Source organism: Tenuibacillus multivorans, from assembly GCF_900103915.1.
Taxonomy (GTDB): Bacteria; Bacillota; Bacilli; order Bacillales; family Alkalibacillaceae; genus Tenuibacillus; species Tenuibacillus multivorans.
The window spans coordinates 1-57671 of sequence record NZ_FNIG01000001.1 but is presented as its reverse complement, the minus strand read 5'-3'; the positions used below and the strand labels follow the sequence as shown (position 1 = coordinate 57671).

The following is a 57671-nucleotide window of genomic DNA, read 5'->3' as shown; positions in this document are numbered from 1 at the left end:
TGGGTCAGTACATTTGCTGTGTTTGCTGCAAGTGTAGGAACAGCAGGGTCCACCGGAGTTGAAGCTCTACGATTATTAGAGATGGCGATGATCCTGACCGGGATTATTTTAATCTTATTTGGCGTATTTAAAATATCAGGTAAGGTCATACGATATTTTACGCCTCTTGTGACGGGTGTCTTTTTAACGTTATTAACGTTTCAATTAAGTGGGACATTCTTACAAGGGATGTTTGGGTTATCTGAAAATGTTCAACAAGCCCAAATGGATGGATTTTTAATAGCCATCATGACATTTTTATCGGTCTTAATCTTTTCATTATTTTTTAAAGGATGGGTTAGAAGCTATGCGGTCTTGTTAGGCATGGCATTAGGTTGGGTTCTATTTGCTGTCTTTATTAGCCCTTCCGATAATCAGATTGAAAGTTCAGCATGGTTTGCTTTACCGGAATGGTTTGCTTGGGGAACGCCATTATTTGACTGGAGTGTGGTGCCTGTTGCTGTATTGACTGCATTCATTTTATTATCCAATATCGTCGCATCATTATCAGCTATGACGGAAACATTAGAAGGAAAGTCTAATTTTACGACCACACAAATGAATCGTGGAAGTTTTATGTTAGGGGTAAACCATGGCATCTCGGGTATTTTTTCCGGAGTTGCCGTTGTACCACTAGCATCGACATCAGGGTTTCTTCAGCTAACGGGAGATAAACGAAAAAGTCCATTTATGTGGGCATCACTTTTATTGATGTTGGTTGCCTTCTTCCCACCGATCATTTCATTTTTAGCACAGATTCCATCTCCTGTTGCGAATGCGGCCTTACTAGCAACATTCGTTCAACTGATGGGATTAGGTTTACGTAACTTATTTGCTGACGGATTAAATGAGCGGCGTTTAACCATTATTACGGTGTCATTGTTATTAGGCTCAGGTCTCATGTTTATGCCGGCAGAAAGCTTTTCCGGACTACCTGGTACAGCTAGGCAAGTGATTAGTAACGGTTTGTTAGTAGGTACGGTTATTGCGGTTATTTTAGAACAGTTATGGAAAAAAGAAGATAGAATGACGGAATAAGTGCATAATAAGACCAAGCAATTCTAGAAGTAGGTGATGTTATGGATCATAAGATATACGATTTCATCGGAATTGGGATTGGTCCTTATAATCTAAGCTTAGCCGCATTAACAGAGGATATGGATGATCTTGATCGAATTTTATTTGATCAAACTCCAAAGATGGAATGGCACCCGGGGATGTTAATTGAGGGAACAGATTTACAAGTGCCATTTATGGCTGATTTGGTGACGTTTGCTGATCCGACAAGCCGGTTTAGTTTTTTAAATTATATAAAGGAACAAGAGCGCCTTTATAAGTTTTTCTTTTTTCATGAAATGAAAGCTCCGCGTAATGAATATAATGACTATCTTCAGTGGGCAGTCAACCAGATAAGTGGGCTTTTTTTCGGTAAGGAGGTGGTTGATTTAATCGACCATTCCGATCAGAAAGAACCTTATTATGAACTCGTTATTTTGGATACTGAGAAGAATCAAAAAGAGTATTATTATGCAAGGCATGTTGTTATGGCTACGGGAAGTGAACCACTTATTATAGACAGTATGGAAGGCTTTCCGAATGAGGATATCATTCATACGAGTCGTTACTTATATGAAAAAGAGGCTTTAAAAAAATCGAATCACATTGCGATTATCGGTTCGGGGCAAAGTGCAGCTGAAATATTTTATGATCTGTTAGAAGAACGTGAGCATGCTGAATTTCATCTGTCTTGGCTCACACGGTCTGATGGGATATTTCAACGTGAATCAGCCAATTTAGGTCAAGAGTTTTTTTCACCAGATTATATTGATTATTTTCACCAACTGCCCTTTAAAAAACGAATGGAGGCTATAGAAACACTTTCCCCATTACGTCATGGCATTGATTATTCAACTTTAAATGGTATTTATCAATTGTTATATCATTATTCCATTGGTAATGAAGACCCTAGGATAACGATTCAACCACTGACGGAAATCAATGGAATTAAAAAGGCTGATCAGGGTTATCTATTAAAATGTAAACAGTTGCAACAGGAAATTGACTTTGATTATCATGCGGAAAAGGTCATTTTAGCAACGGGATATAAGCCTAATTTGCCAGATTGGTTTTTAAATCGGTATAAGGATGAGATTGAGTGGGAGGATGAAAACTTATTTAAAGTGAGACGGAATTATGAATTAATCTTTAAAGAGCCTAAGACAAATAAATTTTACATCGTGACCAATTTAGAACATTCTCATGGAACAGCAGCGACTAATCTTGGCTTGGCTGTTCAACGCAATATGGAAATTATAAACGATATAACTGGTGAACCACGTTTTCACACGGAAGGAAGACGGATATTCCAGCAGTTTCTTCCTAAAAGATAGGCATGTTTAAGATAAAACTTGATACGTATTAATTTAATAATGTGAGGAGGCTGGGACAAAAATATCTAGAGGGTGATGAAAGGCGAACCATATCATCTCATATAATTGAAAATGAATGAAGTCAAAATGCGAAGACGCCTCGTCGACTAAAAACGGCCACGTCCTGCGCCTGCGGTTACTCGGCGCAAACTTACGCAAGGATGTAACGCAAGTAGCATTTGTGGCCAACGCCGACACTTGAACATCCAGTTCTTCGCGGGAACAGCACGAGTCTCGAGACCCCGCAGGCAGCGCTTTTCTGCCGAGGAGGCTTGAGCCGTGCCCGCGGCAAGCGAAGCTTTTTGACGTAGTGAATAAAATCTGAACTAATTCATGAATAATTGAATCTAGTTCGGATTTTATGTTTTTAATAAAGTTTTGTCTCAGCCCTTTTTACATACGATTAAACTTTGCCATAGAAAGGCTATTAAGGGATTACAACTTATTCAACTTGAACATTAAAATGAATATATTATGATAAAGTTAGTTTCAAAAGGATGTTAATAATGATTGTGACGAACTATAACCAAAAAATTCAATTATTTAAACAATACGATCATTCAAAAGTTAGCGGATCTTTTGTTCCATATTGGCGAAATGATGAGGTTCAATTAGCTATAACTGAACACGATCGGGCTTGGATTCCATTAGATCAAAAGCCTATTTGGAATGAAGATAAAGATCAGCCGCATTCATTTATGGATTATCCATCGAAACCTAAATTAGAAGCTTATTCTAATGGAATTGATGAGGTAGAGAATCAGTCCGCTTATGCAGGATATTTAAATCGTAAGCATTTCCTTTCATTTTTTGATAAGAATTCGACGGACCGAGACATTTCTCGATTTATTTCCCGGGAAATGGAACGGCAAAAACAACTCAAACAGGCATTTTCAAAATCATTAACTGAGGAAATCATAGATTTTCATTTTAATCTCCTACAATTTTGTGATGACCTTTCCTTATATCTATGTTTAAATGAACCAGGTACGATGAAGGAAAATGAAATCTTTATGTTTAAAGATGGATTTAGACAACGTTTCGAAGGTTTAGATGGACAAATGCGTGCAGAATGGATTAATAAAGAGCAAATGCGGTTAGATCCTTTTCCTTTTAAAGAGCCTTTTATGGTTGAGATTCCTTTTAAAGAAATCATCTACAGTGAAGTAAAGGAAAAAGGGTTGCGGAAATCCTATCAAAATGCTGAAACAAGCTTGAGAAAAGTGTTAATTTCCAAGCAAGATGAATAAAATCCAGGAGAAAATTAGACTCCTGGATTTTTGCAGTTATTATAAGCGTACTTTTCTAATATCAAATAATTGATCTAGCATATACCAATTTTGCGGGAAGGCTAAACCGAGCTTCCAATAGCTTATACCTCTTAATCCATGCTCACGTATGAGGTCAAACTTCGCCTGAATGGACCTGGCATCCTCAAACCAAACTACATGTTGGTTACCTTGATCATCTTGATAATTAAAGAATGGTGCTTGAGCTTCTTCATCGAATTCGATAGCTTGGTTGTTTTCTCTTGCAATTTGAATAGCTTGATTAGGACTTACAGCTTCAGCAGGTTCTCCACCCTCTTCAAATGGTAATGTCCAATCATACCCATATAAATTTTGACCTAACAGGATTTTCTCAGCCGGCATAACGGATAAGGCATACTCAACGACGCCAGTAACAGGTTGAATCGGTGATACAGCCATCGGTGGACCATAGCTATAGCCCCATTCGTAAGTCATTAACACAACAAAATCAACTATCTCACCATGGGCTTGATAGTCATGGGCTTCGTACCATTGACCCGTTTGTTCCCCACTTGTTTTTGGAGCTAATGCTGTTGAAAGCATTAAGTTGTTTTCATCTAAACGTTGTTTCGCTTTTCTTAAAAATTGATTATAGTTTTCTCTTGTATCAGGCGGTAAAAACTCGAAGTCAAAATGGACATCTTGATATCCGACTTCATTGGCAATTCGTATGACTTCATCCAATAGCGTGTTTTGAACATTCTCATCTGTTACGATTAAACGACCGAGTTCTTCACTGAACTGACCTTCTTCAATGTTCGTCACCGCCAGCATTAAGGCTGTGTTATTTTCAGCAGCAATAGCTGGAAAATTATCTAACGGTGGTGGAATGAGCGTCCCATCACGATTAACTTGGTAACTAAACGGGGCCATATAAGTTAAAAACGGGGCACGAGCTCTAGCTGATTGGATTAAGGTTTGACTAACCGAATCACCAGTTGGCTCAATATAAGCATTACTCGTAATAGGAGTTCGTTCCGGTGTTGGAATTTGAAGGACTTGCCCAATTTCTAAAGGGGTATTCACGTTAATGTTGTTATAGTTGGCTAATTCTTGCTGGCTAACCCCAAGCAATTGGCTTATTTGGTAAAGACTATCCCCGGATTGGACAGTATAAGTATTGGTTGGAATTACAAGGGATTGGCCAATAACCAAATCTTCAGGCTGGTCTAACGCATTAACTTGAACAATTTGGTCAATCGAAGTCTGGTATTGATTAGCGATTGAAAATATGGAGTCGCCTTGTTGAACGACGTGTATGATCAATGATGTGCACTCCTTTCATATCGTTCTTATCTGCATAATTTTAGGCTTATGCTATTCATGATTATGGTATGATACAGATGTTAAGAGGTGACTAATGATGCATGAATACTATATGAAAGAGGCCATTAAAGAAGCTAAAAAGGCAGAAGATATTCGTGAAGTCCCAATAGGTGCTGTTATTGTTCATCACGGTGACATCATTGCACGAGGTTATAATCAACGTGAGACAACCCAACTAAGCCATTCACATGCTGAAATAATTGCTATTGAACAAGCCAATCAAGCTATCGGTAGCTGGCGGTTAGAAGAATGTACACTTTATGTAACTTTAGAGCCTTGTCCGATGTGTGCCGGAGCTATTGTACAAGCGCGAATTCCACACGTCGTATACGGTGCCAGTGACCCGAAGGCGGGCTGCGCAGGAACATTAATGAACTTGTTAGACGAATCAAGGTTTAATCATCAGGCCAATGTGGATGCAGGCGTATTAAAGGAAGAGTGTGCTTCATTACTAACTCAGTTTTTTAAAGGAATAAGAAATAAATAACTTCTACATATCAATGGCATATAGGATTTCCTTGATGTTTGTCATTTTTATATTAAATTGGAGAATGGAGTGCCAAGATTATAATTTACACAAAATGGAACCTTATCATCATTGCATTTTACCTCAAAACCTTTTATACTTGTAATTGCTGTGCTAGGTGGGGAGGTAGCGGTGCCCTGTAACCCACAATCCGCTATAGTGGGACTGAAAGCCTATCTGAGGTGAAGTAATTTTAAGGTCTGCCGTAAGTAAGCAGTGTTGACGTTTGGGTCCTATGCAACGAGAACCCGTAAACCCTGTCAGGTCCGGAAGGAAGCAGCAGTAAGCGGTCATTCTTGTGTGTCGTAGGGTTGCCTAAATCGAGCTGTGAGCTTATGTAACGCTTATGAATTACTTCATCGAGGATAGGGCGCAGTTACATAAACCACATTGTACGTTTCTTCATAAATTCCACAGCTTTTCTTTCCCATATGCCTTTATCTTGTCATCCCTATTTCTATATTTAGTTTTGAAAATATGCTTCTGAATCGGTTATAATAGAGAAGAAAACCTAAAGGAGAAGTTATCCATGGCATATCAGGCTTTGTATCGAGTTTGGCGTCCGCATAAATTTGAAGATGTTGTTGGACAAGTACATATCACGCGCACGTTGCAAAATGCGATGGAACAGCAAAAAGTCGCGCACGCCTATTTATTTACAGGGCCTCGCGGAACCGGAAAGACTAGTGCGGCGAAAATTTTTGCGAAAGCGATTAACTGCGAACATGCACCCGTAAAAGAACCGTGTGGTGAGTGTGATGCGTGCCAAGGTATTCAAAATGGTTCAATATCCGATATCATAGAAATTGATGCGGCTTCAAACAATGGTGTTGATGATATTCGTGAAATAAGGGATAAGGTTAAGTATGCGCCTAGTGCTGTGGATTTTAAAGTTTACATCATAGACGAGGTTCACATGCTATCACAAGGTGCGTTTAATGCGTTATTAAAAACGCTAGAAGAACCACCTAGGCATGTCATCTTTATTTTAGCAACAACAGAACCACATAAAATTCCGTTAACGATTATTTCACGTTGTCAGCGATTTGATTTTAAACGTATATCACATCAAGTCATCGTCGATCGATTAAAACATATATTAGATGAAGAAGGCATTCAATACGATGAACACGCCTTAATTCATGTCGCCTTAACAGCTGAGGGTGGTATGCGTGATGCCCTTAGTTTACTCGATCAAGCCATTGCTTATAGCGATGATTTGAATATTCAAATGGATGATGTTTTAGCTGTGACCGGATCTATCCCGCAGGAACGTCTATTAGCGATGATTGATTCATTGGCTCAACATGAAGCTAGACAGGCGTTGAACTATTTAGAGGAGAGCATGCAGGAAGGGAAAGATCCGAACCGGTTTGTGTTTGATTTAATTCACTTTTTACGTGATTTATATATGTATTCAAGTGCGGAAAATATGGATGATGTGTTGGTTAGAGCTATTCCTAATGAACATTTTAAAGAAGTGGCTGAAAACTTATCGAGTCACTGGTTCGAGAAAGCTATTGAAATATTAAATGAAACACAGCAAGATATGAAGTGGACCAATAGCCCAAAGGTGTTATTAGAAATAGCATTATTGAACATACAAGAAATAGATACGAAACAACCGGAACAAGCTGATCAGTCAGCTATCCCTTCTGATTTGATTCAGCAAATTGGTCAATTAGAAAAAGAAATTAAACGATTAAAAGAGCAGGGCGTTGCAACTCAACCTCAGGAGCAGAACAAACCAAAACGTCGCGCACCTCAATCAAGAGGAAATCACTATAAAGTACCGTATGAAAAGGTTCGTTACACCTTATCAGAAGCGACGAAGGAAGATTTGAAAAAGGTTAAGTCGAATTGGGCGGCATTTATGGATAATTTGAAAAAAACAAGCCCGCCAGCTCATGCTAAGCTAGCTGACAGCAAACCGCGTGCTGCATCGTCCAAGTCATTAATCATTTCGTTTAAATATGAAATTCATTGTTCTTTAGTTTTGGAAAACCAAGACATGATCGAATCAGCATTATCTGAATACATTGGTAAAAAGCTAACGATTATTCCGATACCTGATAGCGAGTGGGAATCCATTCGTGAAGACTTTTTAAATCAACAACGACCATCTGAAACCTCAGGTAAAGAACCGGAGCAAGAAGACCCACTCGTAGAAGAGGCAAGAAAATTGGTTGGCGATGAGTTGTTAGAAATAAAAGAATCTTAAGGAGGATTTCACATGCGTGGTGGAATGGGAAATATGAACAATATGATGAAACAAATGCAAAAAATGCAAAAGAAAATGATGAAGGCTCAAGAGGAGCTTCATGAATTGAGTTTTGAAGCAACTGCTGGTGGTGGCATGGTCAAGGTTGTTGCTAATGGTAAAAAAGAGATTACAGACATTGAAATCAATGAAGAAGTTGTGGATCCAGATGATGTTGATATGCTACAAGATTTAATTCTTGCTGCAACGAATGATGTGTTAGGTCAAGTCGATCAAACGACTAACGATAAAATGGGACAATTCACACAAGGAATGAATTTACCAGGTTTCTAGGAGGCTTGCATCATGTATTATCCTGAACCGATCTCCAAACTGGTTGACAGTTTTACAAAATTGCCAGGAATAGGGCCAAAAACGGCGGTTCGCCTGGCTTTTTTTGTGTTGAACATGGAAGAAGATGATGTCTTAGATTTTGCGAAAAATTTAGCAAATGCGAAGCGTGAACTCACTCACTGTAGTGTGTGTGGCCATATTACAGATACAGACCCTTGTCGCATTTGTGATGATCGGGAACGAGATGGCTCCATTATTTGTGTCGTTCAAGATCCGAAAGATGTCATCGCAATGGAAAAGATGAAAGATTATCAAGGGAAATATCATGTACTTCATGGGGCGATTTCACCAATGGATGGAATTGGACCAGAAGATATAAACGTTCCTCCACTAATCGAACGTTTAAAAGACGAAGAGGTAAAAGAGTTAATTTTGGCGACGAATCCAAATGTTGAAGGGGAAGCGACAGCGATGTACATTTCCCGTTTAGTTAAACCATCAGGCATTCGAATTTCGAGAATTGCACACGGGCTTCCAGTTGGTGGAGATTTAGAGTATGCCGATGAAGTAACTCTATCAAAAGCGCTAGAAGGAAGACGTGATTTATAGAAATCTCTTTTTGTTTTGGTTCTATTTTAATGGATAAACGCATAGGTTAAAGTAGGACAAGCGAAAGGAGATTCGTGATGGATCCAATAGTCATTATCTTAGCTTTTGTAGCCGTATTAGTTTTATTGTTATTCTTTGGACCTCCTATGAAAGTGATGCGCTGGATGTCACTCGGTGTTGTAAAAATTGTGATCGGTGCGTTATTTATCTTTTTTGCCAATGTGTTTGGATCAATGTTTGGCTTACACATTCCGATTAACTTTATTACATCAGCAATCGCTGGGTTCTTAGGCCTTTTTGGTTTAGGTGCATTGGTCGTCATTCAATTTTTAATTATTCCATAGAGAAAAGCCCGTCATGGATTTTTGTTCATGGCGGGCTTGTTTATTAATAGACGTGAAGGGCTTTCCCTACCCAAGAAACTACTATATATTGATAAATTCAGTTAAACATTCAGAGGTTTAATAGTCATTAGTTGATTAATATTAAAACTTTTTATGTATAAAACTAGATTTCCTTGGCCACCCTAGTTGATGGAGGTGGGGATCATGGAATCTAAATCTATGAAACAATGTAAGATTTGTGAAGAATGGAAGACAGAAGGGATTTATTTATTCATATCTTTTATTTGTTCAAACTGTGAGAAGGAAATTTTAGAAACCGATCCAACTGACGAACGTTATCAATACTATGTCGATAGGTTAAGACGTAGCCAAGCACCAAAAAATCTTTTAATACAATAAGTGTGTCAAAGGGCGTTGAAGGCGCTCTTTTTTTGTTTTTAGAAATATTAAAATTTCGGTTTGTGGATAACTTCTTAGTTATTTATAGCCACGTCTAGCTCCGAGCGCCAAAAACTAAGCGACTTCACGAATCGCCCTACGATAAGTCATCATCGGTTCGCAGGCTCACCGTGATTCCTTTATCTCAGTTGATTCGCTCCAGTCGCTACGTTTTTAACCGGCGCTCTGCGCTTTTGTTCTTTTATCATGATATGATAGTCTTGAATGGAAGTCTAAGGAGAATTTCAATGGATCAATCACACGCACCTTTATATGAAATGTTAACGCAACATGTCAAACAACAACCAAAAAGCTATCACGTTCCTGGACATAAAAATGGAGCGGTTTTTCCAACAGAAGGGGACGTGTTTTCACATATTTTGCGTTATGATTTAACTGAGCTTCCTGGGTTAGATGATTTACATCAGCCGGAAGGGGCGATTTTAGAGGCTGAAAGGCTAGCTGCGGCATTTTACAAGACTGACTATACGTTTTTCCTGGTGAACGGATCGACAGTAGGTAATTTAGCGATGATTTTAAGTGTGTGTCAGCCAGGTGATACAATCATCGTTCAGCGTAATAGTCATAAATCGATTATGAATGGCTTAGAACTCGCTGGAGCTAAACCGATTTTTGTGTCTCCAAGTTATGATGAACGAACAGAACGTTATTCGGATTTGAAACCGAGCAATGTTAAAAAGGCCATTGAAGCTAATCCAGAGGCGAAAGCGGTTATGCTTACACATCCCGACTATTTTGGAACGACTTATGATTTATCGCGCATTGTAGAGATGGCACACCAACATAACATTCCTGTTCTAGTCGATGAGGCGCATGGAGCACACTTTCCATTAAGCAACCAATTCCCAGACTCTACATTAAAGGCTGGAGCAGATTTAGTTGTCCATTCAGCACACAAAACGCTGCCTGCTATGACAATGGGCTCTTATTTACATATTCAAGGTTCGCTTGTGACTTATGAAACTCTTAAGCATTACTTGCAAATGCTTCAGTCGAGTAGTCCATCTTATCCGATTATGGCCTCACTCGATTTAGCGCGGAAATATATAGCCGGTTTAAACGAACAAGATATTGAATCCACCCTAAGTGGCGTCAGGCAATTAAGACATCAGCTAAACACATTACCTGATATTGACGTGATGCCGATTCAAGAACAAGTTGACGATCCATTAAAAATCACCTTGACGTCTAGACGTCTTTACATGCGAGCTGTTGAACAGCTGATGCAAGATCAACAGGTTTTTCCGGAAATGATCCAAAACAATCAACTCTTGCTCATATATGGATTACAGGCTGAGCAAAGCCCGTTAAACTGGGTCACAACTTTAAAAGATTCATTAACACATCTCTATAATCAATCAAAACATGATACAATAGCGATAAATAAATTTCAATTTAACGATGTTCAAGGATTAGCTTATGATTATCATATATTAAAGGGTATGCCAACTCAGTGGGTTCGTTGGCAGGATGCGGAAGGCCAAATTGCCGCTTCTTCGGTCATTCCATATCCACCAGGTATACCGATATTATTAAAAGGCGAACGGATCCAAGCAGAACAGATTCGTTATATCGAGCAGGCGATACAAAATCATCAATACATACAATATAATGGAAAAGATATAGAACAAGGAATTGAAATTTTCATCGAGTGAAGAGGAGTTAGACCAGTGAATGGATTATTTATAACATTTGAAGGCGTAGAGGGTGCCGGAAAAACAACGGTGTTATCGTACATTTATCAGGAATTAGAACAAAAAGGCTATGATGTCATTAAAACGCGTGAACCAGGTGGGATAGAAATCTCTGAAAAAATTCGCGAGGTTATTTTAGATAAAAATCATACAGCTATGGATGGTCGTACAGAGGCTTTATTGTATGCTGCAGCGAGAAGACAGCACCTCGTTGAGAGGGTTGTACCGGCATTAAAAGAAGGTCAAATCGTCCTTTGTGATCGTTTTATTGATAGTAGTTTAGCGTATCAAGGCTATGCTAGAGATTTAGGCATGGATGAGGTTTATACGGTCAATAAATTTGCTATTGAAAACTGTATGCCAGACTTAACGGTTCTCTTTAGTTTGGATCCTAAATTTGGGTTGAAACGTATTGCTGATAATAAAGGACGAGAGCAGAACCGTCTGGATTTAGAAAAAGTCAGTTTTCATGAAAAAGTGGCTGAGGCCTATCGAATATTGGAGGACAGATTCCCCAAACGTATTCGTTCTATTGATGCTAGTCAGTCGTTAGAGTCTGTTCAAAACGAATGTCTACATTTAATTGAGTCATATTTAAATAGGTAAATGTAAATCCTAACATTAAGAAAATCACAAAAAATACTAAATGACTGCTAAATCGTCTGACAACTTGTTATAATAGTATAAAAGACGTTTGAAGGAGGAAAAGGATGAAATTAATCCTTGCTGTCGTACAGGATAAAGATGTGACCCGATTACAGGATGCTTTGTCTGAAGCCAAGTTTAAAACCACGAAGTTAGCATCAAGTGGCGGGTTTTTAAAGGAAGGTAATACGACTTTAATGATTGGCTGTGATGATGATCACGTCGATCAGGCACTCGATCTAATACGTGATAACTGTAGTCGTCGAGAACAAATGGTTGCGCCAATCTCACCGATGGGCGGCAATGCTGACTCCTATATTCCAAAGCCGGTTAAAGTTGAAGTTGGTGGCGCCACGGTCTTTGTTTTACCTGTCGATGCTTTCCATCATTTTTAAAAGGGGGTGCGGCCTATGAAGATTAGTCAGGAATTACGTTCTCAAGTCGAAACTGCCAAATCGAATACAACCAAAAATAATACGACAACGACGTCGTTTCAGCAGGCCGTCTCTCATGAAAAACAGAAGATGCATGAAAGTGAACTAAATCGTCTGTTAGGAAATTTATCAGCCCAGGGTGAAAAGGTCGCAAAGTTTCGCTCGTTTAAAGATTTGGCGCGCTATAAGAAAATGGTGCAGCAATTTATAGAAGAAGCGGTGCAATATGGATTAGAATTAGAACAATCCAGAAGTTGGAGCATGAACGGCGATAACCGAAAATTAATGCTCGTTAAACAAATCGATGAAAAGCTTGTTCAACTTACCGATGATGTTTTAGATCAAGAAAAACCATCACTTGATATTCTAGATGTCATTGGTGAGATTAAAGGACTCTTATTAAATTTACGGGCATAAAAAGAGATAGGGATAGGATGAACTAAAATGACAACATGGGTTGATCTCGAGAGCTACCAACCAGTTGCAGTTAAAATGCTACAACATAGTATTACAAGACAACGAATAGCGCATGCCTATTTATTTCATGGGCCACCTGGGACTGGCAAGCAAGAGGCCAGTCTTTTGTTTGCTATGCGCTATTTTTGTGAACATATAGATGAATCAACGGCTGAGCCTTGTCACCAATGTCATTCCTGTAAACGGATCAAGTCTGGAAACCATCCCGATCTACATTGGATCGAACCAGATGGCCAGTCGATTAAAAAGGACCAAATTGAATACTTACAAAAAGAATTTACGTATACGGGATTAGAGTCTAACCAAAAGGTTTATGTCATTATGCAGGCCGAGAAAATGACGGTAAACGCAGCCAATCGTTTGCTTAAGTTTTTAGAAGAGCCAAGTCGAGAGACAGTTGCGATCTTGATAACAGATCACGCTGGTCGTATGTTAGATACGATTGTATCACGTTGTCAACGGGTTCAGTTTCATACACTGTCTAATCTTCATTTGTATAACCAGTTAGTTGAAAAAGGATTAACCGAATCAACAGCAAGCCTGTTTGCTGCTATGAAAATAGATGTAGATCAGGCCGTTAAATGGAATGAAGATGATTGGTTTGCCGAAGCACGAAAAATAGTGATACAATTAATGGATAGAGTTATGAACTCTAATGAAGAAGGATATCTTTACTTACATCAAGTATACTTAAAACATTTTAAGGGAAGGGACGCATTAGAGTTTGGTTTGGAGCTATTACTAATCTGGTTCCAAGACATCGTTTCCTTCCATCTAGATAAGCAAGGTTCTATCGTTCTAATCGATCAAAAGGAACGATTAGAACAATATCATTATGTGGTATCGTTGTCGGAAGCTAAAACACTTATATACGAAATTTTAAATACAAAACGAAAACTAGCACAAAACGTACATCCGACATTAGCCATGGAATACTTAATCCTTCAATTACAAAGGTGAGGTGAACGTTTTGGTAGAAGTTATAGGGGTCCGCTTTAAACAGGCGGGTAAAATATATTATTTTGATCCAGGCGATTTAAACATGACAACTGAGGATTATGTCATTGTGGAAACCGTACGTGGTATTGAGTTCGGCAAGGTGGTCATCGCCAATAAAAAAGTGGATGAAGAGGATGTTGTCTTGCCACTTAAAAAGGTTATCCGTATTGCTGATGATAAAGATAAATTAACCATCAGTGAGAATAAAGATAAGACGGAGGAAGCCTATCAAGTATGTGTACAAAAAATAAAAGAGCATGAGCTTGACATGAACTTAGTTGATGCGGAATTTACATTTGACCGAAATAAAATTATCTTTTACTTTACAGCAGAAGGTCGAGTTGACTTTCGCGAGTTAGTCAAAGATTTAGCTGCTGTGTTCAAAACACGAATCGAGCTTAGACAGATCGGTGTTCGTGATGAGGCGAAAATGCTTGGTGGTATTGGGCCTTGTGGTCGAATGTTATGCTGCTCAACTTTCTTAGGTGATTTTGAACCCGTATCTATTAAAATGGCTAAGGACCAAAACCTATCCTTAAACCCAGCTAAAATATCTGGTCTATGTGGCCGTCTCATGTGCTGCTTAAAATATGAAAATGATATGTATGAGGATGCGAAACAAGAGTTACCAGATATTGGTGAAGTCATGACCACTTCTAACGGTAAAGGAAAAGTTGTTGGCCTAAACATTTTAGAAAAATTGGTCCAGGTTGAATTAGAAGAAATGGAACGGGTTGTTGAATATACAATAGATGAACTCATCGAAGAAGGAGCTATTTCCGTACCAGCCACAGAATAATGAGGTGGATGACGTGAACAAAAAAGAAATGTTAGAACGCTTTTCATTATTAGAGAAGCGATTTGAAGAACTACAAGAGGATTTTGTAACGTTAAAAAAAGACCTTGTTCAGCTTGTAGAGGAGAATCATCAACTTGCTCATGAGAATCATCATTTACGTCAACGATTAGAGGAATTATCACCGGAATCAGCCAAGCAAGGTTTGACAGAGCAAAACCAAGAAGGGGATCATAAGTCTTCCGTTGGTGAAGGTTATGATAACCTTGCCCGCATTTACGAAGAAGGTTTTCATATTTGTCATGTTTATTTTGGTACACCTAGAGAAGAAGAAGATTGTATCTTTTGTCTTAAATTTTTTGGTTAAAAGTATAATGTTTTGGGGAACGCACCTAGGTCCAGTAAGGATGGGTGTGTTCTTTAAATTGAAAGGAATATAACGATGGTCGAATTAAGAGATGACGAACGTATAGATTATTTGCTAGCTGATCGAAAACGGCGAATTATCCAGAGTCAAACGGTATTCGCTTTCTCCATCGATGCGGTATTATTAGCCTATTTTACTTATTTACCACTGACAAAAGGTAAAATAATCGACCTTTGTACGGGTAATGGGGTCATTCCACTGTTTTTATCAAAGAAATCAAAAGTACCGATGACAGGCGTAGAAATCCAAGATCGTCTTTATGATATGGCGGTTAGAAACGTAAAGCTCAATGAACTGGAGGATCAAATCGATTTTCTTCATGAAGATTTAATAGGATTAGCTCAAAAAATAGGTTATCACCGTTATGATTTAGTAACCTGCAATCCACCTTATTTTAAAACGATTGATCTCGATAAACGTAATGATAATGAACATTTAGCGATAGCTCGTCATGAGATCTACTGCACATTAGATGACGTGTTAAAGTCTTGTAGTCAGTTAGTTAAATCTGGTGGGAAGGTGTCAATGGTTCATCGGCCAAATCGGTTAGCTGAAATTATTCAAATTGCTAGAGGCTATCGATTGGAACCTAAACGATTACAACTAGTACATCCGAAAAGGAAAAAGGAAGCGAACATTGTATTAGTTGAATTTATAAGAGATGGTAGTCCAGAAATGAAGGTAGAACCACCTATTTATATTCATGATGAAGACGGGAACTATACGGAAGAGGTTGCGAAGATCTTGTACGGTGAAGAAGGGAGTCGCATTCATGGTTCACATTCAGAAAAGTTTCGACTCTGACGATGCGAAGTTATTTATTGTACCGACGCCAATCGGTAACCTAGATGATATGACGTTTCGAGCGGTCAAAACATTAGAAAACGTTGAATTAATAGCTTGTGAGGATACACGGCAAACGAAGAAACTACTTAGTCATTTTAATATCGAAAAACCTTTACTCAGTTATCATGAGCATAATAAGTATAATCGTGAGGAAGGGCTGGTGGACCGGTTAAAGCAAGGACAGTCGATTGCTTTGGTCAGTGATGCAGGAATGCCGATTATATCTGATCCAGGCTTTGAAATCGTTCGCCGTTCACGTGAAGAAGGGATTGATGTGACAGTCCTACCTGGAGCGAATGCAGCATTAACGGCATTAGTTGGTTCGGGTATTGATTCAAGAACCTTTACGTTTTATGGTTTTTTACCAAGGAAGAAAAAAGAAATGGTTGATGTATTGGAAACGTTAGGTCGAACCAATCATACGTTAATCTTTTATGAATCTCCTTACCGCATTAAACAGACCTTAAAGGTAATGCATGAAGCATATTCTCCGACGCGTCAAATTTCAGTCGCTCGTGAGTTAACGAAAAAATTTGAGGAGTACGTTTATGGAACGCTAGATGAGGTTACTCTATATATGCAGTCTGAAAGCGCGGAACTTAGAGGGGAGTTTTGTATCGTATTAGAGGGACAAAAGGAATTTGATGATGAGGAGGAGCAGTGGTGGGACAAGTTAGCGTTAAATGAACATGTCGACTATTATATTGAGAAAGGTTATTCAACTAAAGATGCGATTAAGGTAGTGGCTAAAGATCGATCATTACCTAAGCGTGAAGTCTATCAGGACTATCATCGGTAAATAAATAATAAAAAAGGTTACAGCCTTTTACACCGTAACCCTTGCATCAGTTCTTATAGTTTAAATTTATTTTGAATTTCGTCGATAAGCTTTTGAGCGCCTTCTTTACTTAAGACGATTTGGCCATCACCCACAGGTTCATTACTGTCAGAGATTTCACCAGTAATATCACACGCCATATAAGGCTTGTATTTTTTTAGGATGATTTTATCGTCATCTACATAAATTTCGAGTGAATCTTTAACATTAATGTCTAGTGTACGACGTAATTCGATTGGGATGACAACTCTCCCCAATTCGTCTACTTTTCTTACAATTCCTGTAGATTTCATACTTTTCTCTCCTCTCGATCATTTTCGCTATCTTTTTGATGATAGAGTACCACTGTTCTAGGTTGAAGTCAATCAAGAAAATTCCAAAGCTACCAATATTTTTCCCGATTCTTCATTTATCTCTTTGTCAAAGAAGTACCGTGGAATTTTCATTATGGAAATCATAAAGCGAAATCGTTACAATAGTACCTAGCATCTCTTCAATAGTTTATCAAATTTCAGAAAAATAGAAAACAAATATTTCAAAAAGATAATATTTTTAAGGAGGTTAAGACATGCCAGAGGAAAAGAATACATTTTATATTACGACACCGATTTATTACCCGAGTGGAAATTTACACATTGGTCATGCTTATACGACCGTCGCTGGTGACGCGATGGCACGTTATAAACGCTTAAGAGGTTATGACGTCATGTATCTAACGGGTACAGACGAACACGGTCAAAAAATACAACGAAAAGCTGAAGAAGATGGCGTATCACCTCAACAATATGTTGATCATATTGTTGACGGTATTCAACAGCTATGGAAAAAGCTTGATATTTCCCATGATGATTTTATTCGTACAACGGAAGATCGTCATAAGGAAATCGTTGAGAAAATTTTTGACCGTCTTGTGAAACAGGGTGATATTTATTTAGATGAGTACGAAGGCTGGTATTGTACGCCTTGTGAATCCTTCTTTACAGATCGTCAATTAGAGGATGGGAACTGTCCAGATTGTGGACGTCCTGTTGAAAAGGTAAAAGAAGAATCGTATTTCTTTAAAATGAGTAAATACGTTGATCGTTTGGTTGAGTTTTACGATGAAAACCCTGGATTTATTCAACCGGAAACGCGAAAAAATGAAATGTTGAATAACTTTATAAAACCAGGTCTAGAGGACTTGGCAGTTTCCCGGACAACGTTTGATTGGGGAATTCAAGTACCTAGTGATCCGAAACACGTGATTTATGTATGGATTGATGCCTTGTCTAATTATATTACCGCGTTAGGCTATGGTACTGATCATGATGAACGCTATCAAAAATATTGGCCTGCAGATGTGCATTTAGTTGGAAAAGAAATCGTTCGTTTCCATACGATTTATTGGCCGATTATGTTGATGGCACTTGACCTCCCATTACCGAAGAAGGTTTTTGCACATGGTTGGTTATTGATGAAGGACGGTAAAATGTCTAAATCTAAAGGAAATGTGGTCGACCCTGTTGATTTAATTGACCGCTATGGTTTAGATGCTCTTCGTTACTACTTATTACGTGAAGTACCATTCGGCTCAGATGGGGTCTTTACACCTGAAGCATTTGTTGAGCGTACTAATTATGACTTAGCGAATGACTTAGGTAACTTACTTAACCGTACCGTAGCGATGATTAATAAATATTTTGACGGTCAAATTCCAGCCCTTCAACCAAATGAAACGGAATACGACCAAGACCTACAACAATTGGCGCAACAAACACGCAAAGAGGTTGTAGACGCTATGGAAAACATGGAATTTTCCGTCGCTCTAACAACGCTCTGGCAGTTCGTAAGTCGTACCAATAAATATATTGATGAAAATGAGCCATGGGTATTAGCTAAAGATGAATCTCAAAAAGAACGCCTAGGCAATGTTATGGCTCATTTAGTTGAATCGCTCCGTCATACCGCGATTATGCTACAGCCATTTTTAACGACAACACCGAAGAAAATTTTCGAACAGCTTGGTATTTATGATGAAAATCTACAATCATGGAATAGCTTGGAACATTTCGGTGCGATCAAAGATGGCCAAGTCGTGAAAAAAGGTACACCGATTTTCCCTCGTCTGGATAATGAACAAGAGGTACAGGCGATTAAAGATATGATGACGAATAATGCTAAACCACAGCCACAAGAAGAGGAAGAGGAGAAAGAAGAAAGCGATGAAATTACCATCGATGATTTCTTTAAAGTAGATCTTCGTGTAGCCGAAGTCGTCAAAGCTGAAAAAGTGAAAAAAGCAGATAAGCTATTAAAGCTACAGCTAGATGTTGGAGAGGAAAAACGTCAAGTCGTCTCTGGTATTGCCGAACATTATCAGCCTGATGAATTAACAGGTCAAAAAGTCGTTCTTGTAGCCAACTTAAAACCAGTTAAATTACGTGGGGAGCTGTCTCAAGGAATGATTTTAGCTGGTGAAGATGACTCAGGGAATTTATCACTAGCTTCCGTTGATCAAACTTTACCAAACGGAACTAAAATCAAATAATGGAGAGTGGGGACGAATCGTTTCGTCCCTTTTCCTTTAAGATTAAGGAAATAATTAAGGTTATTAAGAACTAAATGCTTGTTATTGAGAAAAAATCCAATCGGAATGAGAAAAAATCTAGTGAGATTGAGAAAAATTTGTCTAATTATGAGAAAGAACACCTCAGTTTTGAGAAAAAAGGTTCCGATTTTGAGAAAAGGAGTTGAAGAAAATGTTATTCGATACGCATGTTCATTTAAATGCGGATCAATTTATGGATGACCGTGAAGAAGTGATACAACGAGCATTAGATACGGGCGTCAATCAGATGGTTGTCGTCGGTTTTGACCGCAAAACGATCCCGTTAGCCATTGAAATTGCAGAACAATATGATTTCATTTATGCCGCAGTCGGCTGGCATCCAGTTGATGCGATTGACATGAAAGAAGAGGATCTTGATTGGATTGAGGAGCTTAGTCAGCATTCTAAAGTAGTAGCTATCGGTGAAATGGGTTTGGATTATCACTGGGATAAGTCACCTCAAGATGTTCAGAAGGACGTATTTCGTAAGCAAATTCAATTAGCGAAAAAGGTTAAAATGCCAATTATTATTCATAACCGTGAGGCGACTGAGGATATTGTCCAGATTCTAAAAGAAGAAAATGCCGAGGAGTGCGGGGGCATTATGCATTGTTATAACGATGTAGTTGACTACGCGAGAGAGTGCTTAGATCTTGGCTTTTACATTTCACTTGGTGGACCAGTTACGTTTAAGAACGCCACCGATCCGAAAATTGTAGCTGAAGAGGTTCCGTTAGACCGTTTGCTTATCGAAACTGATTGTCCGTTTTTAGCGCCTCATCCAAACCGTGGTACACGTAATGAACCGGCATATGTGAAGTTAGTTGCAGAAAAAATTGCCGAAATTAAAGGTTTAACCCTTGAAGAGGTGGCTGAAGAAACAACGAAAAATGCTAAGAAGGTCTTTTCGCTTAATTCATAAAAATTGGACATAATAATTTTTTACACGCGTAGGTATAAAAAAGGCATGGTTTGACCACAATGCTTTTAGGATCCTAACGCGTGTTTTTTTACATTATTTTTTCGTTTTAGCCATGGCTTGTAATTAAGTTTTAATAATGTGGGAAATCCCTTGCATGATAGGGGATGGCGTTTAGCGAATCTATGAAATTATGAGGTTAGTTATTGACTTTCGCTAGAATCAACCATATAATCAATTGCGAGTCAAAAGGAGGCGTGATGTATGAATTTAGCGAGGGAAAATCACCCGAGCCGTAAACGCTTTAGCCTCAATAAAATGGTGCTTATCATCGTATCATCAATGGTATTACTAGGCATGATTAGCTACATTACATACGAGACGGTAACAGCAGATGTCTTAGTGATACAAGATGGTAAAGAGAAAAAGAATATTACAACAGCAGATAACGTCAGTGAACTTATGGATGAGTTAGGCATAGATGTATCTAAGCACGATGACTTATCCGTTGCACTTGATAGCGAAATAAAAGACGGAATGATAATCGAATATACAAAAGCGAAAAAAATTACGGTTTATATTGACGGTAAGCAACAGGATTACTATACAACGGAAAAAACGGTTAAAGAGTTTTTAAATGATGAATCGATTAAATTAAACGAACATGATGAAATGTCAGTCGCTTTAAATAAAGAAGTAACAGACGAATTAGAGTTTTCGATTCAAAAAGGATTCGAAGTCACCATTACCGACGGTGGTGAAAAGCGGACAGCTATGGTCACGAACCAAACTGTCGGCGACCTACTAGAGGAACAAAATATTACATTAAACGAACATGATCGGGTAAACGCCGAACTAGATGCATCAGTCAAAGATCATCGCAATATCGATATTGTTCGAGTGACCAAAGAAACGGTAACCGAAGAAGTGGCGATTCCATTTCAAACGGAAACGCAACAAGACTCAAGCATGCTAAGAGGAAATTCCGAAGTGTTGCAGTTGGGATCGGATGGTCAAAAGGTACAAACATTCGAAGTGACGAAAGAAAATGGTGAAGTCGTATCACGTGAATTAATCGAGGAAGAGATCGTAGAAGAAAGCCAAAATCGCATTGTGGCGAAGGGCACAAAAGTACCAGTTAAGCTAGCTTCTGCTGAGGAAGGTGGGGATTGGGAAAGCTTTACATCAACGAAGTATACGGCATTTTGTCCATCAGGCTGTACGGGTTCTACAGCAACAGGTGTCGATGTTTCTGATACGATTTATTATAACGGTATGCGCATTGTCGCTGTCGATCCGAACGTTATTCCGTTATACTCGATTGTTGAGGTTAAAACGCCTAATAATACGTTTAAGGCTATTGCTTTAGATACGGGCGGTTCCATAAAGGGTAAGAAAATTGATATTCTCGTCGATTCGCGTCAAGAAGCGAGTCGCTGGGGATACCGTACCGTACAAGTAAGAATGATTGATAAAAACTAAAACTTTAAGGATAATCCTGCTATACTAAGGATTATCCTTTATTTTTGTATAAGAAAGGAAACATCTTATGTACATACATGAAGTGATTGTCGTAGAAGGTCGTGATGATACGGCTAAGGTTAAATTAGCTGTACAAGCGGATACGATTGAAACGAATGGTTCGGCCATCAATGAACAAATCTATAAACAAATACGTCATGCAAAGGAAAAGCGAGGTGTCATTGTACTAACAGACCCTGATTATCCAGGTGAACGACTGCGCAGACTAATTGATGAACACGTCCCTGGGTGTAAGCATGCGTTTTTGCAAAAGAAAAAGGCTGTTAGTAAACATGGTGTCGGCGTAGAGCATGCGAGCGTTGAGGATATCCGTATGGCGCTTGGACAAGTATATGAAGTTCAAGACGATACGACACCCAAAATCAATTGGCAGCCTTTTTTATTAAAATATGGTCTGTTAGGTGGTCCTCAAGCTAAAGAACGTAGACAACGCTTAGGAGAAAGACTACATATCGGCTATGCCAATGGAAAGCAGCTAGCGAAACGTCTAAATATGTTTCAAATTGATGTTTATACATTCAAAAACACGATGGAGGCCATTTTGAAGGAGGAGAGGTCGTGACTAAACCGATTGCAACGGTATCTAGAACAAGGGATATTATGACGCAACACCAGCTAGACTTTAAAAAAAGTCTGGGGCAAAATTTTATTATCGACGCTAATATTTTGAAAAAAATAGTTGATCGGGCGGAGGCTGATGAGAATACGATTGCTATTGAGATTGGTCCTGGTATTGGTGCCTTAACGGAACAGCTCGCTTTAGTGGTAAAACATGTATATGCCTTTGAAATCGACCAGCGTCTTATTCATGTGTTGGATGATACGTTAAAGAATTATGACAACGTCACGATCTTTAATCAAGATATTTTAGAAGCTGACTTACAAGCTTTTATAAAAGAGAACGTTAAGGAAGGACAATCCGTTAAAGTTGTCGCTAATTTACCTTATTATATTACAACACCGATTCTCATGAAGCTACTCATGGACCGTCTCCCGATTGAGTCTATGACGGTTATGATGCAGAGGGAAGTCGCAGACCGAATGGCGGCAGGGCCGAATACGAAGGAATATGGTTCCTTATCAATTGCGGTACAATATTATACACAGTCTAAGGTTATGATGACGGTTCCCAAGACGTGCTTTATGCCACAGCCAAATGTTGATTCAGCTATCCTACAATTAAAAAGAAGAGAAGAGCCAATTGTTAAGGTTCATGATGAAAATCTTTTTTTTGAATTAGTTCGGACAAGCTTTGGTCAAAGAAGAAAGACGATTAAAAATAATTTACAACGTGGATTTAAAGATCGGCTTTCTAAGGAAGAACTTCAACGACTGTTTGGAGAAGCCGATATCGACCCGGCTAGGCGAGGAGAATCTCTTTCAATTGAAGAATTCGCTTCCTTAGCGAATACTTGTTATACCATGTTAGAAGTTTAGGATGAATAGGCACAACTTCTTCCTTTTATCAATATCGTATAAAAGAAGGCATTTATATAAGATTTGTACGGATGATTAAGTATTGTTTAAAAAAGGGGAGAAGTCCATGAAATGGCATAAAGGCGATATCGTTTCAAGGCGTTCTTATAATCATGATCTTTTATTCCGTGTTCAAGAAGTGAACAAGGAACAAGCTATTTTATTTGGTGAAGATTTTCGTCTTAAGGTTGATGCCCCTTTGGATGATTTGAAGCGTGTAACGGAAAGTGATCGGTTTTTAAGAAAAAAAGAAATGAAGAAAAACGAAGACCTCTCCTATCGTATGTTTCGTCAAGATTATTATTTACGTTCATTCCGTGATTATACACAACCGACATCTGAAAAAGAGCAGAGTATTTCTCAATTTCGCATATGCCCAAAAGTACTGCACATTGATGGCGATTCATTGTTTTTAAAAAAATGTATTCAGTTATATAAACGTCTTGGCTTACAAGTTCATGGGATTCATGTTGATGAAATTGAAATGCCCGAAAAAATTAAAGTATTAATGGAAAAAGTTCAGCCTGACATATTAGTCATAACAGGCCACGATTCATTTTCAAAGCAAAAAGGCGATCAACATGATATTCGAGCTTATCGTAACAGCAAATATTTTGTTGAAGCGGTAAGAGAAGCGAGACGAATTATCCCCAGTTTAGACCAATTAGTCATCTTTGCTGGTGCCTGTCAATCACATTTTGAGTCGTTAATCAAGGCAGGGGCTAATTTTGCAAGCTCGCCAACTAGAATTAATATTCATGCTTTGGATCCGGTTTATGTGGTTGCTAAGGTAGGCTATACACCATTTATGGAAAAAGTCGATATTTTTGATGTCGTTAGTAAAACCATCACGAGAGAAAGAGGGATCGGAGGCATTGAAACGAGCGGCTTTTTTCGGGTTGGATTACCATATATGAAAGAATTACCTATGACTAACGAAAAATCAAAAGATGAATAGGATATAAGTAAAAGCACCATTTTTGTGGTGTTTTTTCTTATCTTAAGATTTGTTGGAAAGTTTGTGGAAAATATATGTATGATTTATCAATTCTAGGTAAGATTAAAAAAAGAATAAAATATTATTGACATTCACTCATACCAATTGTTATAATATTTAATTTCATTTGACTTCCCGCGTGTTGGTATGGTATATTATGACTAGTGAGGTGGAATTCATTATGGGAAAAACCTTAGCGGAAATTAAACAAGCATTGGATCATCGACTTGGTGAGCGTTTAACGTTAAAAGCAAATGGGGGACGCCGTAAAACCATTCATCGTAGTGGTATTTTAGCTGAAACTTATCCATCCGTTTTTATCGTTGAGCTGGACCAAGAAGAACACTCTTTTGAAAGAGTTTCCTACAGTTACACAGATGTGTTAACTGAAACCGTAGAGATTACATTTACCGACGAAGAAGTCACCAAGATGGCGTAACGTAATTTATAAGAATTCACAAATACCCCATCCATTCCCAATATTTTTTCGCAGTAATTACATATACTAAGAGTGTCGTAACTAACGACAAAGGAGTTGTGATCAACCAATGGGACGACGAGGCATTATGTCTGATCGTTTGAAGGAAGAGATCGCAAAGGAGTTAGGTTTTTACGACACGGTACAAAAAGAAGGATGGGGTGGCATTAAGGCTCGAGATGCCGGTAACATGGTCAAACGGGCTGTAGAAATGGCACAAGAGCAAATGGAAAAGGATAGGTCTTAACGGCCTATCCTTTTTTGATGTTGATGGCATACCCCAATTCACGAGTTTTCTTTCAACTCCATTACTGGTTGTGATACAATCGTAAAGTATATGGAGGCAGGTGAGTAAATATGATTTACGAAAAGGCGCCAGCGAAGATTAATTTAACACTTGATGTTTTACATAAACGCGAAGATGGCTATCACGAAGTTGAAATGGTTATGACGACAATCGACTTAGCTGATCGTTTAGCATTTGAGATGATACATGACGATCGAGTTGAAATCGCTTCAGAAAATCGCTTTGTTCCGAACGACAAACGGAACTTAGCCTTCCAAGCCGCGACCATTATGAAAGAAAAATATCATATTAAAAAAGGTGTTCGGATTCATTTAAATAAGAATATCCCAGTGGCAGCTGGTTTAGCAGGTGGAAGCAGTGATGCAGCTGCAACGATACGAGGCATTAACCGTTTATTTGAGTTAAAATTATCCCAAAATGAATTATTAGAAGTTGCGGCTCAAATTGGCTCGGATGTTCCATTTTGCGTGATCGGAGGGACGGCATTAGCCAAAGGCCGTGGCGAACAGCTGAAGCCATTACCATCACCACCTTCTTGTTGGATTGTTTTAGCAAAACCAGATGTTGGGATATCAACAAAAGATGTATATGGTCAAGTCAAGCTTGATCACATAAAGCACCCTAATACATCCTCCGTTATTGAGGCATTAGAAAATCAAGACTTTCTAAAAATGTGCGCTAATTTAAGCAATGTTTTAGAACCAATTACGACGAATATGCATTCAAAGGTCGAACAAATAAAATCGAAAATGATTAATGCGAATGCAACCGGAGTATTAATGAGTGGTAGTGGCCCAACTGTCTTTTCACTTGTTTTAAAACAAGCCAAAGCGGAACGGATTTACAATAGCTTAAGAGGTTTTTGTTCTGAAGTTTATATGGTTCGGATGTTAGGTTAATGTATGGAATTAACGGTTCATTGATGATATAGTAGGTTAAGATTATTCGTTTTTGGTTGAGGTGAACTGAATGAAGCGAAGCGAAAGATTAGTTGGCATGACTCATTTCTTTTTAGAAAATCCGAAGCAATTGTTCTCATTACCGTTTTTTGTTGAACAATATGATGCAGCCAAGTCATCTATTAGTGAAGATATGGATATCATCGATGGGATGTTTAAAAACATAGGAATCGGGGAATTGGTAACAGTTGCAGGTGCAGCGGGTGGTGTACAATATATTCCAAGCTTGTCCAAAAATCAAGCCGATCATTTTATGACAGACCTTATAGAACACTTAGAGGATCCATCAAGAATTTTACCTGGTGGCTATGTATACATGAGTGATATTCTAGGCGAGCCTAAATACATACGAGAAATTGGAAAAATTTTCGCTTCAGCATTTCAATCTGTTAATGCGGACTATGTTGTAACGGTTGCAACAAAAGGTATCCCATTAGCTTATGCCGTTGCTCAAGTGTTAGACATCCCAGTCGTTATTATAAGAAGGGATCCGAAAGTTACAGAAGGTTCAACAGTTAGTATCAATTATGTCTCTGGTTCATCAAGGAAGATTCAAACGATGGTTCTCGCAAAACGCAGTATTAAAGAAGGATCAAACGTGATTATTGTCGATGACTTTATGAAAGCTGGCGGGACGATTCATGGCATGATTAGTTTAATGCACGAATTTAACGCTAATGTTCAAGGGATTGGGGTATTAGCTGAGGCAGAAGATGAGGAAGAAGACCGGAAAGTTGAACAATACACATCACTTTTAAAATTTATTGAGGTCAATGAGGACAAGCATGCGATTCGCGTAAAAAGAGGGAACTATTTCTAATATAATCGTTAGCGGTTTTAGTCATAAAAACAGATGATTTTATATATTTTTCAAGTTTTTAAAAAATTTTTTAAAAATGTTGCAGGAATTTTTAAAAACTTGTGGAAATGCATACATAAGTCCTTATATTTAGAATGATCTTTTCTAAAAGGCTAACTGTTGAATTAGGCCTAGAACTCTTAAAAGGTGGTGAGACATAATGCAAGTAACTGACGTAAGATTGCGCCGTGTGAACACGGATGGTCGTATGCGTGCCATTGCTTCTATTACAATGGATGGGGAGTTTGTTGTTCATGATATTCGCGTAATTGACGGGAATAATGGCTTATTTGTAGCAATGCCAAGTAAACGAACTCCAGATGGGGAATTCCGAGACATCGCTCACCCTATCAACTCCGAAACACGTGGTAAAATTCAAGATGCAGTCTTAGAAGAATACCACCGCGTCGGTGAAGAAGTTGAATATGAAGAAGCAGGAGCTTCTTAAAATTTAAAAAGAGTCTAATCGTTGATCGATTAGGCTCTTTTTTTGTGTAAACTCCTATAGTATTTTATTCCGAACTGCTCACAAAATTGTTAATCATTTCTGTTCCAGCTCAGTTGCAACAGCCTACAATTTAAGATATATTCATAATGGATGATTGTGTTGGAGGGAATGACATGTCAAATAGATACGCTGTTGTTTTAGCAGCAGGTAAAGGAACAAGAATGAAGTCGAAACTATATAAAGTTTTACATCCCGTTTGTGGTAAGCCGATGGTCGAGCATGTTGTCAATCAGTTATCAGGATTGAATTTGAATGACATGATCACGGTTATTGGTTTTGGTGCGGAGTTGGTAAAGGATCAACTTGGAGATCGTACCAATTATGTACTACAAGAGGAACAGTTAGGAACTGGCCATGCGGTACAGATGGCGGAACCTTACTTAAAAGGGAAAAGAGGCACAACAATTGTGGTCTGTGGTGACACGCCACTTCTAACAGGTGAAACGCTAGGTCAATTAATGGATTTCCATGAAAATGAACAAGCGCAGGTAACCGTTTTAACATCTAAACTCGATGATCCAACGGGTTATGGACGCGTCATCCGAAATGAACAAAATGAAGTCGAAAAAATCATTGAACATAAAGATGCTAATGAAATAGAAAAACAAGTTCGAGAAATTAATACGGGTGTTTACTGTTTTGATAACGAACTATTATTTGATGCATTAGACAATGTCTCAAATGACAATGCTCAAGGTGAGTATTATTTACCTGATGTATTATCAATAGCAAAAGAGAGTCATAAAAAAGTCGTCGCTTATACCACCGATAACTTTGAAGAAACAATCGGAGTTAATGACCGTGTGGCTTTAGCTAAGGCTGAGAAAATCATGCAAAAGCGTATTAACGAGGAGCATATGCGTAACGGTGTATCGTTAATTGATTATGAAAACACATACATTGGCCCTGATGTAGAAATCGAGTCTGATGTGGTCATTGAACCAGGTTGTAAAATTACTGGCGATACCGTTATTAAAGCAGGTGTATCCATTGGTCTAAACAGCGAAATTGTCGATAGCTTTGTGGATGAAGGTACAGAAATTAAACAAAGTATTATCACTGAAAGTAAAATCGGAAAATATGTCAATATCGGACCATTCGCTCATATTCGTCCGGCAAGCGATATTCATGACCAGGTTAAAGTTGGAAACTTTGTTGAAGTCAAAAAATCGGAAATAGATCAAAACAGTAAAGTGTCCCATCTATCCTACATTGGTGATGCTGAGGTTGGAAAAGATGCGAATATTGGTTGCGGGACGATTACGGTCAATTATGATGGTAAAAACAAACATAAAACGATTATTGAGGATGGAGCGTTTATTGGCTGTAATTCCAATTTAGTCGCTCCTGTTACCATCGAGAAAGGAGCTTATGTCGCCGCTGGTTCGACAATTACGAAAAATGTACCAGAAAAAGCTCTTTCAATTGCAAGATCACGTCAAGAAAACAAAGAAGGCTATGTCGAACGTTTAAGGAAACGTCAATAATATTTTTTGGAGGTTCTCAATACTATGTCTAATCATTACAACGACCCTTTTTTAAAAGTTTTTAGTTTGAATTCTAACCCTGAGCTTGCTGAGGAAATTGCTGAACAGGTCGGTGTTGAGTTAGGTAAAAGTTCAGTTAAACGTTTTAGTGATGGTGAAATACAGATTAATATTGAAGAAAGTATTCGTGGCTGTGACGTTTTTGTTGTTCAATCAACAAGCTCACCTGTAAATGATCACTTAATGGAATTATTAATTATGATTGATGCTTTAAAACGTGCATCTGCTAGAACGATTAATATTGTGATGCCTTACTATGGTTATGCCCGCCAGGATCGTAAGGCACGTTCAAGAGAACCGATTACTTCAAAGCTTATTGCTGATTTGTTAGAAACAGCAGGTGCTGACCGAGTCATAACTCTTGATTTACACGCCGCACAAATCCAAGGTTTCTTTGATATTCCGATAGACCATTTACTTGGCGTGAAGATTTTAAGTGATTATTTTGAGGAGAAAAACCTAGAAGATGTTGTTGTTGTATCACCGGACCATGGGGGTGTCTCAAGAGCGAGAATGTTAGCTGATCGATTAAAAGCCCCGATTGCTATTATCGATAAAAGACGACCAAAACCTAATGTAGCTGAAGTGATGAATATTGTTGGACAAGTTGAAGGTAAAACAGCTATATTAATTGATGATATTATTGATACAGCCGGTACAATCACATTAGCAGCTAATGCGATGATCGAAAATGGCGCCAAAGAAGTATATGCTTGCTGTACACACCCAGTATTATCAGGGCCTGCAATTGAACGAATCGATAATTCAAAAATTAAAGAGCTTGCCGTAACTAATTCGATTCCTTTAACGGAGGACAAACAATCACCTAAGATCAAACAGCTTTCCGTTGGACAATTAATCGCTGAATCGATTAAGCGTGTTCACGAACACCGCTCAATCAGCTCATTATTTGATTAGACTGTTTTTAGCGAGTTACACGTCTCTAGTTTTGTCCCAAAAACTTGCCAAATGGCGCGTTTCTTTACTTTTTTAATTAAAAAGGTATAATAAAGGGAAAGGAAAAAAATAGAGCTTAAATTGATGACGGAGGTTGAAAAACAATGACAGCAACTATTCAAGCCAAAGACAGATCGGATTTAAGAAGATCTCAAACTAGACATTTAAGAAAAGAGGGCTATATTCCAGCCGTTGTTTACGGAAAAGGAAAAGAGCCTATTACAGTAGCTGTTGAAAGTATCGAATTAATTAAAAATATTCGTGACGAAGGTCGAAATGCTGTATTCGCTCTAGATATTGAAAGCGATAATAAGTTAGATGTCATGCTTTATGATTATCAATCAGATACGATTAAAGGTCAAATATTGCATGCCGACTTCTACCAAGTGGACATGTCTACTGAAGTGGATGTAGAGGTTAATATTAATTTTGAAGGTGAGGCTATTGGTGTTCGTGATGGTGGTGTTAAACAACAATCCATGCACGCTATAAACGTTCGAGCAACACCTAATAATATTCCGGATGAAATTACGGTTGATATTTCTGAATTAAACATTGGTGATAGCATCACAGTTGGCGATCTTAAATCAGGTAAAGATTTTGAAATCTTAGATGAAGATAATTCAACTATCATCTCTATTCTCCCACCTCAACAGGCTTCGGTTCCTGAAGAGGGTGAAGAAGGCGCAGACGATGAAATTGCTGAACCAGAAGTTATTAATGAAAAATCTGACGAAGAAGAGTAAGGTTCAGTTGTATAACGAATGATAAGATAGAGATCGAAGTCACATGTTTTTTTGGCTTCGGTCTTTTCTTGCTTTTAGGCTGTTTTCGTATTTGTTGTTGTTTTTTTAGAACCAATGTCAGATAATGGGTGAAAGAATATTGATGAGCGATAGGCGGCGACTCTAGCGGGACAGCACGAGTGGAAAATCACGCAAAGCGAACGGTAGTGAGCTTTGGGAAGTTGAGGCCGTGCCCCGGAAAGCGTCCGCCGATAGCGGATTAATATCATGCTAAATAGCACCAAAGTTTACGAAAAGAGCCTACTTTTAAAAATAAATATTAAGGAGTCGCATAAAATGAAGTGTATCGTTGGTCTTGGAAACCCAGGCTTTAAATATCGAAAAACACGTCACAATATCGGGTTTATGACAGTCGACCACATGGCCTCAGAAAATGGCTGGAAGATAAATAAAAGTGGTTTTGAGTCGAACTACGCAGAAGAACACTGGAAAGGTGAAAAAATCATATTAGTTAAACCTCAAACATATATGAATTTATCTGGTCAAGCTGTTAAAAAAATCGTCGATTACTATTCTATCGACCCTCAGGATATTTTAGTGATTTATGATGACTTAGACCTACCAAGTGGAAAAATACGTTTGCGACAAAAAGGTGGCCACGGGGGACATAATGGGATCCGCAGCATCATTGACCAACTTGGGACAAAAGAATTTAATCGAATAAGATTTGGTATAGGCCGACCTGAAACGAACATGGATATCATTGATTATGTCCTTGGGAAATTTTCTAAAAATGAAAAACAGAGGGTTGAGCCAGCGATTGAGCAATCCCTACATGCTTGCGAGGACTGGATGGAAAAACCTTTTCTTGAAGTCATGAATACGTATAATTAATTGATATAACTGCATAAACCTCCTTTTAATTGGCAATCATAATTAATAATTTGCTAAAGGAGGTTTCCTTATGGCTGTTCAAATGAAATGTCGGCACTGCCAGCAATCAATGGGTTCGATTGAAGATGAACATCGAGTGTATGATATTATAGCCCAACAACCTTTGTCGGTGGAAGAACAACATGATCTGATGACAGAGAATGAAGAGGGTCAAAAGACATTAAATGTCGTGTGTGAACATTGTGAGGAAATATTGACCCAAAACCCTAATTTATTTGAAAATGACACATTTATCCACTAATTTAAAAGTAGGTTGGTTGTCTGGCAGATAACAAAATGAGGAACGTGCAATAAGCTTTGGTTGCAACCAAAGCATTTTTCTGTTGGATACATAGGCACGAGGGGGAGTAATAGTTGCAGAATATTAAAGATTATTTCACATTACAAGACGATGTCGTCAATTTAATTGAAGGATTAAATAGCGGCATGAATGAACAGCTAATTGCGGGGATGACGAATACAGCGAGGCAAATTTTAATTTCGTCTCTTCATGAATCAACGAATCGTCCCGTTTTGTATGTAACCCATAACCTATCTCAAGCCCAAAAAGTGTATGATGAGCTGTTGGCGATAACGGACCGAGATGATGTTTATCTGTATCCAGTTAATGAACTTTTAGCTGCCGAGACAGAAACCGCCTCCCCTGAGTTAAAAGCCCAACGGTTAGAGGTTTGGGAAAATTGGCAGGAGAGTGATCAAGGCATATTAGTCGCCCCTGTTTCAGCGCTCAAAAGAGTGTTGCCGCCAGTTGGCCAAAACAATCAAACGAGTTTGGACTTTAAAAAAGACGAGGTTTACCCGTTTGAGGAGACGATTGAACAGCTTGTAAACATGGGTTATAAGCTTGCTGATATGGTAACAAGCCCCGGTGAAATGAGTCGACGAGGTGGGATAATTGATATATATCCTTTGACCGAGAACTTTCCGATTCGAATGGAATGGTTTGATGACGAACTCGAATCGGTTCGGTATTTCGATGCAGATAATCAGCGTTCTAGAGAGGAATTAGACCACGTTAGTATAGGTCCAGTTGATGAATTCCTATTAACTCATGAACAAATGGAGCGCGGAGCTGAACGCTTAAAAGAATTATTGGCAAAATCATTGAACAAGCTAAAAAAAGCGGAAGATCAGGAAAAACTGAGAGAATCTATTTCGTATGATATTGAACAAATGGAACAAGGGGAGCATTTCCCTGGTATGATTAAGTATTTGTCTCTCATCTATGATGATGTCCATAGTTTAGTAGATTATATGTCGGAAGAGACGATGGTTGTTTTTGATGAAATCAGCCGGGTTAGTGAGACAGCAGAGCAGCTCGACCGTGAAGAAGCAAATTGGTATACCGATATGTTGGAGACCCAGTCAATCGTAAATGGCTTAACGTTATCCTTTGACTGGGCTACTGTCCTGCAAAAAATGACGCATCAAAAGGTTTATTTTTCATTGTTTTTAAGACATATTCCTTATACGAAGCCGGAAAATATCATTAATATTTCGAGTAGACAAATGCAGACGTTCCACGGTCAAATGCCGATGCTAAAAGGTGAAATTGAACGTTGGCGTCAATCGAATTATTCGGTTGTCATTTGTGCCGCGGATGATGAGCGAATGGATCGAATTGTAAATGTGTTAGATGATTATGGCATGCTGGCGCATAAAGTTAAGCAAAACACACCGTTAGAAGCAGAAGAACCTTTAGTTGTTAAGGGTCAAATATCTCAAGGCTTTGAAATACCAACGTTTAAGCTTGCTGTCTTAACGGAAGAAGAATTGTTTAAAAAGCGTAAGCCAAAAAAACAAAAGAAAAGACAAAAGCTATCAAATGCTGAACGAATTAAAAGTTATCAAGAGTTAAAAACTGGCGATTATGTCGTGCATATCAATCATGGGATTGGTAAGTATCTAGGTATTGAAACGTTAGAAGTTAATGATTTGCATAAGGATTATATGGTCATTAGTTATTCTGGAAATGATAAATTGTATGTTCCAGTCGAACAAATTGACCAAGTTCAAAAGTATGTCGGTTCTGAAGGCAAAGAACCGAAGCTTTATCGTTTAGGTGGAAGTGAATGGAAAAAAGTTAAATCACGAGTGAAATCTTCTGTCGAGGATATTGCGGATGATTTAATAAAATTATATGCCGAACGTGAAGCTTCGAAAGGTTATGCATTTTCAGAGGATACAGAGATGCAGCGTGATTTTGAAGCGGCTTTTCCATATGAGGAAACCGAGGATCAACTGCGATGTATTGAAGAGATTAAGGCTGATATGGAGAAAGAGCGCCCGATGGATCGATTGTTATGTGGCGATGTTGGTTATGGGAAAACCGAAGTGGCTATTCGCGCAGCCTTTAAAGCCATTATCGACAATAAGCAGGCTGCCGTTTTAGTTCCAACAACAATTCTTGCGCAGCAGCACTTCGAAACCTTCCAGGAGCGTTTTCAGGACTTTGGGGTCAATATTGGATTATTAAGTCGTTTTGCAACTCCTAAACAGCAAAAAGATACATTAGATAAGTTAAAAAAAGGACTTATCGATATCGTGATTGGAACCCACCGTGTGTTATCTAATGACGTTAAATTTAAGGATTTAGGTTTACTTATTGTCGATGAAGAACAGCGGTTCGGTGTCAAGCATAAGGAGAAAATTAAACAATTAAAAGCTAATGTCGATGTTCTTACTTTAACGGCTACACCGATTCCAAGAACGTTGCATATGTCGATGGTTGGAGTTCGTGATTTATCAGTTATCGAAACACCGCCAGAAAATCGTTTCCCAATTCAAACCTATGTGTTGGAGTATAATCCAGCCTTCATTAGAGAAGCGATAGAACGGGAATTAGCTCGAGGCGGGCAGGTTTTCTTTTTATACAACCGGGTCGATTTAATTGAGAAAGTCGCAGCGGAAATTGATGCCCTAGTTGAAGATGCCCGTATTAACTATGCACATGGTCAGATGAATGAAAGGCAACTAGAAGGGGTTATGTTTGATTTTCTTGAAGGGAATTTCGATGTATTAGTCAGTACAACTATTATTGAAACAGGTGTTGATATTCCGAATGTTAATACACTGATTGTTTATGACGCTGACAGGATGGGTTTAAGTCAGCTTTATCAATTACGAGGTCGAGTTGGGCGTTCCAATCGACTCGCTTATGCTTATTTTACTTATCAACAAAATAAAGTGTTATCAGAAGTCGCTGAAAAGCGTTTAGAAGCCATTAAGGAATTTACGGAGCTTGGTTCAGGTTTTAAAATCGCGATGAGAGATTTATCCATTCGCGGGGCAGGTAATTTACTTGGAACTGAACAGCATGGCTTTATCGACTCGGTAGGGTTTGACATGTACTCGAAAATGTTAAACGATGCCATTCAAGCTAAGAAGAAAGGAAAAACTTACGAAGAGGTGAAACCATTTGAGGTTGAAATGTCACTCGATTTAGATGCTTATATACCGTCTGATTATATCACGGATGAAACACAAAAAATTGAAATGTATAAACAAATACAGGCTGTTGAAAATGAGTCTGACATATATGATATCAAAGACGAACTAATTGACCGGTTTGGTGAATATCCTCAAGAGGTTGAGGATTTATTACAGGTTTCCCGTATACGATTGTCTGCGAAAAAGGAGCGGGTTGAAACCATTGATGAACGTCAGAAGAAGATTGAGCTGATTATGGAAGCGGAAGAGAGTCAAAAAGTTGATGGAGCAGAATTATTTACGTTAGCCAATGAGTATGGTCGTATGGTCCAACTTGCAACAGAAGGAAAAAAACTAAAAATCACTTTACAATTCCAGCGTCATAACCGTCATGAACGTTATGATTTGTTAGAAGATTTTCTGTCGAAGCTTAAACAAACAAAAAATCACGTCATAAATGAATAGATTCCGTGTGTTTCCCCATACTAAAAATTACTAGCAGGTGTCGAGTGGGTCGACATCCTGCAAGTACATCATAGAAAGCGGGGATTTCAAGAAATGAAAGCAACAGGAATTGTACGCCGTATCGATGACCTCGGCAGAGTTGTTGTCCCTAAAGAGATTAGAAGAACCTTACGTATTCGTGAGGGCGATCCATTAGAGATTTTTGTTGACCGAGAAGGGGAAGTGATTTTAAAGAAATACTCACCTATCAATGAATTAAGTGAATTCGCTCAAGAATATGCACATGCGTTATTTGATTCCCTTGGACAAAAAATATTAGTCTCAGACCGTGATGAAATTATTGCTATTGCAGGAGCTTCTAAAAAAGATTACTTAAACAAAAACATAGGTAAAGTCATCGAAGAATCAATGGACAATCGAGAAGGTAAAATTGAAAAGAATGAATCAACTGTAGAAATTATTGAAGGGAATGAGGAGACGGTATCATCCTATCTCATTCAACCGATTGTTTCGAACGGGGATCCCGTTGGAAGTGTTATTTTAATCATGGATAAAGGGTCATTAACAGATGTGGAAACGAAAGTATGTCAAGCGGCTGCGAACTTTTTGGCGAGACAAATGGAATAATACGAAACATGCAGTAGAGGTTGATTCTCCTCTTACTCTAATATTAAACTTTTAGGCGTTTCCAGTGTAGGCTGGAAACGTTTTTTATTTTCGTAATAGCTGATATGATTCGAATGTTCATTCAATATGCTATAATGTATGGAAAAATGCAGGAGAACGGAGATTATTATGAGTCAGCAGGCGGTATGGATTAGAGGAGCCATCCTATTAACAGTAGCTGGTTTCCTTAGTAAGGTTCTCGGTATGGTCTACCGGGTACCATTACAAAACATAGCTGGAGATGAAGGACTTTATATATATCAACAAATTTATCCCATTCTTTCAATTGCGTTAATGTTATCGATTTATAGTTTACCGAGTGCCATTTCTCATATAGTGGCTAAAAACCGTCTTTCAGATGGTTCTAGCCGTTTACCAAAGGAATGGCAAGTTTTTGTTTTATTATTGGGTGCTGGTGCAAGTATCTTTATAATCATATTTTTCAGTGCAAATCAATTAGCGGCTTGGATGGGAGATTCGAATTTAGGTGAATCCATTCAGGTGGCTAGTGTCATGTTTTTAATCATACCGATCACAGCGAGTTTACGTGGCTTTTTCCAAGGGCTTGAACTAACGTCATACATTGCGGTATCCCAAATTATTGAGCAGTTTGTTCGCGTATTGTTTATTATCGGATTTACAGTCTTTATCATCATGTTGACTAATCAGTCGGTTTATCATATTGGTCCATATGCCGCGTGGGCAACTGTGATTGGAACGGTTGTAGCAGGTGTATTTTTACTTTTGGCTTACAAATATAATTTAACGTTATTGAATTTACCGCAACGATTAAAACTAAGCCCGAACATAATGCAAGTGTTTTTGATTAGTGTCGTGATTTATAGCTTAAACTATATGCTGCATTTAGTGTTACAACTGGTCGATGTATTTACGATGGTTGAGCAATTACAGGTATTTGGTCTTGCATTTGATGAAGCCAAAGAGACGAAAGGTGTTTTTGACCGTAGTCATTCCATGATTCAATTGGGACTAGTACTTGGCTCTTCATTGGCATTAGCGTTAGTTCCGTCTATAGGGAAAAAAGCAAAGCAACACTTACTTGCCTTTAGATGGACATTTTTATTAGCTTTATCAGCTTCAGTTGGTTTAATAGCTATAATGCCCTTTTTAAATCCATTATTATTTGAAACCAATACCGGGACTTACGCACTTCAGTGGATGATGTTACTCGTCTTTCTGTTATCCATGACCGTAGTATTGTCCATTTTTCTTCAGGAATATCATTACCGAATGGCACAATTCAAATGGATAATCGTCATGGTGGCGATTAAGTATATTTTCAATCTTATCCTTATTCCGTACTACGGTAGTATTGGGTCTAGTGTCGCCTATGTATTGGCAGCGGGCTTTCTGTTGGTTGTCTTTATTTATAAATGGATTCGTTTAACTGGGTTTCAATTGCCTTATGTCTTTATGAGCAAAACAATTGGAGTTGTAAGCGCAATGGGACTCATTGTATTCAGTTTGTTGAACGGGTTATCGAATTGGGCTAATGTAAATGAACGTATAGAGCTTATCCCATTTGTTTTATTATTATGCATCATTGGAGTCATCATTGTTGGAAGTGGTATGCTTGTTTTAAAGTTATTTACAAAGGATGAATGGAAGCAATTACTTGGCGACCACATTGTTAATCGTTTTGAAAGGAGCTAATCAACTTGAGAACTATAACCGTCATTGGTCTAGGCGCAGGAAGCATTGAACAAATACCACTCGGTGTTTACCGGAAACTAACGCAATCGAATCGTCAGATATGGACTCGAACAGAAGACCACCCTGTTATAACACAGTTAAAGAATGAAGGGCTCAGCTTTCATTCTTTTGATAGTATTTACGAGTCATATGATTCATTTGAGTCGGTTTATGAGGAGATCGTCGGGTTGCTAATCGAACGATCACATACCGAGAACATTATCTATACCGTGCCAGGCCATCCACTAGTTGCTGAGCAAACGGTTCAATTGTTATTCGAACAAACAGAAGTAGATATCGAAATATTAGGCGGGCAAAGCTTTCTCGATTCCTTATTTACAGCAGTACAAATCGATCCAATTGAAGGCTTTCAGCTATTAGATGGTACAAGTTTAAGTCGAGATCAGGTTCAATACCGTCAGCATGTACTGATCGGACAAGTGTACGATCAAATGGTGGCTTCTGACGTTAAGTTAATCTTAATGGAGGATTTACCCCATGATTATCCGATTACAATTGTTCAAGCGGCTGGTATGGACAATCAATCCGTTAAGACCGTTCCCCTGTATGAATTAGATCGTGATTTCGAGTTTAGTAATTTAACTACACTTTATGTTGAGCCTGCGAATGAGGAGCATCTCCACCATCAATTTTCAGCATTACGAGAGGTCATCGCAACCTTACGTGGGCCAAATGGTTGTCCATGGGATAAAAAACAAACGCACGAGTCCTTGCGTCGATATTTAATTGAAGAATCGTATGAGGTCATCGATGCGATTGGTGAAGAGGATGATGACCATATTGCAGAGGAACTAGGGGATGTTTTACTGCAGGTCATGCTACATAGTCAAATAGCTGAAGATAATGGGTATTTCACTGTAGATGATGTGATTCAATCAATAACCGATAAAATGATTGAACGTCATCCCCATGTATTCGGTCATCTTGATGTTGAATCAGCCGATGAAGTCAAGAAGAATTGGGATGAAATTAAGCAGAAAAATCGACCAAAGCAAAAGTCTCTTTTAGATGATTTAAATGAATCGTTACCTCGTTTATTATTGGCGTTAGAAATTCAGAAAAAAGTTTCTAAAGTTGGGTTTGACTGGGACGATCATCGTTTAATATTTGAAAAAGTGAAAGAGGAAATAAAGGAGTTTGAAGTAGCCTTATCGAATGAAACAACGGATGAAGCCGAAGTGGAATTCGGAGATGTTCTGTTTTCATTAGTCAACGTCGCACGTTTTTATAAATTGGACCCTGAGCTTGCGTTACACCGGACGTGTGATAAATTCATCAAACGTTTTCAAAAGGTCGAAATGATGATGCAAGAGGATGATCTTTCGTTAGAGGAATCATCTCTAGACATCATGGATCAATATTGGGAAAAGGCTAAACAAAAAATGTGAACGATAAAAACTCAAGGAGTGTGTTTATGAGAGTTGATAAATTTTTAAAACTTTCTAGATTGATAAAAAGAAGAACCGTCGCCAAAGAAGTAGCAAGCCAAGGTCGCATTGAACTCAATGGTCGACCTGCGAAAGCTTCCACTGAACTTGAGGTTGGCGATGAATTAAAAATTCGTTTTGGTCAGACTCGACTGACTATTCGCATTGAACAATTAAAAGAACAAGTACGTAAAGATGATGCAAATACGCTATACACGGTCGTTAAAGAGGAAAAAATAGAACAAAAGCAAGCAGATTAAAAAATATGTATTATTCTTGTCCTTTCTATCATAGATTGATAATGATAGGAGGGATAGGACATGCCATACGAACCAAGTGTATATAATCAGGAACGACAGCAGGAAAGAAATCACGAAATGAAACTCATCAATCGCAAGCGACTTGAAATCACAGGTGTCAAGGACGTTGATAGCTTTGATACAGAAGAGTTTTTATTACAGACGACCCTCGGTTATTTATTAATCCGTGGTGAGAATTTGCATATGAAAAACCTGGATGTAGAACAAGGGCTATTGACGATACAAGGAAAAATAGGAACCTTTAGTTATATCGATGATCACCAAGGTCATAAAGGAAAAGGTTTCTTAAATAAATTGTTTAAATGAGTTTAGATACACAGTTTTTGACGTTAGTAACTATGGTCGCTAGTGGGGTTGTAGTATCGGCATTATTTGATACGTACAAACTGTTACTGCGCCCCACGCCATATTGGAACCGAGTGATCGTCGATACGTTATTTTTCTTAACTCAAAGCTGTCTTGTGTTCTATATACTGTTTTTATCGAATGGTGGAATTTTACGTTTTTATTTATTTTTAGCTGTATTACTTGGCATATCAACATACTATGCGATATTACAATCGGTATATACCTCTTTTTTAAACACATTTATTCAAATTATTCAAAGCGCCTATCAGTTTGTAAAAAGAATACTTAATAAGGTTTTATTACAGCCTATTGTAAGGCTAATCCAACTTATAATCGCGATTATAGTCGGCATTTTATCCGTCATTTGGAAAATACTAATGATGATTTATTCGGTCATCATCTTTCTTATTCGACCTTTTATTCCGAAATTTGTCCAAAACTATTTACTGAATTTATTAGTAACTTGTAGTAGAATAATGACAAGGATTAAAAAGGGTATTCGTAAGTTTTGGAATAAGAGGAGGCGAAAGGATGACGAGGCCAGTTCGTAAACATCGCAATGTAACAAAAATTGAATCAACTTACGTCCAAGAGAAGGAACAGCAGATAGCTCATAAGACTCGTGAGAAGAAACGCCTCATTCGCCGGCTAACAGCATTTGGAGTTCTTTTCGTAGTTTTGACGGGATCTTTATTATTCACTCATTTTAACCAACGTGCTCAAATGAGTGAGATACAAGATGAACACGATCAAAAGCTAGCAGAATTAGAAAAACATCAACAGGAAAATTCAAACCTTAAGCGAGAAGTCGAGCTTTTGAGTGATATTGATTATTTACTCCAAATCGCACGTAAAGATTATTTCTTCTCAAAAGATGGAGAAATTATTTTTAAATTACCTGATGAAGACCCTTCTTATTGACACTTATTTCATAGCTTATATATAATATATTAGAATATATATTTTTTAAATATTTAAGGAGGAGCATTTCTTTTATGTCAGTTGAAGTAGGCAGCAAGTTGCGTGGTAAAGTTACCCGCATAACAAACTTTGGAGCATTTGTTGAACTACCAGAGGGTTCAACAGGATTGGTGCACATTAGTGAAGTTGCTAACAAATTCGTTAAGGATATTAACGAGCACCTTTCTGTTGGAGATGAAGTAGAGGTAAAAGTCTTAAATGTGGAAAAAGACGGGAAAATCGGCTTATCCATAAAAAAGGCGGATGAGAACTATCAGAAACAGGTTCAAAAAAAACGTAGCGAAAGCTTTGAATCTAAAATGAACAAATTTTTAAAGGATAGTGAAGATAAGCTCGCTTCACTTAAGAAGCACACGGAATCTCGTCGTGGAGGTCGAGGTGCTAAACGAGGATAAACTTGCTGTCGAAAAAAGATTTGTGAGTAATTAATTGATGGAGATAAATCAAGCTACCTATCACGTTGATAGGTAGCTATTTTACGTAAATCTCGAATCATTATGTTAATCCCTGATTAATTTTGTCTTTACCCCAACGATTTATAATCATCTATAATTTTCATGTTAGACCGCGAAGAATCCAATTATGGTCAAGTTTAGGATCAGCATCTTGAATGAAAGGAACTATTAAAGTTCAATGTGGGAATTGTAGAACTACAATTAAAAATCAAATTGTATGCGTAGTTGGACGGAATCTGCGAGACTCCTGCGGAAAAACGGGCCAGCCGAACCCCGCAGGGTGCTTTTCTCGAGGAGGCTTGGCGGTTCGTCCGCGGAAAGCAGCAGATGGAGTCCAACGGAGCTGCATAGAGCGATTTTATATGACTAACAAGTGACATGCAAAAATACGCAAAAAAGACAATTCTAGGTTTGTATTCATTTTATAAAGCATGAATTATGAAATTGATTCATATTAGAATTATATTATTAATTAACATATATTGGAGTGAAGTTTATTATGAGGGATAACAAAAATTGGAAAACATCTTCTGTTGTAATGTTTATTTTATTGGTGGTTTTAATATATTACTATGTTTTTTTTCTTAATCCTAAAAATTCAATTGATTTATTTGAATCTATTAGATATTCAGATGATTTTGCTGAAGTGGAGAATTTAATATTGGAAGGTTATGAATCTAATTTTAAACAGAAAGATTATAAGTATATGTCAGATGTAGGTGGAAATAATGCAAGTAGAATTATGCAATTCACTGTTGTTGACTATTATGAAAAGGCGTACATAATTATGACTGCTCCTGGAGCAAACAAATTAGAAATTGTTAAAGTAGAGGAGCTTCCTGATAATGTAAAAGAATATTTATTTGAATTTACATCTTTAAATAAAGGAATATCGACAAATCCCTAATAAAAAGAACGAATACACCAAAAAACACGCTTCCTTCACTCTATGTGAAAGAAGCGTGTTTTTATAATAGTGACCCGTACGGGACTCGAACCCGTGTTACCGCCGTGAAAGGGCGGTGTCTTAACCGCTTGACCAACGGGCCGTGAGATAAAAGTAGCGGCGGAGGGGATCGAACCCCCGACCTCACGGGTATGAACCGTACGCTCTCGCCAGCTGAGCTACACCGCCATGTCATTAAGTGCGTTTTTCAAACACAAAATTTATAGTACAACACGATAATTATTGTGTCAACATATTTTTTGATAACTTTTCACAAAGCTACAAAGATTGCTTGATTTTGATGATACTTTTTAGATTTACTAAAGGATACAAATAAATGCAGTCATTTCTTTGACTACGCTTAAAAAGCTCACCACTCGACGAGTTTTCTTTACAGATGAAGCCATGAAGTTTGTGTAGAAAAAGTAAGAATAACAACGTTGAAAAGTCGAAAACTTTTTCTATGAAGACACTCTATTTTGACAAAAAACTACCTCATCTATGTGTTTGAATCATGGTTAAAGGAGTGGTCGTCAAATGGACATGTTTTCAAAAGTAGGAGCAGTAGCTACAGAACAACCGAAAACTCAAAGAGTACATCAACTCTTTCAATCTATTAAATCGTTTATCGTTCAGAAGTTATTTGACCAAGGCTGGTTGCTGTTTATTATCGGTTTCTTTTTAGGACGAGCCATTATATTATCTTCTTTATCTCCATTTGCATTGGCTTTTTTAGCCGCAACGATCATAACACGAAAACAATTAGCTTTTTCCGTGTTTCTTTTTTTATCTTTAGGGGCTTTATCAACTAATCTATTACAAGCTGTCTATATTATTTCTGCTGGTTTAATATTAATGTTTATATATAAACTATTTTTAACAAAATCATCGAAAATAACAGCACCGATGTTTATTGCGACATTATTAAGCTCGATGATAGGAAGAGGGCTATACTATTTATATATAGGCGATATCGTGATGTATGATGCAGCTATTTTAGCTGTTGAAGCAATCTTGAGTGCGTTTTTAGTCATGATTTTTTTGCAGTCCTTTCCGTTTTTATCCAATAATCGACCGGCCTTAAAAGTAAAGGTTGAGGAGTTGATCTGTTTAGTTATCTTAACGACATCTGTGTTAACGGGGTTTGTCGGAATATCGTTATCAGGTGTCGAGCTTGAGCAAGTAGGCTCAAAGTATTTTATTCTATTAGCTGCCTTTATCTCAGGAGCGACAGTCGGCTCAGCAATCGGGGTGATTGTAGGATTAATGCTGAGTCTCGTTAGTACCTTTAACCTCTATCAAGTAAGTTTACTTGCTCTAGCGGGTTTACTCGGGGGATTATTAAAGGCAACGAATAAATACGGTGTTATTGTCGGACTTTTTGTTTCTGTTGTTCTAATTGGGATGTATCAGGTTGATTCGGTTTCATTTCAACAGTTGCTACTAGAATCGCTTGTCGCGGCAACTGTGTTTATTTTGACCCCGAAGAAACTGGTTAAGCGTATTGCCACCATTGTTCCTGGAACGGAAGAGGAAAAAGAGGCTCAAGAGCAATACGTCAAAAAGGTTCGAAATGTTACCGCTGAACGCGTTGAAAAATTCTCAGAAATGTTTCAAGCTTTATCACATAGTTTTGCTTATTATGATACCGATCAGAAAAACAAAAACTTAGATTCGACGGCTGAAGTCGATGAATATTTAAGCCGTGTTACGGAAAAAACCTGTCAAACATGTTTAAAAAAGCATGCCTGCTGGGTGAACAACTTTGATAGAACGTATTCCGTTTTACAAAATACGATTCAATCAATTGAAAATCAGGATTTATCTCAATTAAACCTTAATGTTGGTAAATTGAAAAACTTCTGCGTTAAACAGGATCAAATGGTCGATCAAATGCGTTATGAGCTTTCATTCTATCAAGCCAACCAGCGTTTAAAACAGCAAGTTAAGGAGAGTCGAAAGTTTGTTTCAGAACAATTAAATGGTGTTTCAGAAGTCATGAATAATTTTGCAAAGGAGATCTTAAAAGAGCGCCAAGAGCATGATTGGCATGAGGAAGAAATTAAACGAATGGTTCAACGTTTAAATTTAACACTAGACCATTTGGAACTCTATTCCATTGACCATGGTAATGTCGATATTGAAATGACACTACATTTCCACGATTATCACGGTGAGGGCGAAAAACTAATTGCCCCGATGCTATCTGAACTATTTGATGAAACGATTGTCGTAGAATCAGAAGATCCAGCTGATCAGCGCACAGGCACTCGAACCTTTTTCTTTTCATCGATTAAAAATTATCAATTAACGACAGGTGTGGCTCATGCGGCAAAGAACGGTAATTTTCTATCAGGTGATAGCTATTTGATGCTAGAGCTAGGTAAAAGCCGTTATGCCCTTGCTATTAGCGATGGTATGGGTAATGGCGAGCGCGCATATTTAGAAAGCTCAGAAACGTTAAAACTTTTAAAACAAATTTTGCAATCGGGGATTAATGAGCGAGTTGCCATTCAATCCATTAATTCTATTCTATCTCTACGAACGTCAGACGAAATTTATGCCACATTAGATTTAGCGATTTTTGATTTACAATTACCGCGCGTTAATTTCCTAAAGATCGGTGCAATGATTAGCTTTATTATCCGTGCCGGTGACGCTTACCCTGTTGAAGGAAGTAATGTTCCAATCGGTATTTTAGAAGAGTTTGATGTCGATCCAGTTAATGAGACGTTGAAGGATGGCGACATTTTAGTCATGGTCAGTGATGGTCTTCTTGAGACGACTCACCTTAATCATAATCGTGAAACATGGTTAAAAAACAAACTTAAAGATATTGAAACAGATGAACCGCAAGAAATTGCAGATCTAGTTTTAGAAGAAGTTGTCCGCAGTAATCATGGAAAAATATTAGATGATATGACCGTTTTAGTGACAAAAATAGAAAAAAGCAAACCGAAATGGGCATCCTTCGGCTACGTTAATTCGTTGTAAAATCTTTTAATCTAGTGGTATAGGTAGCGCTTAATTTGTCAACAATGGTTAAAAAGGTTTAAGGAGGCGCTATGATGAATACAGGAACAATTCGCCAAGTCTTATTAATTACTGATGGTTGTTCGAATCAAGGGGAAGATCCCATTCAAGTCAGTTCAATGATTTCACAAAAAGGCATTGCCGTTAATGTTGTAGGGGTGCTTGATGACGAGCAAACGGAGGAGCCAGAAGGATTATCTGAAGTCAATGAAATCGCGAAAGCCGGAAATGGTATTAGCCGTATCGTCTATGCGGATGTATTATCTGAAACCGTTCAAACTGTCACTCGCCAGGCGATGAGTCAGACGATTCAGGGCTTTGTATCAAAAGAATTAAAAGAGATATTTGGTAAAGAAACAAAAGAAGAAGACCTACCTCCAGAAACGCGTGGGGAGGTTCAGCGTGTCGTAGAGGATTTAGGTGAAAGCGTTGATTTACAAGTTTTAATGTTAGTTGATACGAGCGCGAGTATGCAACATAAAATGGAGGCTGTAAAGGACGCCATTGATGATTTTATTTTAAGTTTACAAGCACGAACAGGTAATCATTATTATTCAATCTATCAATTCCCAGCCAGAAACCAAGTCGTCAAAGAGTTATTACCGTGGACAAATGATGGAAAAAGAGTAGCCAAAGTTTTCCCGAAATTAGCAGCAGGGGGAATTACCCCGACAGGAGCTGCGTTGAAACAGGTGGTCAGGGCATTTCAGGACGTCCCTGCATTAGAAGAATGGAGTGAAGAATCGGATGACATTATCGATTCATCCCACGGTTCGTCTTTCTAAGCACCAGAAGTTAACAGGCATATGGAATAAGGAAACTTATGTAATTGCACGTCAAATAGGAGAAGGTGCACGTGGTTCAATATATTTGGCCTATAACCAGAATCGTTATGTTGCATTAAAAATTAGCCAAGATTCTTCAGTCATTTCAGCAGAGGTGAATGTCCTAAAGACGTTAAAAAAGGCCCAAGGTTACCCACTTGGGCCTCTTTTATTGGATGTTGATGATGCTAAGGTTAACCAACATGATAAATATGCTTTTTATGTCATGGAGTACATCGACGGCATACCCTTAAAAAAATGGATTGACCAAAAAGGCCTAAACTGGCTAAACCGTTTAAGTATACAGCTTCTATCTCAGCTCCACCAATTACACCAATTAGGTTACATATTTGGGGATTTAAAACCCGATAACATATTGGTTGAGAAACGGACAAAACGTGCGCGGTTAGTCGACGTCGGTGGGGTAACTCAAATCGGCCGTTCAATCCGTGAGTATACAACTTGGTATGACCGAGGTTATTGGAAAATGGGAGATCGCCGGGCCGAACCAAAATATGATTTATTTGCTTATGCGGTTTGTATGTTAAATATGGATCCAAATAGTATGGTTCAAAAATCAAACCATAAAGATATTATGAGAATTCTCCACCAGTCCGTTCAACTGAAACCATATCACGGTGTTATTCGTCAAGCTTTACATGGGAAGTACCGTTCAGCCCAAGAGATGAGGCAAGCCCTTATTCAGTTAAATAACCAACTCAAGAAAAAGTCTAAACGGATTCAGAGACAACCTAAACACAATCAGGATAATCATTTAGCTGAAATCTTAGGTATGAGTTCTATTATTAGCATTCATATGTTGTTGTTTTATTACTTTATTTTCTAAATGAGAGGTACTTTGATTGAACTTCTTTTTTATAAAGTGATACCATGAAACAGACAGTAATTTTACGAAGATGGAGTGCCGTAATAGATGAAAGACAAAATTTTAGCCGATAATCAGAAACATCAGCTTTTTAATAAAGGAGACACCCTTTTTTTAGCGGTTTCTGGCGGGCCTGATTCGTTGGCACTATTGCATTTTTTTGCTTCCATCCAAACTTCGTGGGATTTAACTTTATATACATTAACGGTTGATCATCAATTGAGAGAACAAGACTCTTTTGAAGATGCCCTTTTTGTTAAAAAACAATCCGAGTCTTTAGGAATTCCATGTCAAATTGGGCGTGTTGATGTTAAACAATATCAAAAAGAACAGCAGGTTGGGACACAAGCTGCTGCCCGGGCATTAAGGTATCAATTTTTTCAAAAAAAGATGAAGGATACACCACAAGCTAAACTTGTTTTGGCACATCATCAAGATGACTTAGTCGAGTCATTAGTGATGCAATTTATAAAGGGTGTACGCCCTACAGGGATGCCGATCAAGCGTCGTTTTGGTGAACAAGTTATCATACGTCCATTTTTATGCTTGACGAAAGATGAATTATGGCAATATTTGAATGACCTTCAAATGACGCCAAGAATTGACCAATCCAATGAAGATATCAAATATACACGTAATCGGGTACGTCAGAAAATTATTCCATTACTGAAAGAGGAAAATCCAAATTTACAAAATGGACTATCACGTTTACATGAACAGCTTGAGGAAGAGGATCAATTTTTAAATCGTTTGGCGAAGGAAAAATTAGATGAAATCGCCACATTTCAAAAAGAGAACCTAACGTTTTCACTAAAGGCTTTTAAAGAATTTTCATTACCTTTACAAAGGAGAGCCTTTCATCTAATATTAAACTATCTTGATTATGAAAAATCTATTGACAAAGATTATTTCCAAGGGTTTAAAGAATGGATTGAATCAGGTCAACCTAATGGTCAATTTGTAATCATGGATAGGTTGACTTTCATTAAAGCCTATGATCAATGCTATATTCAAAAAGGTAAACATGTCGCGTCATCTTATGATTATCAGCTTTCATTAGATGAGACCATCACCCTTCCGAATGGGTGGCTAATGTATTTATCTGAAGTAGCGCAATCTGATCCGGGAAATCAGGATAGCCTTATTTGTGATAAACATCACATAACGTTACCAATCACGGTACGTTCAAGGAAAAATGGGGATCGAATTCAACCTTTAGGTATGAAAGGCCATCAAAAAATTAAAGATATTTTTATTAATGAAAAAATCCCGCAGTATTTAAGAGATGAATGGCCGATTATTGTGAATGGTGACGGTGAAATTATATGGATACCATATATATGTAAAAGTCATTTAGTAAAAGATAGCGGTAAGCAAAACATCAAGATAACGATCGATATTAACAATTAGGAGGATCTCCATGCACGATGAGATTAAAGAAGTATTGATTACCGAAGAGGAAATTCAAGAGAAGACAAAAGAATTAGCCTCTATTATTACCGAACAGTTTGATGGAAAATTCCCTTTAGCAGTTGGGGTACTTAAAGGCGCTATGCCGTTCATGAGTGATCTTTTAAAACGTGTTAATACTCATATTGAGATGGACTTTATGGACGTTTCAAGCTATGAAGGTGGTATGCGCTCAACGGGAGAGGTTAAAATAATAAAAGACCTTAACACTAAGGTAAACGATCGAGATTTATTAATAATTGAAGATATTATCGATAGCGGCCTTACGTTAAATTATTTAGTGGATTTGTTTAAATATCGTCAGGCGAATTCAATCACCATCGTGACGTTATTAGATAAGCCATCTGGGAGACAAACAGGGATAAGGGCTGATTTAGTTGGTTTTGAAGTTCCTGATGCCTTTGTGGTAGGGTATGGATTAGATTATCAAGAGAAATATCGGAACCTTCCATATATCGGAGTATTAAAACCAGAAATTTATTCATAAATTGTTATATAATGGCCTGGACCAATTGTAAAAAAAGTTCAATGGCTATAAGTTGAGAGAATAAAATCTAATATGGTAGTATGAGTTTAGTTTTGTCGTTTAGGAGGAGGCTACGTAATGAACCGAGTGTTCCGAAATACATTCTTTTTCTTCATTATATTTTTAGTGCTGATTGCCATTATTGGGATGTTAAATAATCCAAATCCTGATACAGCTCAGCTCAACTATAATGAATTTACGGATGCGTTAGAAAATGGTCAAATTGAAGAGTTGACCATTCAATATACAAATCAAGCGTATGAAGCAAGAGGGGAATATAATGGCGACGATGGGTTAACATCGTTCCGTGCTAATATCCCGAATAATGAACAAGTTTTAAGTGACATTTTTGCACAAGCCGAAGAGCAAAGTATTTTAACGGTTGAACCGGCTGAAGAGCCTAGTGCATGGGCACGCTTTTTCACTACGTTAATACCATTTATTATCCTGTTTATTCTATTCTTCTTCTTACTTGGACAAATGCAAGGCGGCGGAGGCCGTATGATGAATTTTGGTAAAAGTAAGGCGAAGATGTATACAGAGGATAAGAAGAAAACGAAATTCCCTGATGTAGCAGGGGCAGATGAAGAGAAACAAGAATTAGTCGAGGTTGTTGATTTCTTAAAAGACCCGCGTAAATTCTCAGAATTAGGTGCTAGAATTCCTAAAGGGATACTATTAGTAGGTCCTCCAGGTACTGGTAAAACCTTACTTGCAAAAGCCGTTGCCGGTGAAGCAGGTGTGCCGTTCTTCTCAATTAGTGGTTCAGACTTCGTTGAGATGTTTGTCGGTGTCGGTGCTTCCCGTGTACGTGATTTATTTGAAAATGCGAAGAAAAATTCACCATGTATCGTGTTCATTGATGAGATTGATGCCGTAGGTCGTCAGCGTGGCGCAGGTGTCGGTGGCGGACACGATGAGCGTGAACAAACGTTAAACCAATTACTTGTTGAGATGGATGGTTTTGGCGTTAACGAAGGAATCATTATGATTGCAGCGACTAACCGTCCAGACATTTTAGACCCAGCTTTATTACGTCCAGGACGTTTTGACCGTCAAATCACAGTAAACGCACCTGATGTAAAAGGTCGTCAAGAAGTTTTACAAGTACATGCGAAAAACAAACCTTTAGCTGAAGACGTCGAACTTAAAACCATTGCGATGCGTACACCAGGATTTTCTGGTGCAGATTTAGAAAACTTATTAAACGAGGCAGCTCTTGTTGCAGCCCGTGATGATGTGAAGAAAATTTCTATGGTTCACGTCGATGAAGCGATTGACCGTGTCATAGCTGGTCCAGCTAAGAAGAGCAAGGTTATTTCTGAAAAAGAGAAAAATATTGTCGCTTATCACGAGAGTGGACATACCGTCATTGGTATGGTGTTAGATGAAGCTGACATGGTTCACAAGGTAACGATTGTACCGCGTGGTCAGGCAGGTGGTTATGCCGTCATGTTACCGAAAGAAGATCGTTACTTCCAAACAAAACCAGAGCTATTGGATAAAATTACGGGACTACTCGGTGGTCGCGTGTCTGAGGAAATTATTTTTGGCGAGGTTAGTACAGGTGCCCACAATGACTTCCAGCGAGCGACAAACATTGCACGTAAAATGGTAACCGAATTCGGTATGAGTGATAAGATTGGACCACTTCAGTTCGGAAGTTCAGGTGGTCAGGTGTTCTTAGGCCGCGACATTCAAAATGATCCAAATTATAGTGATCAAATTGCTTATGTCATTGACCAAGAAATTCAATCGATTATTAAATCTTGTTATGAACGTGCTAAAGAAATCTTAACTGAGCACCAAAAACAGCTCGAGTTGATTGCGAAAACGTTATTAGAAGTTGAAACATTAGACGCAGCTCAAATTCGAGGCTTGTTTGAAGAAGGCGTTCTTCCGGATAAAACGAAAGACGACGATCATGAAGGTGAATTGTCAGCAACAACGGAACAGCAGGAGGAACATAATGCTGCGGGTTCCGACGATAATCAGGATGTTCGCGTCAACATTCAAAAGAAAGAAGACCCTGAACAATCAGAGAATGCCTCTGAAGACGACAATCGCAAAGAATAAATATAGCCAATGTCTCCACCTAATATAGGTGGGGGCATTTTTTATTAGGCATAGCTTTTCAGCCGCAAATCACACGAGAATTTTCTAATCACACAGTCTAGATAAATTATGTTATGATTTACGTTGTAAAAACAATATACTTAACACGTATATCATACGAAAGCAACAATAGATTATTTTTAAGAAATGGGTTGAAGCTATGATTTTTGTTTTAGATGTTGGTAATACAAATACTGTATTAGGTGTATTCGATCAAGGCAAACTAACATATCAATGGCGTTTAGCGACCAATCGCCATAAAACAGAAGATGAATACGCGATGAGAATTAAATCATTACTTCAGCATAATGGACTTTCGTTTGAGGACTTTGAAGGTGTCATTATATCTTCGGTTGTCCCTCCTATTATGTTTGCTTTAGAAAAAATGTGTGAACGTTATTTTCATCTTGATCCACTTATTGTTGGATCTAATAATGTTAAGTCGCATTTAAAAACCAATTACCCTAACCCAAGGGAAATCGGAGCTGACCGTGTTGTCAATGCTGTCGGCGCCATCAAAGAGTATCGTGCACCTCTCGTGATTATTGACTTTGGAACCGCCACAACATTTTGTTACATCAATGAGCATAAAGAATATGAAGGTGGTGCGATTACGCCAGGTATTAATGTTTCGACTGAGGCACTGTATTCTAAAGCAGCTAAACTACCACGCATTGAAATTACACGTCCTGACAATGTTATCGGTAAATCAACAGTCGATGCGATTCAATCAGGTATTTATTTTGGTTATGTCGGACAAGTCGACGAAGTTGTTAACCGGATCAAGGATCAAGCGAACAAAGAGCCAACTGTTATTGCAACTGGTGGTTTAGCTAAATTGATCGCTAAAGGCTCCAAAACGATTGATTATGTTGATTCAGCATTAACCTTAAAGGGATTGTATGAAATATATGGCTTAAATAAGAAATAAAAAGGGTGACCAACATGAGTGATTATATGATTCGTGCAATGGCGTATAACGGGAGTGTTCGCGCCTTTGCAATCCGTTCTACAGATTTAGTCAATGAAGCATGTCAAAGACAAGATACATGGGCAACAGCATCAGCTGCTTTAGGTCGGACGATGACCATCTCTGCTATGATGGGAATGATGTTAAAAGGTGATGATAAATTAACCGCTAAGCTTGAAGGTGATGGACCATTAGGTTACGTAATCGCAGATAGTAATGCGCATGGTGACGTCCGGGGATATGTTAAAAATCCACACGTTGATTTTGATTTAAATGAGAAAGGGAAACTGGATGTACGTCGCGCTGTTGGGATAAACGGGTCACTTAGCATCGTCAAAGATTTAGGCTTGAAAAACCATTTTACAGGCCAAGTACCGATTGTCTCTGGAGAAGTGAGTGAAGATTTCACCTATTATTTTGCTTCATCAGAACAGGTCCCATCCGCTGTTGGGGCTGGTGTTTTAGTTAACCCCGATTTTACGATTTTAGCTTCGGGTGGTTTTATTGTACAAATGTTACCAGATGCATCAGAGTTTACGGTTAAACAATTAGAAAAAAGGTTATCAGAAATCAAACCAATCTCTTCATTAATCCGTGACGGATATTCACCTGAGGATGTTTTAGATGAAATCTTCCCAAATGGGGAGTGGAAGCTTTTATCTAAATCGGATGTTCAGTTTAAATGTCAATGTTCTAAAGAACGTCTAGAACGAGCGATTTCTAGTCTAGGTAATGATGAGATTGATGATATGATTGAAAAAGATGGTGGAGCGGAAGCCACCTGTCAGTTCTGTCATGAGCAATATCACTTTACAGTAGAGGACTTAGAACGCTTAAAACAGTAATAGGTGAGGGGAGGACCACTGTTGCATCACATGATAGTTAATGAACAGTATCGACTCAATTTTGATCAAGAAACGATTGTCATGGGAATTTTAAATGTTACACCCGACTCGTTTTCAGATGGTGGCAAGTTTAATACCAAGTCAAAGGCAATTGAACATGCTAAGTTTATGGTTGAAAACGGTGCGAAAATAATCGATATCGGGGGTGAATCTACCCGACCAGGACACAAGCCTGTCAGTGCAGATGAAGAAATAGAACGCGTTGTTCCGATGATTGAACAGGTTACAACTCATCTCGATGTACCCGTTTCTATTGATACATTTAAGGCGAAAACAGCTGATCATGCTGTTCAAGCTGGTGCTACGATCATTAATGATGTTTGGGGAGCTAAGGCGGATCCGGAAATTGCCGATGTCTCGAAGACATATAATACCCCTATCATTTTGATGCATAACCAAGATGAACCACACTATGATGATTTGATTGAGGATATGAAAAAAAGCCTCGCTGAAAGCATAGACATTGCAATTAAACGTGGGGTATCTAAAAACAAAATCATTTTAGACCCTGGCGTGGGATTTGGAAAGACACAACAGCACAACTTACTAGCAATGAGGCGTCTTCATGAATTGCAGACATTAGGTTATCCTATGTTACTCGGAACGTCACGAAAATCAGTAGTAGGTAAAGCCCTCGATCTACCAGTTGAAGAACGTTTAGAAGGAACGATTGCAACGGTTTGTAGCGGCATTCAACAAGGTGTTGAAATCGTACGTGTTCACGATGTAAAGAAAGTTTCTCGTGCTGTCAAAATGATGGATGCCATACTAGGTAAAGGAGACCATCTTCATGGATAAAATTTTATTAAATGATATGATGTTTTATGGCTATCACGGGTTATATCCAGAAGAGAATAAGCTTGGTCAACGTTTCACAGTGGACTTGCAATTGCTAACCGATTTAAAAAAAGCGGGACATACAGACGATATGAACGATAGTATTCATTACGGCCATGTATACAAAGTTGTTGGGCAGGTTGTTGAAGGTGAAGCTAAAAATTTGATTGAGACGGTAGCTGAAGATATAGCTAAACGCTTATTTACTACATTTGAGGCGCTTCATGGTGTGATTATTAAGGTGAATAAGCCTGGGCCGCCAATCCCTGGCTATTACGAATCAGTGGCAGTTGAAATTGAGCGGGAGCGCAAAGACTATGAATAAAGCCTATATTGCATTAGGTACAAATATAGAACCAAGACGACTACATCTACAACAGGCTATTGAAAATTTACAACAACATCAAGATATAGAGGTAACGCAGGTATCATCGATTTATGAGACGAAGCCGGTCGGCTACACGGATCAAGATGATTTTTTAAACATGGTTATTGAGGTTCAAACAACATTAGAGCCATATGACTTATTAGCCTTTTGTCTACAGGTGGAACAGCAATTAGGAAGGATTAGAACCATCCGTTTTGGACCGCGTTCCATTGACTTAGACCTATTAGTATTCGATAATAAGACGATAGATACCAAAACCCTTACGATTCCACACCCGAGAATGCATGAGCGTGCATTTGTACTTGTTCCTTTACAAGAGATTGCACCGAATTTAGAGTTAAAAGGGAAACCTATTAAAGAATGGCTTGTTCAATTACCCAAAAGTGAATTGGATGACGCTATATTATATGATAAATCCGTTTTAGAGAGGTGAAACTTATGTTTGAGATTGGTGATATTACCATCCCGAATCGCGTTGTTCTAGCGCCGATGGCTGGCGTTTGTAACTCAGCATTTCGACTCACGGTTAAAGAGTTTGGTGCGGGACTCGTTTGTGCGGAAATGGTAAGCGATAAAGGTATTATTAATAAAAATGATAAAACGATGAATATGCTTTATATCGACGAAGGTGAAAAACCGATGAGCCTTCAAATCTTCGGTGGGGAAAAACAATCCCTTGTTGAAGCAGCACAGTTTGTTGATCAGAACACGACAGCGGATATTATCGACATTAACATGGGGTGCCCGGTTCCTAAAATTACGAAGTGTGATGCTGGATCGAAGTGGCTATTAGACCCTAACAAAATAAATGAAATGGTTAGCGCGGTCGTTGATGCCGTTGACAAACCCGTAACGGTTAAGATGCGTAAAGGCTGGGACGATGACCATATTTTAGCGATTGAAAATGCTCATGCTATTGAAGGGGCTGGAGCAAAAGCTGTATCACTTCACGGTCGTACGCGTGTTCAAATGTATGATGGTTATGCTGATTGGGACATCGTTCGTCAAGTGAAAGAAAGTGTAAATATCCCTGTTATTGGGAATGGTGATATTGATACACCACAAGTCGCTAAACAACGCCTAGATGAAACGGGTGTTGACGCGATTATGATTGGTCGTGCTGCATTAGGAAATCCGTGGGTGATTTATCGTACGGTTAAGTATCTTGAAACAGGTGAATTAATCGGTGAACCAGCTCCTGAAGATAAAATCGAAGTATGCCGTTTACACATGGAACGTTTAATTCGCCTAAAAGGTGAACATACAGCAATATTAGAAATGCGTAAGCACGCTGCATGGTACTTGAAAGGCCTTAAAGGTAATGGTAAAGTTAGAAAACGTATAAATGAGTGCGAATCAAAAGAAAAGTTAGTTGAAATCTTAGAGGAATACGTTCAAGAATTAAAAGTAACTTCGAAGGCGTCATAACGTTTTTTACCATAATAGACTATTAGATTATTGAGGTGAGTATAGTGTCAGAAGAAGTCAATGACCAAATGGAAGCGCGTATTGAAAAATTACACGCTCTGCAGGAAAATGGGGTCAATGTGTTCGGGGACCGATTTGATCGAACCCATTTATCCAAACAATTAATCCAATCTTATGATGAATTTTCCAAAGAAGAGCTTGAAGAAAAGCAAATTCCAGCAATGATTGCAGGCCGTATTATGACGAAGCGCGGAAAAGGTAAAGCGGGATTTGCCCATATTCAAGATTTAGAAGGTCAAATCCAAATTTATGTTCGTAAAGATCGCATTGGCGAGGATGCTTACGAAGTATTTAAGCAAGCTGACTTAGGCGACATTGTCGGTGTAAAAGGTGTCGTATTTAAAACAAATGTTGGAGAACTTTCTGTAAAAGCAGATGAATTCTTCTTCTTAACAAAGTCACTACGTCCATTACCTGATAAGTTTCATGGGTTAAAGGATGTTGAACAACGTTATCGCCAACGTTATTTAGATTTAATTACCAATTTAGAAAGTCGCGATACGTTTATCCTACGTAGTAAAATTATTCAATCGATGCGTCGTTATTTAAATAATAAAGGTTTCCTAGAGGTTGAAACACCGATGATGCATTCGATTCCTGGAGGAGCTTCTGCACGTCCGTTTGTCACTCACCACAATGCATTAGATATACCATTATATATGCGCATTGCCATCGAGCTACATTTAAAACGCTTGATTGTCGGTGGATTAGAGAAAGTTTATGAAATAGGACGAGTCTTTCGCAATGAAGGTGTCTCAACTCGACACAATCCTGAATTTACGATGATCGAATTATATGAAGCATACGCAGATTACCATGATATTATGGCATTAACAGAAAACCTCATTTCACATATTGCAGAAGAGGTATTAGGTACAACAAAGGTTCAATATGGTGACTATAATGTAGATTTAACTCCTCAATGGAAGAGATGGCATATGGTTGATGCTATTAAAGAAGTAACAGGTGTTGACTTCTGGCCAGAGATGAGCGATGAGGATGCACAAGCTCTTGCAAAAGAACACGGTGTCGAGGTTGATGATCATATGACATATGGTCATATCGTTAATGAATTCTTTGAACAGAAAGTTGAAGATTCGCTAATTCAACCAACCTTTGTATATGGTCATCCAGTTGCGATTTCACCATTAGCTAGGAAAAATGAAGACGACCCTCGTTTTACAGATCGTTTTGAATTATTCATTGTTGGTCGTGAGCATGCTAATGCGTTTTCTGAGTTAAATGATCCAATTGATCAACGCCAACGCTTTGAAACACAGCTAAAGGAACGCGAACAAGGAAACGATGAAGCGCATTTAATGGATGAGGATTTCTTAGAAGCATTAGAATATGGTTTGCCGCCAACAGGTGGACTAGGGATTGGAATTGATCGTTTAATTATGCTCCTTACTAATTCAGCATCGATTCGTGACGTTCTTTTATTCCCGCAAATGCGTCAACGATCTAAAAACGAATAAGTATGATTAACGCTGCTTGTTGCAACCTATTTAAATAGGGTGTAGCAAGCAGTTGTTTATATAAGAATGAACTGTTGTATAAAAACTCATTTAGATACCTTATGTGAACTGGGTGAATGACGAGCTATTTGAATCTAATAACTTAAAAATTTCTGAATTGAATTTCTTCGAAAAAATAAGCAAAAAACTATTGTCATAGAGTCAAAACCATGATAAATTATTAATCGTTGCGTTAAGGAAACGCAAAAACAACAAAAAGTTGAAGCCATTTCTCTTTTAAAATAATGACATAAAGTTATTGACATTTACTAGAGAAATTGTTATATTAATAAAGTCGCCATTTTGAGGCGACGGACTTTGAACCTTGAAAACTAAACAAAATAGCCTGTAGT

General features: G+C 38.2%; 59 protein-coding genes, 2 tRNA genes and 1 other RNA gene (1 of these 62 running past the window's edge). 58 read left to right on the top strand and 4 right to left on the bottom strand.

Annotated elements, in window-relative coordinates:
• The 3 genes from BLP77_RS00305 to BLP77_RS00295 all read left to right on the top strand — a co-directional run.
• On the top strand, positions 1-1077 hold the 3' portion of the coding sequence (locus BLP77_RS00305; protein WP_245686767.1) for a purine/pyrimidine permease. The gene continues 201 nt to the left of window position 1, outside the view; only the last 1077 of its 1278 coding nucleotides appear in the window; the start codon falls outside the window, past its left edge; the stop codon is at positions 1075-1077.
• Between the two features lie 41 nt (positions 1078-1118).
• Positions 1119-2429, top strand: coding sequence for a lysine N(6)-hydroxylase/L-ornithine N(5)-oxygenase family protein (locus tag BLP77_RS00300; RefSeq protein WP_093855109.1), 1311 nt, complete (start codon positions 1119-1121; stop codon positions 2427-2429).
• Positions 2430-2974: 545 nt separating this feature from the next.
• Positions 2975-3718: a DUF3891 family protein gene (locus BLP77_RS00295; RefSeq protein WP_176752901.1), complete on the top strand. Its 744-nt coding sequence runs from the start codon at positions 2975-2977 to the stop codon at positions 3716-3718.
• A 39-nt stretch (positions 3719-3757) separates the two neighbouring features.
• On the opposite strand, the gene BLP77_RS00290 is transcribed toward BLP77_RS00295, so the two are convergent.
• Complete coding sequence (locus tag BLP77_RS00290) at positions 3758-5044, bottom strand: glycoside hydrolase family 18 protein (protein ID WP_093855107.1); 1287 nt, start codon at positions 5042-5044, stop codon at positions 3758-3760.
• A gap of 94 nt (positions 5045-5138) precedes the next feature.
• On the opposite strand from BLP77_RS00290, the gene tadA reads away from it, so the two are divergent.
• The 16 genes from tadA (at position 5139) to rsmI (ending at position 16713) form a co-directional block, all read left to right on the top strand.
• Complete coding sequence (tadA, locus tag BLP77_RS00285) at positions 5139-5591, top strand: tRNA adenosine(34) deaminase TadA (protein ID WP_093855106.1); 453 nt, start codon at positions 5139-5141, stop codon at positions 5589-5591.
• 148 nt (positions 5592-5739) lie between these two features.
• An RNA gene (ffs, locus tag BLP77_RS00280) (signal recognition particle sRNA large type) lies at positions 5740-6006 on the top strand.
• 153 nt (positions 6007-6159) lie between these two features.
• On the top strand, positions 6160-7851 hold the full coding sequence (dnaX, locus tag BLP77_RS00275) for a DNA polymerase III subunit gamma/tau (RefSeq protein WP_176752900.1): 1692 nt from the start codon (positions 6160-6162) through the stop codon (positions 7849-7851).
• Between the two features lie 12 nt (positions 7852-7863).
• Positions 7864-8184 carry a YbaB/EbfC family nucleoid-associated protein gene (locus tag BLP77_RS15715; protein ID WP_176752899.1) on the top strand — a complete coding sequence of 107 codons (321 nt, stop codon included), beginning with the start codon at positions 7864-7866 and terminating at the stop codon, positions 8182-8184.
• Positions 8185-8196: 12 nt separating this feature from the next.
• Positions 8197-8793: a recombination mediator RecR gene (recR, locus tag BLP77_RS00270; protein ID WP_093855105.1), complete on the top strand. Its 597-nt coding sequence runs from the start codon at positions 8197-8199 to the stop codon at positions 8791-8793.
• A gap of 77 nt (positions 8794-8870) precedes the next feature.
• On the top strand, positions 8871-9137 hold the full coding sequence (locus BLP77_RS00265) for a pro-sigmaK processing inhibitor BofA family protein (protein WP_093855104.1): 267 nt from the start codon (positions 8871-8873) through the stop codon (positions 9135-9137).
• Positions 9138-9341: 204 nt separating this feature from the next.
• A complete protein-coding gene (locus tag BLP77_RS00260) occupies positions 9342-9536 on the top strand; it encodes a sigma factor G inhibitor Gin (RefSeq protein WP_093855103.1) in 195 nt (64 codons plus the stop codon).
• Positions 9537-9823: 287 nt separating this feature from the next.
• Complete coding sequence (locus BLP77_RS00255; protein ID WP_176752898.1) at positions 9824-11251, top strand: aminotransferase class I/II-fold pyridoxal phosphate-dependent enzyme; 1428 nt, start codon at positions 9824-9826, stop codon at positions 11249-11251.
• Between the two features lie 15 nt (positions 11252-11266).
• The gene (gene tmk, locus BLP77_RS00250) at positions 11267-11896 is read left to right on the top strand and encodes a dTMP kinase (RefSeq protein ID WP_093855101.1); all 630 of its coding nucleotides are present in this window, start codon (positions 11267-11269) and stop codon (positions 11894-11896) included.
• A gap of 104 nt (positions 11897-12000) precedes the next feature.
• Positions 12001-12330, top strand: coding sequence for a cyclic-di-AMP receptor (locus BLP77_RS00245; protein ID WP_093855100.1), 330 nt, complete (start codon positions 12001-12003; stop codon positions 12328-12330).
• A gap of 15 nt (positions 12331-12345) precedes the next feature.
• Complete coding sequence (locus BLP77_RS00240; RefSeq protein WP_093855099.1) at positions 12346-12786, top strand: YaaR family protein; 441 nt, start codon at positions 12346-12348, stop codon at positions 12784-12786.
• A gap of 27 nt (positions 12787-12813) precedes the next feature.
• Positions 12814-13806, top strand: a complete 993-nt coding sequence (gene holB / locus BLP77_RS00235) for a DNA polymerase III subunit delta' (protein ID WP_093855098.1) — start codon at positions 12814-12816, stop codon at positions 13804-13806.
• A gap of 10 nt (positions 13807-13816) precedes the next feature.
• Complete coding sequence (locus BLP77_RS00230) at positions 13817-14644, top strand: PSP1 domain-containing protein (protein WP_093855097.1); 828 nt, start codon at positions 13817-13819, stop codon at positions 14642-14644.
• 28 nt (positions 14645-14672) lie between these two features.
• Positions 14673-15008, top strand: a complete 336-nt coding sequence (locus BLP77_RS00225; protein WP_371859608.1) for an initiation-control protein YabA — start codon at positions 14673-14675, stop codon at positions 15006-15008.
• Positions 15009-15083: 75 nt separating this feature from the next.
• Positions 15084-15872 carry a tRNA1(Val) (adenine(37)-N6)-methyltransferase gene (locus BLP77_RS00220; RefSeq protein ID WP_093855095.1) on the top strand — a complete coding sequence of 263 codons (789 nt, stop codon included), beginning with the start codon at positions 15084-15086 and terminating at the stop codon, positions 15870-15872.
• Positions 15841-16713 carry a 16S rRNA (cytidine(1402)-2'-O)-methyltransferase gene (gene rsmI / locus BLP77_RS00215; protein WP_093855094.1) on the top strand — a complete coding sequence of 291 codons (873 nt, stop codon included), beginning with the start codon at positions 15841-15843 and terminating at the stop codon, positions 16711-16713. Before BLP77_RS00220 ends, rsmI begins: the two co-directional genes overlap by 32 nt.
• Positions 16714-16766: 53 nt before the next feature.
• Here rsmI and BLP77_RS00210 read toward each other — a convergent pair whose 3' ends face one another.
• Positions 16767-17045, bottom strand: a complete 279-nt coding sequence (locus BLP77_RS00210) for a transition state genes transcriptional regulator AbrB (protein ID WP_093855093.1) — start codon at positions 17043-17045, stop codon at positions 16767-16769.
• Between the two features lie 275 nt (positions 17046-17320).
• Here BLP77_RS00210 and metG point away from each other — a divergent pair, with 275 nt between their 5' ends.
• From metG to BLP77_RS00080, 26 genes are all read left to right on the top strand, one after another.
• The gene (gene metG, locus BLP77_RS00205; RefSeq protein ID WP_093855092.1) at positions 17321-19279 is read left to right on the top strand and encodes a methionine--tRNA ligase; all 1959 of its coding nucleotides are present in this window, start codon (positions 17321-17323) and stop codon (positions 19277-19279) included.
• Between the two features lie 211 nt (positions 19280-19490).
• Positions 19491-20261, top strand: a complete 771-nt coding sequence (locus BLP77_RS00200; protein ID WP_093855091.1) for a TatD family hydrolase — start codon at positions 19491-19493, stop codon at positions 20259-20261.
• A 261-nt stretch (positions 20262-20522) separates the two neighbouring features.
• Entirely contained in the window at positions 20523-21740 is a 1218-nt protein-coding gene (locus tag BLP77_RS00195) for a G5 and 3D domain-containing protein (RefSeq protein ID WP_093855090.1), read from the top strand.
• A gap of 67 nt (positions 21741-21807) precedes the next feature.
• A complete protein-coding gene (rnmV, locus tag BLP77_RS00190) occupies positions 21808-22362 on the top strand; it encodes a ribonuclease M5 (protein ID WP_093855089.1) in 555 nt (184 codons plus the stop codon).
• Positions 22359-23237 carry a 16S rRNA (adenine(1518)-N(6)/adenine(1519)-N(6))-dimethyltransferase RsmA gene (gene rsmA, locus BLP77_RS00185; protein ID WP_143001377.1) on the top strand — a complete coding sequence of 293 codons (879 nt, stop codon included), beginning with the start codon at positions 22359-22361 and terminating at the stop codon, positions 23235-23237. Before rnmV ends, rsmA begins: the two co-directional genes overlap by 4 nt.
• Positions 23238-23343: 106 nt before the next feature.
• Positions 23344-24234: a sporulation peptidase YabG gene (gene yabG / locus BLP77_RS00180; protein ID WP_093855088.1), complete on the top strand. Its 891-nt coding sequence runs from the start codon at positions 23344-23346 to the stop codon at positions 24232-24234.
• Positions 24235-24454: 220 nt separating this feature from the next.
• Positions 24455-24712 (top strand): biofilm formation stimulator Veg, encoded by a 258-nt coding sequence (gene veg / locus BLP77_RS00175; protein WP_093855087.1) that lies wholly within the window; start codon positions 24455-24457, stop codon positions 24710-24712.
• Between the two features lie 109 nt (positions 24713-24821).
• Positions 24822-24998, top strand: coding sequence for a small, acid-soluble spore protein, alpha/beta type (locus BLP77_RS00170; RefSeq protein ID WP_093855086.1), 177 nt, complete (start codon positions 24822-24824; stop codon positions 24996-24998).
• Positions 24999-25108: 110 nt separating this feature from the next.
• Positions 25109-25957, top strand: coding sequence for a 4-(cytidine 5'-diphospho)-2-C-methyl-D-erythritol kinase (gene ispE / locus BLP77_RS00165; RefSeq protein WP_093855085.1), 849 nt, complete (start codon positions 25109-25111; stop codon positions 25955-25957).
• 70 nt (positions 25958-26027) lie between these two features.
• The gene (gene purR / locus BLP77_RS00160) at positions 26028-26837 is read left to right on the top strand and encodes a pur operon repressor (RefSeq protein WP_093855084.1); all 810 of its coding nucleotides are present in this window, start codon (positions 26028-26030) and stop codon (positions 26835-26837) included.
• A 199-nt stretch (positions 26838-27036) separates the two neighbouring features.
• Entirely contained in the window at positions 27037-27324 is a 288-nt protein-coding gene (spoVG, locus tag BLP77_RS00155; RefSeq protein WP_093855083.1) for a septation regulator SpoVG, read from the top strand.
• Between the two features lie 173 nt (positions 27325-27497).
• Positions 27498-28871, top strand: coding sequence for a bifunctional UDP-N-acetylglucosamine diphosphorylase/glucosamine-1-phosphate N-acetyltransferase GlmU (gene glmU / locus BLP77_RS00150; protein ID WP_143001376.1), 1374 nt, complete (start codon positions 27498-27500; stop codon positions 28869-28871).
• A 24-nt stretch (positions 28872-28895) separates the two neighbouring features.
• Positions 28896-29849 carry a ribose-phosphate diphosphokinase gene (locus BLP77_RS00145; RefSeq protein ID WP_093855081.1) on the top strand — a complete coding sequence of 318 codons (954 nt, stop codon included), beginning with the start codon at positions 28896-28898 and terminating at the stop codon, positions 29847-29849.
• A 143-nt stretch (positions 29850-29992) separates the two neighbouring features.
• Positions 29993-30634 carry a 50S ribosomal protein L25/general stress protein Ctc gene (locus tag BLP77_RS00140; RefSeq protein WP_093855080.1) on the top strand — a complete coding sequence of 214 codons (642 nt, stop codon included), beginning with the start codon at positions 29993-29995 and terminating at the stop codon, positions 30632-30634.
• Between the two features lie 336 nt (positions 30635-30970).
• Positions 30971-31528 carry an aminoacyl-tRNA hydrolase gene (gene pth / locus BLP77_RS00135; protein WP_093855079.1) on the top strand — a complete coding sequence of 186 codons (558 nt, stop codon included), beginning with the start codon at positions 30971-30973 and terminating at the stop codon, positions 31526-31528.
• A 70-nt stretch (positions 31529-31598) separates the two neighbouring features.
• A complete protein-coding gene (locus BLP77_RS00130; protein ID WP_093855078.1) occupies positions 31599-31829 on the top strand; it encodes an anti-sigma-F factor Fin in 231 nt (76 codons plus the stop codon).
• 113 nt (positions 31830-31942) lie between these two features.
• A complete protein-coding gene (gene mfd / locus BLP77_RS00125) occupies positions 31943-35482 on the top strand; it encodes a transcription-repair coupling factor (RefSeq protein WP_245686766.1) in 3540 nt (1179 codons plus the stop codon).
• 93 nt (positions 35483-35575) lie between these two features.
• On the top strand, positions 35576-36109 hold the full coding sequence (spoVT, locus tag BLP77_RS00120; protein ID WP_093855077.1) for a stage V sporulation protein T: 534 nt from the start codon (positions 35576-35578) through the stop codon (positions 36107-36109).
• A gap of 168 nt (positions 36110-36277) precedes the next feature.
• A complete protein-coding gene (locus BLP77_RS00115; protein ID WP_176752897.1) occupies positions 36278-37822 on the top strand; it encodes a polysaccharide biosynthesis protein in 1545 nt (514 codons plus the stop codon).
• Between the two features lie 5 nt (positions 37823-37827).
• The gene (yabN, locus tag BLP77_RS00110; RefSeq protein ID WP_093855075.1) at positions 37828-39270 is read left to right on the top strand and encodes a bifunctional methyltransferase/pyrophosphohydrolase YabN; all 1443 of its coding nucleotides are present in this window, start codon (positions 37828-37830) and stop codon (positions 39268-39270) included.
• 26 nt (positions 39271-39296) lie between these two features.
• A complete protein-coding gene (locus tag BLP77_RS00105; RefSeq protein WP_093855074.1) occupies positions 39297-39569 on the top strand; it encodes an RNA-binding S4 domain-containing protein in 273 nt (90 codons plus the stop codon).
• A 60-nt stretch (positions 39570-39629) separates the two neighbouring features.
• Positions 39630-39935, top strand: coding sequence for a sporulation protein YabP (yabP, locus tag BLP77_RS00100; protein WP_093855073.1), 306 nt, complete (start codon positions 39630-39632; stop codon positions 39933-39935).
• On the top strand, positions 39932-40528 hold the full coding sequence (gene yabQ, locus BLP77_RS00095; RefSeq protein ID WP_093855072.1) for a spore cortex biosynthesis protein YabQ: 597 nt from the start codon (positions 39932-39934) through the stop codon (positions 40526-40528). The genes yabP and yabQ overlap by 4 nt, the downstream gene beginning before the upstream one ends.
• On the top strand, positions 40509-40898 hold the full coding sequence (locus BLP77_RS00090) for an FtsB family cell division protein (protein WP_093855071.1): 390 nt from the start codon (positions 40509-40511) through the stop codon (positions 40896-40898). Before yabQ ends, BLP77_RS00090 begins: the two co-directional genes overlap by 20 nt.
• Before the next feature lie 74 nt (positions 40899-40972).
• Positions 40973-41353, top strand: a complete 381-nt coding sequence (locus tag BLP77_RS00085) for a S1 domain-containing RNA-binding protein (protein WP_093855070.1) — start codon at positions 40973-40975, stop codon at positions 41351-41353.
• Between the two features lie 559 nt (positions 41354-41912).
• Positions 41913-42320, top strand: a complete 408-nt coding sequence (locus BLP77_RS00080) for a hypothetical protein (protein ID WP_093855069.1) — start codon at positions 41913-41915, stop codon at positions 42318-42320.
• A gap of 70 nt (positions 42321-42390) precedes the next feature.
• On the opposite strand, the gene BLP77_RS00075 is transcribed toward BLP77_RS00080, so the two are convergent.
• Positions 42391-42462: transfer RNA gene (locus BLP77_RS00075), tRNA-Glu, on the bottom strand.
• 12 nt (positions 42463-42474) lie between these two features.
• Positions 42475-42548, bottom strand: a tRNA-Met gene (locus BLP77_RS00070).
• Positions 42549-42896: 348 nt separating this feature from the next.
• Between BLP77_RS00070 and spoIIE the strand changes: the two genes are divergently transcribed.
• From spoIIE to lysS, 13 genes are all read left to right on the top strand, one after another.
• Positions 42897-45353, top strand: a complete 2457-nt coding sequence (gene spoIIE / locus BLP77_RS00065) for a stage II sporulation protein E (RefSeq protein WP_093855068.1) — start codon at positions 42897-42899, stop codon at positions 45351-45353.
• A 74-nt stretch (positions 45354-45427) separates the two neighbouring features.
• Complete coding sequence (locus BLP77_RS00060) at positions 45428-46177, top strand: vWA domain-containing protein (RefSeq protein ID WP_093855067.1); 750 nt, start codon at positions 45428-45430, stop codon at positions 46175-46177.
• Entirely contained in the window at positions 46140-47063 is a 924-nt protein-coding gene (locus tag BLP77_RS00055) for a serine/threonine protein kinase (protein WP_093855066.1), read from the top strand. The genes BLP77_RS00060 and BLP77_RS00055 overlap by 38 nt, the downstream gene beginning before the upstream one ends.
• A gap of 87 nt (positions 47064-47150) precedes the next feature.
• Positions 47151-48512 (top strand): tRNA lysidine(34) synthetase TilS, encoded by a 1362-nt coding sequence (tilS, locus tag BLP77_RS00050; RefSeq protein ID WP_093855065.1) that lies wholly within the window; start codon positions 47151-47153, stop codon positions 48510-48512.
• A 10-nt stretch (positions 48513-48522) separates the two neighbouring features.
• Positions 48523-49059, top strand: a complete 537-nt coding sequence (gene hpt / locus BLP77_RS00045; protein ID WP_093855064.1) for a hypoxanthine phosphoribosyltransferase — start codon at positions 48523-48525, stop codon at positions 49057-49059.
• A 117-nt stretch (positions 49060-49176) separates the two neighbouring features.
• Entirely contained in the window at positions 49177-51174 is a 1998-nt protein-coding gene (gene ftsH, locus BLP77_RS00040; protein ID WP_093855063.1) for an ATP-dependent zinc metalloprotease FtsH, read from the top strand.
• A 199-nt stretch (positions 51175-51373) separates the two neighbouring features.
• A complete protein-coding gene (locus BLP77_RS00035; RefSeq protein WP_093855062.1) occupies positions 51374-52144 on the top strand; it encodes a type III pantothenate kinase in 771 nt (256 codons plus the stop codon).
• A gap of 14 nt (positions 52145-52158) precedes the next feature.
• Positions 52159-53028, top strand: a complete 870-nt coding sequence (gene hslO, locus BLP77_RS00030; protein ID WP_093855061.1) for an Hsp33 family molecular chaperone HslO — start codon at positions 52159-52161, stop codon at positions 53026-53028.
• A 30-nt stretch (positions 53029-53058) separates the two neighbouring features.
• The gene (folP, locus tag BLP77_RS00025) at positions 53059-53886 is read left to right on the top strand and encodes a dihydropteroate synthase (protein ID WP_093855541.1); all 828 of its coding nucleotides are present in this window, start codon (positions 53059-53061) and stop codon (positions 53884-53886) included.
• Positions 53879-54250 (top strand): dihydroneopterin aldolase, encoded by a 372-nt coding sequence (folB, locus tag BLP77_RS00020; protein WP_093855060.1) that lies wholly within the window; start codon positions 53879-53881, stop codon positions 54248-54250. The genes folP and folB overlap by 8 nt, the downstream gene beginning before the upstream one ends.
• Positions 54243-54746, top strand: a complete 504-nt coding sequence (folK, locus tag BLP77_RS00015) for a 2-amino-4-hydroxy-6-hydroxymethyldihydropteridine diphosphokinase (RefSeq protein WP_093855059.1) — start codon at positions 54243-54245, stop codon at positions 54744-54746. The genes folB and folK overlap by 8 nt, the downstream gene beginning before the upstream one ends.
• A gap of 5 nt (positions 54747-54751) precedes the next feature.
• Positions 54752-55741, top strand: a complete 990-nt coding sequence (dusB, locus tag BLP77_RS00010) for a tRNA dihydrouridine synthase DusB (protein ID WP_093855058.1) — start codon at positions 54752-54754, stop codon at positions 55739-55741.
• 68 nt (positions 55742-55809) lie between these two features.
• Positions 55810-57279: a lysine--tRNA ligase gene (gene lysS / locus BLP77_RS00005; protein ID WP_176752938.1), complete on the top strand. Its 1470-nt coding sequence runs from the start codon at positions 55810-55812 to the stop codon at positions 57277-57279.
• The last annotated feature ends 392 nt before the right edge of the window (positions 57280-57671 follow it).

Bases quoted from the DNA above. Each gene is read 5' to 3' on its own strand.
- glmU (WP_143001376.1), top strand. From the start codon at position 27,498: ATGTCAAATAGATACGCTGTTGTTTTAGCAGCAGGTAAAGGAACAAGA.
- folB (WP_093855060.1), top strand. From the start codon at position 53,879: ATGGATAAAATTTTATTAAATGATATGATGTTTTATGGCTATCACGGG.
- spoVT (WP_093855077.1), top strand. From the start codon at position 35,576: ATGAAAGCAACAGGAATTGTACGCCGTATCGATGACCTCGGCAGAGTT.
- ispE (WP_093855085.1), top strand. From the start codon at position 25,109: ATGATTTACGAAAAGGCGCCAGCGAAGATTAATTTAACACTTGATGTT.
- folK (WP_093855059.1), top strand. From the start codon at position 54,243: ATGAATAAAGCCTATATTGCATTAGGTACAAATATAGAACCAAGACGA.
- BLP77_RS00170 (WP_093855086.1), top strand. From the start codon at position 24,822: ATGGGACGACGAGGCATTATGTCTGATCGTTTGAAGGAAGAGATCGCA.
- yabG (WP_093855088.1), top strand. From the start codon at position 23,344: ATGAAATGGCATAAAGGCGATATCGTTTCAAGGCGTTCTTATAATCAT.
- BLP77_RS00255 (WP_176752898.1), top strand. From the start codon at position 9,824: ATGGATCAATCACACGCACCTTTATATGAAATGTTAACGCAACATGTC.
- BLP77_RS00035 (WP_093855062.1), top strand. From the start codon at position 51,374: ATGATTTTTGTTTTAGATGTTGGTAATACAAATACTGTATTAGGTGTA.
- veg (WP_093855087.1), top strand. From the start codon at position 24,455: ATGGGAAAAACCTTAGCGGAAATTAAACAAGCATTGGATCATCGACTT.
- BLP77_RS00300 (WP_093855109.1), top strand. From the start codon at position 1,119: ATGGATCATAAGATATACGATTTCATCGGAATTGGGATTGGTCCTTAT.
- rsmI (WP_093855094.1), top strand. From the start codon at position 15,841: ATGGTTCACATTCAGAAAAGTTTCGACTCTGACGATGCGAAGTTATTT.
- holB (WP_093855098.1), top strand. From the start codon at position 12,814: ATGACAACATGGGTTGATCTCGAGAGCTACCAACCAGTTGCAGTTAAA.
- BLP77_RS00145 (WP_093855081.1), top strand. From the start codon at position 28,896: ATGTCTAATCATTACAACGACCCTTTTTTAAAAGTTTTTAGTTTGAAT.
- BLP77_RS00195 (WP_093855090.1), top strand. From the start codon at position 20,523: ATGAATTTAGCGAGGGAAAATCACCCGAGCCGTAAACGCTTTAGCCTC.
- BLP77_RS00295 (WP_176752901.1), top strand. From the start codon at position 2,975: ATGATTGTGACGAACTATAACCAAAAAATTCAATTATTTAAACAATAC.
- BLP77_RS00240 (WP_093855099.1), top strand. From the start codon at position 12,346: ATGAAGATTAGTCAGGAATTACGTTCTCAAGTCGAAACTGCCAAATCG.
- folP (WP_093855541.1), top strand. From the start codon at position 53,059: ATGATAGTTAATGAACAGTATCGACTCAATTTTGATCAAGAAACGATT.
- tadA (WP_093855106.1), top strand. From the start codon at position 5,139: ATGATGCATGAATACTATATGAAAGAGGCCATTAAAGAAGCTAAAAAG.
- BLP77_RS00260 (WP_093855103.1), top strand. From the start codon at position 9,342: ATGGAATCTAAATCTATGAAACAATGTAAGATTTGTGAAGAATGGAAG.
- hslO (WP_093855061.1), top strand. From the start codon at position 52,159: ATGAGTGATTATATGATTCGTGCAATGGCGTATAACGGGAGTGTTCGC.
- purR (WP_093855084.1), top strand. From the start codon at position 26,028: ATGAAGCGAAGCGAAAGATTAGTTGGCATGACTCATTTCTTTTTAGAA.
- BLP77_RS00210 (WP_093855093.1), bottom strand. From the start codon at position 17,045: ATGAAATCTACAGGAATTGTAAGAAAAGTAGACGAATTGGGGAGAGTT.
- BLP77_RS00060 (WP_093855067.1), top strand. From the start codon at position 45,428: ATGAATACAGGAACAATTCGCCAAGTCTTATTAATTACTGATGGTTGT.
- lysS (WP_176752938.1), top strand. From the start codon at position 55,810: ATGGAAGCGCGTATTGAAAAATTACACGCTCTGCAGGAAAATGGGGTC.
- BLP77_RS00085 (WP_093855070.1), top strand. From the start codon at position 40,973: ATGTCAGTTGAAGTAGGCAGCAAGTTGCGTGGTAAAGTTACCCGCATA.
- BLP77_RS15715 (WP_176752899.1), top strand. From the start codon at position 7,864: ATGCGTGGTGGAATGGGAAATATGAACAATATGATGAAACAAATGCAA.
- BLP77_RS00245 (WP_093855100.1), top strand. From the start codon at position 12,001: ATGAAATTAATCCTTGCTGTCGTACAGGATAAAGATGTGACCCGATTA.
- metG (WP_093855092.1), top strand. From the start codon at position 17,321: ATGCCAGAGGAAAAGAATACATTTTATATTACGACACCGATTTATTAC.
- recR (WP_093855105.1), top strand. From the start codon at position 8,197: ATGTATTATCCTGAACCGATCTCCAAACTGGTTGACAGTTTTACAAAA.
- yabP (WP_093855073.1), top strand. From the start codon at position 39,630: ATGCCATACGAACCAAGTGTATATAATCAGGAACGACAGCAGGAAAGA.
- BLP77_RS00080 (WP_093855069.1), top strand. From the start codon at position 41,913: ATGAGGGATAACAAAAATTGGAAAACATCTTCTGTTGTAATGTTTATT.
- spoIIE (WP_093855068.1), top strand. From the start codon at position 42,897: ATGGACATGTTTTCAAAAGTAGGAGCAGTAGCTACAGAACAACCGAAA.
- BLP77_RS00265 (WP_093855104.1), top strand. From the start codon at position 8,871: ATGGATCCAATAGTCATTATCTTAGCTTTTGTAGCCGTATTAGTTTTA.
- dusB (WP_093855058.1), top strand. From the start codon at position 54,752: ATGTTTGAGATTGGTGATATTACCATCCCGAATCGCGTTGTTCTAGCG.
- BLP77_RS00220 (WP_093855095.1), top strand. From the start codon at position 15,084: ATGGTCGAATTAAGAGATGACGAACGTATAGATTATTTGCTAGCTGAT.
- BLP77_RS00140 (WP_093855080.1), top strand. From the start codon at position 29,993: ATGACAGCAACTATTCAAGCCAAAGACAGATCGGATTTAAGAAGATCT.
- ftsH (WP_093855063.1), top strand. From the start codon at position 49,177: ATGAACCGAGTGTTCCGAAATACATTCTTTTTCTTCATTATATTTTTA.
- BLP77_RS00225 (WP_371859608.1), top strand. From the start codon at position 14,673: ATGTTAGAACGCTTTTCATTATTAGAGAAGCGATTTGAAGAACTACAA.
- BLP77_RS00090 (WP_093855071.1), top strand. From the start codon at position 40,509: ATGACGAGGCCAGTTCGTAAACATCGCAATGTAACAAAAATTGAATCA.
- tilS (WP_093855065.1), top strand. From the start codon at position 47,151: ATGAAAGACAAAATTTTAGCCGATAATCAGAAACATCAGCTTTTTAAT.
- yabQ (WP_093855072.1), top strand. From the start codon at position 39,932: ATGAGTTTAGATACACAGTTTTTGACGTTAGTAACTATGGTCGCTAGT.
- BLP77_RS00130 (WP_093855078.1), top strand. From the start codon at position 31,599: ATGGCTGTTCAAATGAAATGTCGGCACTGCCAGCAATCAATGGGTTCG.
- pth (WP_093855079.1), top strand. From the start codon at position 30,971: ATGAAGTGTATCGTTGGTCTTGGAAACCCAGGCTTTAAATATCGAAAA.
- BLP77_RS00200 (WP_093855091.1), top strand. From the start codon at position 19,491: ATGTTATTCGATACGCATGTTCATTTAAATGCGGATCAATTTATGGAT.
- hpt (WP_093855064.1), top strand. From the start codon at position 48,523: ATGCACGATGAGATTAAAGAAGTATTGATTACCGAAGAGGAAATTCAA.
- BLP77_RS00115 (WP_176752897.1), top strand. From the start codon at position 36,278: ATGAGTCAGCAGGCGGTATGGATTAGAGGAGCCATCCTATTAACAGTA.
- spoVG (WP_093855083.1), top strand. From the start codon at position 27,037: ATGCAAGTAACTGACGTAAGATTGCGCCGTGTGAACACGGATGGTCGT.
- BLP77_RS00055 (WP_093855066.1), top strand. From the start codon at position 46,140: ATGACATTATCGATTCATCCCACGGTTCGTCTTTCTAAGCACCAGAAG.
- rnmV (WP_093855089.1), top strand. From the start codon at position 21,808: ATGTACATACATGAAGTGATTGTCGTAGAAGGTCGTGATGATACGGCT.
- BLP77_RS00105 (WP_093855074.1), top strand. From the start codon at position 39,297: ATGAGAGTTGATAAATTTTTAAAACTTTCTAGATTGATAAAAAGAAGA.
- dnaX (WP_176752900.1), top strand. From the start codon at position 6,160: ATGGCATATCAGGCTTTGTATCGAGTTTGGCGTCCGCATAAATTTGAA.